Source organism: Campylobacter sp. CFSAN093260, from assembly GCF_012890095.1.
Classification (GTDB): domain Bacteria; phylum Campylobacterota; class Campylobacteria; order Campylobacterales; family Campylobacteraceae; genus Campylobacter_D; species Campylobacter_D jejuni.
Genome location: NZ_CP040618.1, coordinates 978,213 through 1,035,883 on the forward strand (window position 1 = coordinate 978,213; position 57,671 = coordinate 1,035,883).

The following is a 57,671-nucleotide window of genomic DNA, read 5'->3' on the forward strand; positions in this document are numbered from 1 at the left end:
GGCTAATCTCTGCTTTTAGCATGAGTGTAAATTTATTTCCTAATGTTTCCATACCTCTTATAAAAATCACAAGCAAGATAAATGGGGATTTAAATTTCGTAGAATCAAAAGTCACTAAAGAAATAGAAAATGCTTTAAGTGAAATCGATGGAGTAAAGACCATAACCTCAGCTGCATATGATAATTTTAGTGTAAGTGTAGTCGAGTTTAAACTGGGTAAAAATCTTGAAGTAGCTGCCAATGATGTGCGTGATAAAATAGGAACTTTAAGCCTACCTTCTAAGCCTGAAATTGAAAAAATCAGTTCAGATTCTGGTTCTGCTATTTCACTTTTTCTATATTCTAAAGATAAATTACAACTCATGCGTGAAATCAATGACAAAATAAAACCTTTTTTGCAAAGAGTTGAAGGAGTAGGTAAAATCGAAGCTAAGGGGTTTTTAGAACCCCAAATTCGCATAGAATTAAAACCAAACGAACTTAGAAAATACAATCTTAACGCCCTTGATGTAGCAAATATCATCAAAAGTCAAAATTTTAAACAAGCCCTAGGCGAACTTAACAACAATCAAGATAACTATATCATCAAAGGCTATTTTGAAGCCACAAATTTAGAAGAACTTAGCAATCTTCGCATAAAAACAGGAGTATTTTTAAGTGATATTGCTAATATTTCAAGCCTTTATGAAGATGAAAAACAAAGTGCTTTATACGAAGGTAAAGAAGGGGTGCTTTTAGAACTCGGAAAAATCACAAATTATAACACCCTTGAAATGATTAAAAATGTCAAAAATGCCTTGCCTATTTTAGAAAAACAAATTCCAAAAGATATAAGCATTAATATGCTTTATGATAAAAGCTTAAATATCCACAAGCACCTTTCTCAAGTGATTTTTGATATGGTTTTGGGGATTTTTCTAACCCTTGTTATCGTGTTTTTATTTTTAAGAAATTTAAGTGCAACTCTCATTGCTTGCATAGCTATACCTACTTCTATCATTTCAACTTTTTTTATTATCGATCTTTTAGGCTATGATTTAAACCGCTTAACTTTTATAGCTTTAACCTTAAGCATAGGAATTTTTATCGATGATGCTATAGTAGTGATTGAAAATACTGCTAAAAAACTAAAAACTTATCCGCCTTTACAAGCTGCTTTTTTAGGTATCAATGAAATAGGTTTTAGCATTTTAAGCATAAGTATAGTTTTACTTTGTGTTTTTATCCCTATTTCTTATATGAACTCTATATCAGGGCTTTTTTTCAATGCCTTAGGCATAAGCGTTGCAAGTGGGATAGTTATAAGCTTTTTGGTTTCTGTATTTTTAATACCTAGTATTGGGGCAAGATTTTTAAATCCAAAAGAAAACAAGTTTTATGAAAAAACAGAAGCTTTTTTTGAAAAAATAGAGCAAAAGTATGAAAATTTACTCTATAAAATTTTACAAAATAAAGTAAAATTTATCCTAGCCACTCTTGTTTTTATAGGGCTTTCTTTTGCTTTAGCCACTCGCATAGGGCTTGATTTTTTACCTATGGAAGATGATAGTGAAATTCAAGTTTTGCTTGAAAGCAAAAAGGATTTAAGTTTAGAAGCCATGAAAGAAAAAAGTTTAAATTTGCTTGAAAAAATCAAAAATGATAGCAATGTCAAATACGCTTTTTTACTTGTAGGCTATGATGATGCCAAAGATGCTACAAAGGCTAAAATTTATGTTAAACTTAAAAATTTAGACGAAAGAAATTTAAGACAAAGTGCCATAGTAAGTTTATATCGTCAAAAATTTCAAGATGAAAGTTTAAAAATCAAAATTTTAGAACTTCCAAAGATAGAGGGTGCAGGCATTGATGATCCCGTGCAATTTTTAATCTTAGGAGATGATTTAAACACTCTAAAAGAAGCTGCTTCTCAGGCAAAAGAAATTTTAGGCACTAATGCGCGCATTGTAGATATAAGCGATAATGCTAATGCTACAAAAGATGAAGTAGCCTTACACATCAACAAAGAAAAAGCCAAACTTTTAGATGTCAATCCTCAATATATCGCTGGGGTTTTAGGGTATTCTTTCTCGCAACTTAGCGTAGGAAGCATGGATAGAGGCAATTCAAAAGATGATATTATCCTAAGTTTTGCTCCAGAATTTAAAAAAAACATAGAAGCTTTAAAGCGCATTAGCATTAAAAACAACCAAGGTATAAATTTAGAACTTTCAAGCGTGGTGGATTTTATATACAGTAAAGATTTAAAAACTATCAATCGTTACAATAAAAACCGCTCTGTGAAAATCACAGCTGGAGTGAATGATCTTTCCTTAGGAGCGGTGCAAAAACTTTTACTAGATAATATGGATAAAATTTTAAATAACAATCCAAGTCTTAGCTATGCTTTTTCAGGCTTTATCAATCTTTTAGGTGAAACCGTGCAAGGTTTTGCTATGGCAGTAGCACTTGCTTTTGTTTTAATTTATCTTGTTTTAGCCGCACTTTATGAAAGTTTTATTCTGCCTTTAATCATCATGATAACCATGCCTTTAGCCTTTGGCGGAGCTTCTATAGGGCTTTTTATCACAGGGCATAATTTTTCACTTTTTGTACTTATTGCCATCATCTTACTTTTTGGTATGGTGGGGAAAAATGCTATTTTACTCGTAGATGTAGCTAATAAAAAATGCCATGAAGGTTTAGATCCCGATAAAGCTCTTTTAATCGCTGGAAAATCACGCTTAAGGGCTATATTGATGACAACTTTTGCTATGATTTTTGCTATGCTCCCACTTGCTCTTTCAAGGGGTGCGGGCTATGAAGCTAATTCTCCTATGGCAATAGCCATTATCTTTGGACTTATAAGTTCGACTTTGCTTACCTTACTCGTAGTACCTGCACTTTTTAAATTTTGTTTTAAACTAGATAGCAAATTAAGAAAAATTTATGAGAGAGAAAAATTAAATTAACCAAAATGATTAATTTAATTTTTTTAAGTATTATTCTTATAAAGTGCTTTTAAGTTATCATAGGCGATTTGTATTTTTTCAAACTGTTCTCTTGCGTAAGCTTTTTCTATTGCACTTTTTCCTTGATGAAAATCAGGATGATAAAGTTTTACCAAAATCAAATATTTTTGTCTGATTTCACTAAGATCATTTTGCGGAGTGCATTCTAAAGTATTAAAATAATTACTAAAAAGCTTAGCTAAAGCATTAAATTTCCATTTCATATTTTCTTTATTGTGAATATTTTGGCGAAATTTTTTATACTCTTCGCGGTCAACTTCAAAATTCACGCAATATTTTAAATGCTCGCTCTCATCTGCAAAAGCTTCAAAAAGTTCAAGGGTATTCTCGTTTTTATATTCTAAAATTAGAATATTTGTCATTTCATTATATTCTATATTATGATCTTGAAAATAATTTCTTATATAAGTAATAAATAATTTTTCATTAGAGCTTAACTTCATCAAAATTCTACCCGCAACAAAATCAATCTTGATAAACAACATAGGCTTAAGCATATTATTTTGCTCAAAAATTAATCTAAAAGTTTTAAAATGAGCATCTTGTAAATTCTCTATGCATTCATTTGCGCTTTTACGATATTTTTGATCTAAAACTTTTAAGAAATAACGGCGCTGTGGAATTTCATTTTCTTCAAAAAAAGAAAAAATTTTATTTTTTCGTCCTATGACCTTTGTGAAATTTTTGGTAATCAAGTCTTTAAAATACTGAAATACGCTAATATCATCTGTATTAACATTGATAGTTTCTAAAGTTTGCACGATTTGCATCTATTTCTCCCATAAAACCTCATTTTCAAAAAGCTCTTTAGCGCCTTTTAAAATTTCATTGGGTGTATAATCGGCTTTATAAGATAAAGATTGACACTTTTTTACAAAATACCCAAGATAAATATAATCTAAGTTCATTTTTTTAGCTATTTGTATTTCATTGAGCAAAGAAAATTTACCCAAAGAAAAATACGAAAAATCAGGATCATAAAAACAATAAATGCTTGAAATTCCATCCTCTAAAATATCAATCAAATCAACACAAACGAGCTTATCTTCTATATAAAATGCAAGCTCATATCCAAAATTCATAAAACCATCGACATAAAGATTATAATACTGTTTAAAGCTTAAATCATAACGCTTCCAGTTCTTTTTTTCTTCCATAAAACGATGGTATTTATCATATAAAAACAAATGTTCATTGCTTAAATTGGGTGTTCTAAGTATAACTTTGGTGTTAATATTTTTATTTACAACCCTTCTTTCACTTCTTGAAAAATTATATTCATTAACTAAAATTCTAAGACTTAAACATTCATCACAATCTTTACAAATAGGGCGTGAAAAATACCTACCAAAACGACGCCAACCTCGTTTTATTAGCTCATTATTGATTTCTTTAGGGCAATTTTCAATGTATTTATACTCTATTCTTGAACGTTTATCCTTTAAGTAAGGACACTGATCTTCAAGAGTACAAAAACCAATCTCAAGCATTAAATTTTCTTAATATCTGTATTTTTGATAAATTCGGAAAATTCATCCTGTAGTTTTTCTTGCTTTAAGAAAATTTCTTGCATTTCCTTATCTATGTTTGTTTCTTGATTTTTTTCGCGAATATCTTTAGCTAGTTTTTCTAAATTTTTTACACTTGCACCACTCTTGCTTGATTTCTTCGCTAATTTTGAAGTATTGGTGTTAGCTTGCATTTCTTTTTTAATACTTTTAAGACTGTCTAAAAAATCCATCTATTATTCCCTACTTTCTCGTATTTTTTTAAGCGTAGCAGCTATTGCAGCTATAACTTCTTCTTTATTTTCTTGATGACGATCTTCTGTTTTTTCTAATAATTCTTGCATATGTGTTTCTATGAAAGAGGTGTCTAAATACCCCCTTCTAAATTCTCTTGTTTTTGTAATGGCAATTAAAAATGGTATTGTTGTTCTAATATCATCAATCACAAATTCCTTCAAAGCACGCTCAAGTTTATTAACCGCTAAATCATAACTTGTTGCTTTAATAATAAGCTTTGCAAGCATGGAATCATAATAAGGCGGCACAGTATAGTCTTTATAAATATGACTATCAACCCTAACAGATGGTCCAAGAGCTGGGTAGTATTCTCCTATTTTTCCAGGACTTGGAATAAAATTTTTCCATACATTTTCAGCAGTAATTCTAGCTTCAATAGCAAAACCCCTAGGTTTAATATCGCTTTGTTCTAAGTCCAAAATTTCTCCTGCTGCAATACGAATTTGTCTTACAATAAGATCAATACCTGTAATTTCTTCAGTAATTGGATGCTCAACTTGAATTCTTGTATTCATTTCCATAAAATAAAAGCGATTATAATCATCAAGCAAAAACTCTATAGTTCCAGCATTTGTATAACCTACAGCCTTAGCAGCTGCCACAGCTGTAACACCCATGGTTTTTCTAAGATTATCTGAAATTCCAGGGCAAGGTGCTATCTCAATTACCTTTTGATGTCTTCTTTGAATAGAACAATCCCTTTCACAAAGATGGATAATATTTCCGTAGTTATCTCCTAAAATTTGAAATTCTATATGTCTGGGATTAACTACATATTTTTCCATAAATACTTCATCATTATTAAAGTATGTTAAAGCTTCTCTTTTGCAAGATTCAAAGGCATTTTCAAGATCTTGTTCTTTATGAACAACGCGAATTCCGCGTCCACCTCCACCACCTGAAGCTTTTAAAATAACAGGATAACCAATCTTCTCAGCAAAAATTTTAATTTCTTCCATGCTATAGGAATTTAATTTTTCAGTCCCTGGAACAATAGGTATGCCATTTTTAGCCATTAACTTACGAGCGATATTTTTATTTCCCATCTTATGGATTACTTCAGATTTTGGACCTATAAAAATAATTCCAGCATCTTCACAAGCCTTAGCAAATTCGTAATTCTCACTTAAAAATCCATAACCAGGATGGATCGCATCAGCACCACAAGCCTTAGCAATCTCGACAATACGAGCAACATCTAAATATCCTCTTATAGCATCCGTTCCTATGCGATAAGCCTCATCTGCGATTTTTACATGCAAACATTCACGATCAGGCTCTGTAAAAACTGCAACACTTTTAATATGTAAATCTCTACAAGCACGGATTACTCTAACAGCTATTTCAGCTCTATTTGCTATGAGAATTTTATGGATTTGATTCATAATTTGCCTTTTTTGTTATATTTTTATTGTTAATTTTAGCAAATTTTCCTTACAAAAACTTAGCAAAAAATTTAATTTATTTTAGTTATAATAAAACTTTTTAAAATTTTAATTCCAATAAAGAAAAGTTATAATTATAATGGTTGCTGATAAAAGATTATTTTATTTAAGTTGTATTTTAATCACCATAGGAATAGTATTTTCATACTCTCTTACAGCTTTTACTGTTCTTTTTCTTGACTATAGCGAGTTTCATTTTTTTATTCGTCAGCTTTTTTTTGGAATTAGTGGCATACTTATAATGTTTTTTATTTCTCGATTGGATCCTGATAAAGCACTTTCTAAAAAAATTATTTTAGCTATTTTGATTATTTCTTTTATCTTTATCATCATTTTGCCATTTTTACCTTCTGCATTAGCAACAGCTAGCGGAGGAGCTAAACGCTGGATACGCTTAGGCCCACTCTCTATCTCTCCTGTGGAATTTTTTAAAATAGGATTGATTTATTTTTTAGCATGGAGCTATACAAGGCGTATTGATGATAGCAAAAAAGCCATCAGACACGAGGCTTTAATTCTTCTGCCTTATTGTATCTTAGCTTCTATAGTTATAGGATATATTTATATCACTCAAAACGATTTAGGACAAAGCGTAATTTCTTTCTTTTTGATTCTAGCTTTAGCTTTTTTTGCAGGAGCTAGTAAAAGACTTTTTGCTTTTGGAACTTTAATCATTATGATGATAGGTATAATGGTAATTTTTAGTAACCAAAGAAGAATTCAAAGAATCGCTTCTTGGTGGGGGAATATACAAGATGCTTTTTTACCTATGCTTCCTGATTGGCTGGCAAATGCTTTAAGAGTAAGTAGCAACAGCGAGCCTTATCAAATTTCACACTCTTTAAATGCTATAGCCCATGGAGGAATGTTTGGCGAAGGCCTAGGACTTGGAACTTTTAAATTAGGCTTTTTAAGTGAAGTGCATACTGACTTTGTTCTTTCAGGAATTACTGAAGAAATAGGACTTTTAGGTCTTGGGGTTATTTGCTATATTTATCTTTGGATGATTTTAAGAATTTTTAGAATTGCAGGAAGATGTGAAGCTAAACAAGATTTTATTTTTTGTTCAGGCATAGCCTTACTTTTACTTTTTTCTTTCTTTATGAATGCTTTTGGTATTATTTCTCTTACTCCACTAAAAGGTGTAGCGGTTCCACTTTTAAGCTATGGAGGAAGTTCAATGTGGGCAATTTGCATAGGCATAGGATATGTATTAATGATTTCAAAAAAGGTTAAATTATGACAATAGCTTTAACAGGTGGTGGAACTGGAGGACATTTGGCCATAGTGCGTTGCTTATTAGAAAGTGCGATTAAAAAAAATATAGAATGTGTATACATAGGCAGTCAAAATGGTCAAGATAAAGCTTGGTTTGAAAATGAAGTACGCTTTAAGGAAAAATTTTTTTTAAGCTCTAAAGGAGTGGTTAATCAAAGCAAATTTGACAAAATCAGTTCTTTACTCCACACCTTAAAACTCTCCAAAGATTGTAGAGAAATTTTTAAAAAATACCACATCCAAGCCGTTTTTAGTGTAGGTGGATACAGTGCAGCTCCTGCATCTTTTGCGGCTTTATTCTCACATTTGCCTCTTTTTATACATGAACAAAATTCAAAAAGCGGCTCTTTAAATATGCTTTTAAAACCTTTCGCTACAAAATTTTTTAGCGCCTTTGAAAAAGAAATTAGCCCTTATCCTGTAGCAGATAAATTTTTTGATAATGCTAGGATTCGCAAAGAATTAAAAAATATTATTTTCTTAGGAGGATCACAAGGAGCTCAATTTATCAACGAACTAGCTTTAAATTTAGCACCAAAACTTCAAGAACAAAATATCAAAATCATCCATCAATGTGGAAAAAATGATTTTGAAAAGTGCAAAAAACATTATCAAAGCTTAAATATCCAAGCTGATATTTTTGATTTTAGTTTAAATTTGGAAGAAAAAATGAAAAATGCAGATCTAGCTATATCAAGAGCAGGTGCAAGTACTCTTTTTGAACTTTGTGCTAATACTTTGCCCACTATTTTTATACCTTATCCTTATGCAGCTAAAAATCATCAATACTTTAATGCTAAATTTTTACAAGATCAAGCTTTATGTCAAATTTTTATGCAAAACTCTATTAATCTTGATGAATTTTTTAAGTCAATATTAAAACTAAATCTAGAAAATATTTCTACAAGATTGCAAAATATAACCCAAAAAAATGGCGCAGATATGCTAATCCAAAAAGCTTTATTTGATAATTTGACTTTTATAAGATAAATATCCAAAGATATTTACTAAAATTCCAACAAAAACTAACATCAAAATAGCAAATGAAAAATTTTCAAATTTGTCATGCAAAAAACCTATAATCCATTGTCCTTGTGCTGCAATTAAATATCCAAAACCCTGAGCTAAAGCAGAAAGTCTCGCTGCTATTTGAGCATTAGAGCTTTTTTGTGCAATAAAAAGCAACGCAATGCCAAAAACTCCACCCCATGGAAAACCCATGATAAAAGCACTGATAATAATAGAAATTTTACTATCAAAAATAAAGAGCATACCAAAAGCGATCACATACATACTGCACAAACCTGCTATGTAAAAAGTATGTAAATTTTGTCTTAATTTTCCTAAAAGTAAAGGGCCAAAAAGAGACACTGGAGCTGCAACAAGTTGAGCAAATAAAACCATACTTGTAGAAAATTCTTTATCAAATCCTTTTTCTACAACAATTTGAACATACCAAAAAAACAAAGAATAAGCTAAAAAACTTTGAAATCCCATAAAAAGAGTAATTTTCCAAGTTGTTAAATTTATAAAAAGATTGATTTTTTTATGAGCTTTTTTCTTAATACGAAAAAATCTACCATTTTTAGCTTGAGGATAGTAAACTACTAAAGCTACAAAAGAAAAAATAGCCCAGAAAAACATAGCTCCAGCTAAATCAAATACACTAAGCAAAGGTATAGCTAAAGCAATACCTATAATCGAAGAAATACTCAAAACAAGACTATAAATTCCCATTATACTTGCCATTTTTTTTGGAAATTTTTCTTTAATAAAACTAGGAAGTAAAACATTTGCAATTGCTATACCACAGCCCATTGCTAACATTCCTAAAAATAAGCCATATACACCAAAATAAGAACGAATAATTTCGCCTAAAAAAATTAAAAAAATTCCAAAAACAATAGCACGAATAGGAGAAAAATACCCCACAATAAAAGAAATACCTCCAAAAGCTATCAAAGGAAGACTTGTAAGTATGCCTGCTACGGTTGAGTTTAAATAATACTTATCTTTAATAATATCAATAATAGGCCCCACTGCAGTAATTGGGGCTCTAAGATTAAAAGCTACAATAATAACAATAATAACATTAATCCAAAATATCTTTTTAAAAGAAGCCATTTAAAAGAAGCCATAAAAGCCTTATTTGTTAAGTTCTACTTTGAATATTTTACCTTCTGCCATCTTAGGAATCCATAAAATATTACCTTCAATAAATATATCTGCAGGACCTTTCATCAAAGGAAGTTCAAGTTTTACAGATTTAACATTATCTAAATTATAAATATATCCATTTAGATTATTTCCCCAAGAACTTACCAATAAACCATCTTTATAAGGAACTATTCCATCATAAGATTCTTTTTCATTTTTAATTATACTGAGTTCTTTTGTATTTAAATCATAAGCCATTACAACACCGCCACTTACACCATCAGGATGATAACCAGTTATAAAAAGCTTATGTTTTTTTCTATCTAGATATAACCCATTTGGACCGCCAAATTTTGCTAAATCAAGTTTTAATAATTCATCATATTGCTTAGTTTTTAAATCAACCTTTAAAATAAGCCCTGTGCCAGTATCGCTAACCAAAAGCGTATTGTCGTCTAATTTTTCTATGTCATTTAAAAAGATTGCACCTTTAATAGGTAAATTAAAAATTTCTTTTTTAGTTTTAAGATCAAAACCGCGTAAAACATCGATATCTACCACATAAAGAGTTTTTCCAATCTCCATCATGCCTTTTGGTGCATTAAGATGGGTTAAAAATTTATATTCTAGCACTTTGCCATTTTTATCAAGCTTAGAAATAAATCCATCATTATCTTTCGCCAAAGGTTCAAGTTTTTCTCCTACATTAGATACATAAACATAGTTTTTATCTACAAAAATACTTTCAGGGCTTTTAAAACCATCAAATTCTTGATATTTTAATTCACTTGCACCAAGCAAACTTCCAAGAAGCGCTAAACTTAAAACATATTTTTTCATATTTTCTCCTTTATTTAAAAATATTTTCATTGAATTATATTTATTTAGATAAAAAAAATGTGCTAGTTTTTTGATAAAAAATACAAGTTTTTTGTTTTTTGATATTGCTTAGGAGTTTGCTCATATTTCTCTTTAAATCTTTCAATAAACCAAGCTGCCGAAGAAAAAGCGCACTCATTAGCTATTTCATTGATATTTTTTTTAGAAAATTTAAGTAAAATCTTTGCTTTTTGCAACCTTTTTTCATCTAACCATTTTTTAGGACTTTGTCCAAAACATTTCTTAAATTCTTTAGAAAAAGTTGCTAAATCTAATTTCGCAAAATTAGACATTTCATTTACGCTTAAAAATTCTCTACCACAATACTCAAAAAGTTGGGAAAGATCAAGGCGAAATTCTTTTAAAATTCCTGATAAAAAACTAATAAAATAAATATTCTTATTTAAAAGCAAATGTAAAAAAATCTCTTCAAATTTCAAACTCACTATAGGATCTAAAATTTGCGTATTTTCTTCAAAATGCGGTGAAAAACTTTCCAAAATTCCTTGCAAAATCTTATCATTTTTTACCCAAAAAATTTCATAGTTTTGAAACTTTTGATCTAGTTTAAAAAAATCTTTATACTTATAAATAAGTTCAATTAAAAATGCATTGTCAAAAAAAAATAAATAAGCTTCATAAACTCCTTTACTAAGTCCTACATTGCTTAAAGTATAGCTCCCAGCTTTTAAAAACAAAGTTTCATAAGAGTTAATCTTATAATCTTTTGATGCAGTATGTAAAATTTTATATCCTTTGCGAACAAAAGTTAAAAGATGACTTCCTACATTAACAAAAGTAGAATGCGAAGTATCCGTTTGTGTATATTTAGCAAAAGTGCAAGATTTAATTTTTTTATAATTGACACCTTTTAATTGCTTTAAATCTTCTGGTAAAGAAAGAATTTTATTCATCGTAAATTTTGCCTACATTCTAAAAGATACTTTTTAAGATCTTTTTCTTTCATTAAAATTTCACGCATGCAAACACCTACTACATTTATATCTTTAAAATTTTCTATATTTTGAGCATTGATACCGCCTATAGCATAAAGTGGAATTTGACTAAATTCAAGCAAGGATTTTAAAAAATCAATCCCTTTAGGTTCTAAACCCATCTTGCAAGAACTTTCAAAAATATGCCCTACAAAAGCATAATTTACCTTATAGCTCATCGCCTCTAAAAGCTCTTCTTTGCTATGGACTGAAGTACCAAGTATATGAAAATATTTTGTTAATTTAGGTTCTTTTCTTAGCAAAGAAAGCGGTGCGTGAAAATAACGATGTCCCAATTTTAAACACCCCCTATCAAAAAAATGCAAAAAACAAGTCACTTTTTGCTTTGCGCAAATGCTTAAAACTTCTTTTGCTAAGTCATAATACTCAAATTCGCTTAAATCTTTTTCTCTTAAAACTATAGCATCTACCTTAGCCTTAGCAAGTTTTTCAATCTGCTTTAAAAAGTCTATTTCTACACATTTTCTATCGCTTATGGCGATGATTTTTTTATCCCACATAGATACTATCGCTCATCACAGCTTGTAAATTGGATCTTTTAAGCATAGCTAAAATTTCATCTACGCTTCTATCATCTGAAATTTCAAACTGCTCATCACCCTTTTTCTCACCCTTATGCTCACCTATACCCACACTCACTCCTGCACTCATTTTAGTAGCACCAAGCTTAATAACCTCATCTCTAAAACCTATTCTTTCACGACTTGAAATGGTAATGCCCGCAAAAGGCAAAAAGAGTCTATAAGCACAAAGTACTTGCAAAAGGCGTTTTTCACTCACATCTTTAGGATGGATTTTAGCATTATTGATAATAGGCCTTAAACGTGGTACTGAAATAGAAATTTCAGCATGCGAATAAGCTTGTTGTAAAAAATGTGCATGAAGCGCCGTAGCAAGAGCGTCTTTTCTAAAATCATCTATACCCAAAAGTGCCGCAAAAGCCACTCCACGCATACCCGCTTTTAAAGCTCTTTCTTGAGCATTAAAGCGATAAGGAAAAATGCGTTTTTCACCAGCTAAATGAATTTTAGAATATTTTAGAGGATTGTAAGTTTCTTGAAAAACAGTCACATAATCACAACCCTTTTCATGCAAAATTTTATATTCATCTTCATTCATAGGATAAATTTCAACACCTACAACCTTAAAATACTCTCTAGCAATCTTGCAAGCATTTGCTATATATTCTACACTTGCAAACTCCCTACCCTCACCTGTTAGCATTAAAATTTCTTCTAAACCACTTTTAGCAATGGCTTGCATTTCTTCGTGAATTTCAGCTTCATTTAGCTTAGCTCTTGCGATTTTATTGCCTTTTTGAAAACCACAATAAACACATTTAGAATTACAATAATTTGACAAATAAAGCGGAGTAAAAAGAGAGATAGAATTTCCAAAATATTTTTGCTTGACTTTGGTGGATTTAAAGGCTAATTCTTCTATGAAATCTTCTGCTGCACTTGAAAGCAAGGCTTTTAAATGCTCTATACTTAAATGCGTTTGATTTAAAGCATTTTTAACATCCTTGGCGCTAAATTGACTCTCATCATAGCTTTGAACTTGAGTTAAAACCTTGTTTAAAATTTCGCTTTTTATTTCCTGCATGTGAGGTAAATACTGCATATAATCTTGCATAATTAATCCCTTAAAAAGCCTGTTAATGGGGAACTTGCTTTAGCTTCACTCACACTTGCCAAACCTGCTAAAAAAGCCGCTCTTCCTGCATTTACCGCCAAAGAAAAAGCTCTAGCCATCAAGGCTATATCTTTTGCTTCAGCTATGGCTGTATTTACCATCACCGCACTTACTCCCATTTGCATAGCTTCACAAGCTTGTGAAGGACTTCCAATACCCGCATCTACAATGATAGGCAAATCAATTTCATTAAGCAAAATTTGTATAAATTCCTTAGCACATAAGCCTTTATTGCTCCCAATAGGTGCTGCTAAAGGCATGATAGCCGCAGCTCCTGCATCACGCATAGCTCTAGCTGCGTAAAGATCAGCATGCATGTAAGGTAGAGGTGTAAAACCCTCTTTAGTTAAAAGCTCGCAAGCTTTAATCGTTTCATAATTATCAGGCAACAAATACCTACTATCGCTTATCACTTCTATCTTGATAAGTTCTCCACAACCAAGTTCTCTTGAAAGCCTTGCAATGCGTAAGGCTTCTTCGGCGTTTCTTGCGCCTGAAGTGTTGGGTAAAAGTGTGATATTTTTAGGGATATAATCAAGTATATTAGCAATTTCCCCTGTATTTGCACGGCGTAAGGCTAGAGTGATGATCTGCGCTTTAGCTTCTTCTATAGCTGATTTTATAAGCTCTAGCGAATATTTTCCAGAACCTAAAATAAATCTTGAATCAAACTCGTATTTGCCTATTTTTAATTTATCATTTTTTAATTTTTCTTGCATTTTTACTCCTTATTTGCTAAAAGTTCTAAAACAAGGTTACTTTGATGTCCTGCGCAAATATTTACCCTTGGCGCCATAAGTCCATTTCCTAGCTTAGCACCATTTACCAAATCCCCACACACATAGAAATTTTTAGCAATTTTTCTTGTTTGTATGCTGTTGCTATCACCATAGCCCGCAAGCCCTGAAGCGCAGATTAAAATACTATCTTTGTAAAATCTATGAAAATTTTGTGCCATCATTGCTTTTGCGATAGCACTATCAAAGGCTTCACAAACTATATCTATATCTTTAAACAAAGATTTTAAATTATCCTCATTGATTTTCAAAGTGCAAATTTCAATGCTGATATAAGGATTAATTTCGCTAATTTGCTCTTTTAAAGCTTCGGTTTTAAATTTACCCAAATCACTTACACGATAAGCTTGACGATTCAAATTGCTAGGCTCAATCACATCAAAATCAATCAACTTTAAATACCCCACTCCACTTCTTGCCAAATTTATCGCTATATGTGATCCAAGTCCGCCTAAACCACACACCGCCACGCGCCCATTTTTAAGTTTATCGTGAAGCTTTGGTGTATGTCTTGCTCTCATCATAGCGTCTAGCGCATCTTTTGGAGGTAAAGTATTTCTTTCTATACAAAAAAGCTCATCATCTTCGTTTAAAGCGATATTCTCTTTTGTTGCAAAACCATTGATAATCCATACATCATTTTCATTTTTGCTGATATTTTCAAAAAATTCCAAACTTGTTTTAAAGTCTGTATCAAGTTCTTTGCCATTAAATTTTACTCTCATCATCCACCTCCTACAAAACTTACAATTTCAGCTTTATCGTTTTCTTTTAAAATCAAATTTTCAAATTCGCTCTTAGGTACAATCTCTCCATTTAATTCCAAGGCGATAAGTTCGATTTTAAAACCTTTTTCTTTGATAAAATCCATAAATTTAAGCTCTTTTAGCTCAAGCTTTTGTCCATTGATAATCATTCTAAACCTTTAAAAATTTTCTATCAAGTCTTTAAAAACAAGGCAAAGTTTTTCAAATTCTTCTATACTTACTCTTTCATCAATAGCGTGAATTCTATCATTACAAACCCCAAATTCCACTACCTTTACACCGTATTTTGCAAAATACCTTGCATCACTTGTGCCGCCTTTAGTATTAAGCTCTGGCACTTCATGGGTGATTTTTTGAACGCTTTCATTCATTTTTTGAACGATTTTATTATCGATATTTGTCAAAAAAGCTTCGCTTGATTGTTTTAGCTCTAACTCATAGTTTAAACCATGACAAATTTTTTCTACATAACTTTTTACATCTTCTAAGCTTGTATCAGGGGAATTGCGAACATTAAACATAAGTTTTAAATCATTTGGCGTAACATTACACACCCCCATACCTCCGCGAATATCAGTTATAACGATTTTTGAAGGACTAAATTCAGCACTTCCAGGATCAAGATCAAAACCCGCTAAAAGCTTTAAAACTGGCGCAAAATCATGCACAGGATTGATACATTTTTCAGGGTAAGCCGCATGCCCTTGTTTTCCACGGATTAAAAGTTTTCCATTGATAGAACCACGACGCCCTATTTTAATACTATCGCCGATTTTTTTAACGCAGGTTGGCTCGGCAACCACAGCATAATCAGGTAGCATATCTCTTTCTTGCATCCATTCTAAAACAGCCTTAGTTCCATATATAGCTTCGCCTTCTTCATCACTTGTTAAAATAAGGCTAAGTCTAGCTCCTTTAAAATCCGCATTCTTTGCCGCATCTACAAAGGCTGCTACTCCGCTTTTCATATCTTGAGCACCCCTTGCATAGATAAAGCCTTCTTTTTCCATAGGCACAAAAGCATCGCTACTCCAACCCTCACCTGCAGGCACCACATCTACATGCCCACCAAAAGCTAAATGCTCGCCTTCATCTTTAAATTTTTTAGTGAGTAAAAGGTTTTTAATGCCTTCTTTTTCTATAAAAAAAGCTTCAAAATCACTCAGTTCCATAGCGATGAAATTTAAAGCTCCATCATCATTTGGCGTAACAGATTTAAATTTTAAAAGTTCGATTAAAAATTCTTTTGCATTCATTTTTTTATCCTATAAAAGTTTTATATAATAAATTAAGAGCAAAATACTCTATAATTATAGCTGAAATTATATTGATTATAAAAACAACTTTTGCACTAAAAACATGACTATATCTTGCCACCACAAAGGCTAAAGCACTTACCCAAAAAAGTATAGCCACAACAAGCCCTAAAATCATCAAATAAGCATGATCACTACTTAAAACCACACTTGCAGCGCTAAGCCAAAATCCTATCACAAAAGGATTTGAACCATTTAAAAAAGCTCCCTTAATATAACTTTTCAAAAGACTTTCTTTAAATTCTTTATGCTCTAAATTTAAGCTTTCTTTCTTTTTTCTTAGCATCAAATACGCCATATAAGTTAAAAAACAAAAACCAAAAATCGCCAAAGAACGCATAAAAATAACATTACCTAAAAAATTTAAAAGCCCAAATTGAAGCAAAAAAAGATAAAGCATATCTATGCTAAATGCTCCAAGTCCTACAGCTATGGAATTTTTAAAAGCTTTTAGCGCATAAGTTAAAATCAAAATATTTACAGGCCCAAAAGGCACACTCACTCCAAAACCCAAAAAAACTCCACTTAAAAAAGAATCAAACATTACCATCTTTCATAAAATTTTCTATATCAAGTGCGATTTTATCAATAGCGCTTATAATATCTTCTATATAGATTTTATCAAAATACCACTCTAAATTCGCATCTTTTTCGTAGATATTTAAAATACTTTTTTCGCACATTGAAGCATAACGCCCTACAGGCAAAACCGCCCCACTTGTGCCTACACTGATAAAAAGCGAAGTTTGATTTAGCAAAGAATAAAGCGTAGCATAAGCAGGGGCTTGCTCTTCAAACATGACTATATTGTGTCTTAAATCCTTGCTTTTGCATTTTGGGCATTGTTTATCTGTGATTTTTTCATAACCTATATTAAAAATTCCTTCGCATTTTAAGCAGCGAAGTTCAGGCAAAAAGCCATGCAAATGTACTACATCTTTACACCCTGCACGCTCTAGCAAATCATCTACATTTTGCGTGATGACAAAAAGGTTTTTACCCCATTTTTCTTTTAACTGTGCGATTTTTTCATGAGCATGATTTGGCTTTACATTTTGAAGTTGTGCCCTTCTTGCATCGTAAAAATCAAGTACTTTTTTAGGATTTTTTCTAAAACCTGTTGCAGAGCAAACCTCCATCACATCGTATTCTTCCCAAAGTCCATCATTATCTCTAAAAGTTTTAAGCCCACTTGGAGCAGACAAACCCGCTCCGCTTAATATCATAATGTTTTTCATTACCAAACCTTAATTTTTTAAAAGAGTAGCAAAAAATATTTAAATCTAAGTTTTATTTTTAAAATAACTTTGATATAATACTTCAAAAGGAATTAAATCATGAAAATAATAATGTATCATTATATAAGAGAAAGTTTAAAACAACTACCTAACTTTAGATATTTACACATTGAAAATTTCAAAAAACAATTAGATTTCTTTGAAAAAGAATTTGGATTTGTTACCTATAATGATTTTTTACACCTAAAAGAAAATCCATTATTTTGCAATAAATTAAAAAATAAAATTTTATTAACTTTTGATGATGGACTTAAAGATCATTATAATTATGTTTTTAATGAACTTATAAAAAGAAAACTTTTTGGTATATTTTTTGTTCCTACTCGCATATTTAAACAAAAAAAAGTACTAGATGTTCATAGAATACATTATTTACTTGGAAAAATGGGGGGGGGGATTTTATTAAATACTGCCTACAATATCATAAAACCAAACATGTTAAAAAAATCTTCTTTAAAACTTTTTAAAAACTACTATCAAGAATTAGATGATGATAAAAACACAAAAGACTTTAAACTCTTATTTAATTATTTTATAAAACCAGAATATAAAGAAAAAATTTTAGATCAAATTACTATAAATTTTTGGAATGATGAAGAAATTTTTAATGATTTATATTTAAACAAAAACGAATTAAAAACAATGAGTGAAAATGGCATGTTAATAGCCAGTCATAGCTCCACTCATTTAAGCTTCAAAACTTTGGGTATACATAATCAAAAATATGAATTGCAAACTTCTATAAGTTTTTTAAACTCTTTCATAAAACCATCGATACAAGTATTTTCTTATCCCTATGGAGAAAGCACTTCTTATGCAAAAAGATGGCTTAAAAAATATAATTTTGATTTTGCCTTTAGTTCTATACCTTCAAAAGATATTGAATATAAAGATTTAATCAATAATCCATTTGCACTCCATAGATATGATTGCAATGAATTTATTTATGGAAAGGCTAACTTTGGTTGAAATTAGATTTGCAAAATTAGAAGAAGCAAGTAAAATAATGGAATTTATAAAAAATCATTGGAGTAAAAATCATGTATTTTCCTATAGAAAAGAGGTGCTTGATTTTCAGTATTTAGATAAATACAACCAAAGGTATAATATAGTTTTGGGATTGGAAAATAATATTATTCAATCTATATTAGGTTTTACTTTGCTTAGTCAATATGATGATAATCTTGAAATCAATAAAGATTTATGGTTTGGAATTTGGAAAAGTATTAAACCTACATTTGGATTAGTATTAATTAAATTTTTACTAGAAACTTTAAAACCAAAATCAATAGGAAATGCTGGATTATCAGAGCATGGTATAAAATATTATAAACTTTTTTTATATGATAAAATAGAACCACTTAAGCATTTTTATATTAAAAATGATAAAAAAAATATTTTTTATATAGCTGATTTTGCAAATTCTCCATCGATATGTAACTTAAAAAATATTAATTTTACATATAAAATTTTAAATGCAGAAGAATTTATAAAATCAAATATTAAATTTAATTTTATGCCTTATAAATCCAAAAAATACTTTATAAACAGATACTACAATAACCCTTTTTACAAATATCAATTTTTGGGAATATTTGAAAAATCTACACTAAAATGTATTTTTGTTACAAGAGAAATAAAAATACTTCAAGCAAAATGTATTAGAATAGTTGATTTTATAGGTAATTTTACAGAAAATATTTATAGTCTTTTTCAAGAATTTTTAATACAAAATGATTATGAATATATTGATTTTCTTTGTTATATTAACGATTTTTCAAAAATTACAAATATGGGATTTATAGAAAAAAATAAAGAAGTGATTACAAATTATTTTGAACCTTTTATTAAAGAAAATCAAGAAATATATTTTGCATATAAATGCAATAATAAAAACTATGCATTTTTTAAAGGTGATAGCGATCAAGATAGAATTAACAAATTATAATCTTACCACCTTAGCACCAAAGCCACCTTGATTGATCGGTGCGTCATTAAAGCCCTTGACACTTTTATGAGTTTTCAAAAACTCTCTTACAGCAAAGGCAAGCTTTCCTGCTCCTATACCATGGTAAACTAAAACTTCATCAAAGCCTGCAAGCAAAGCATCTGAAATAAATTTATCAAGCCTTGAAATAGCTTCATCACTCCTAAGCCCGTGCAAATCCAAGCTAACACTAAGATTAGTCGGTTTTGCCACACTAATGCTTGTTTTTGGACTTATTTTAGATGTAGGAGTGCTTTTTTTAAGCAGTTTTAAAGGCACACGAAGTTTGATCCCATCACTTTCAACCATAGCATCGTTTTTAGAAATGCTTATGATTTTACCCTTAATTTTTTCATATTTTACAAAATCCCCCACACGCAATTCTTCGTTTTGCTCCATACTTGGCAAGATGATTTCTTTTTTAAGTTCATTGGCTTTATTAAGACTTCTTTGCTTGTCTTTTATATCTTTAAGCTGTATGGTTTTTTTAGCTTCTTCTATGGCTTTGTGAAATTTAAATTCTAAATTTCTCAAACTCGTACGAAATTCTTGTTCATTTTTTTCTTTTTGCTCTTTTAAGGAAAGTAAAATTTCATCGACTTTTTGCTCTTTTTTCTCGACATTTTCAAGCTTAGCTTTTAGTTCTAATTCAAGATTGATATTTTTACCCACAAGCTCTTCTAAATTTTCTTTATCCTCGCCATAAAGCTTTTTAGCCTCGCTAACTAAATTCGGCGGAATCTGATAACGCAAAGCGGTTTCAAAGGCATAAGATTTTCCTATGGTGCCTTTTAAAAACTCGTATTTTGGGCGTGAAAGCTCTTCATCATATAAGGCAGCGATGAGTTCAACTTGCTCATTCTTTGCTAAAAGCATGGCAAGGCGTTTGTGGTGTGTAGTAATGATGATTTTAAGATTATTAGCTATGAGTTTTGAAATTAACACACTATACAAACAAGCCGCTTCTTCAAAATCTGTTCCAAGCTCTATTTCATCGATACCTAAAAGCAAATTTTTCCTAGAAAAAAGTCTAGAAAAATGCAACATTCTTCCTGCAAAAGTTGAAATGTCGTTTTTAACATTTTGCGGATCTTCTATGATGGCATCAAATTCTTTAAAAGTACCGATTTTACTTTCACTTGCTTTTATATGCATAGGCAAAAGATGTTTAGCTAAAAATGCTGCGCTTAGCATGGATTTTAAAAGCATGGATTTTCCGCCTGCATTTACCCCTGTGATGATTAGAACTTGTTTTTTAAATTCCAAACTCACGCTTTTTGGATTTTTTAAGGCAGGATGAGCGAAATTTTTAAGCACTAAATCCGTACTTTGATCACACAAAACAAATTCAAAATCCCTTTTTTTAGCAAGCAAAACCCTAGCACTATAATGATCAAAAAGATCAAAGGCTGTATTGATAAATTTTAAAAAAGGTAGATTTTTTACTAAAAAAGCTGAGAAATTTTTAGCGTATTCATAATAAATTTCTTCTTTTTGATTTTTGATTTTTTCTATATCATTTTGCAAATTTTCAACACTTAAAGGCACGATATAAAAGCCACCGCCATTACTTCTGCCTATGATTTTTGCTTTAATAGCGTGATTAAACCCGCCTCTTACAAGCAAGGCTTCAAGATTGTTTATAAGATGGATTTGTGTATCGATAAGATAAGGCATTAAAGCTTTTGTATAGCAAAATTTCTTAAACTCAGCTATTATGCTTTCATTTTTTAATCTTAGAGCGGCATTAAGATTTACAAGTCTTTCATCTAAACTTTCTTTTAACTCCCCTTTTTCATCGAAATTCAAACAAAGCTCCAAAGCCCCGCTAACAAATTCTATCTTTTGTAGCCAAGAGTCTAAATTTGTTCCTAGTTTTATTTTTTTTAACTTTTCAAAATAACGAAAAATTTTTACAAATTCAAAAATTTCATCTAAATGCAAAATTCCTTGCTTACTTAAATGAACCAAGGCTTTATCAAGATTGCTAAGCTCTGGTATAGTAGGAAATTCCACCTCGCAAAGCTCATGTATACGTTTAAAATGAAGATTAGAATCTCCTTGCAAAAAAATCTCCTTATCTCTTGCAAAAAGGGCTTTAAACTCTTCTAAATAGCCGTTTAAATCAAGCTTTGAGATCAATTCTTCTTTTGTATCATTCATCATTTAACCTACAATCTTTAATATCTATGATTAAAGAATTAAAACTTTGATTATTATCCTTTGAAATAAAACTTCCTGTACCAAATTCATAATTAAAATACGCCTTAGAAACATTGATATCTTTACATAAAATATTTTTATTTTGATTAAAAGCTACGATAATATCTGTTCTTAAATGACTTTTTTGCGTGTTTTCAAATTCAAAAAATACCGCTAAAACAATAAAAATCACAAGTAAAATACCAAAAAAAGGTTTAGTTTTTTTGCCTAATTTTTCACGCAAAGCAAAAGTGATTAAGGCTAAAATTAAAATAATTAAAAAATATAAAAAAAACCTACTCATTTTTTTGCCTTAATTTATTACTGATATCTCCTGCACCAAAACCTATAATAAGCCCTTCTTCAAAAACTTGCCCCTTAGAAGCTACCAAAAATTTACCCTCTCTTTTGATATCTTCTACAAATAAAGCCTTAGGAAAAACCGCTTCTAAATCAAGCCCTATAGGCTCTTCTCCTGCAGTATAAACAGGTAAAATTATAAGCTCGTCTACACCTTCAAAAGCCTTTGCAAATTCCTTTAAATTTGCAGCCAAACGCGTGTAGCGGTGGGGTTCAAAGATAGCTGTGATTTTCTTATATCCGCCTAATTTTGCGTATTCTTGTGCTGCACTTAAAGTCGCTTTTATTTCGGTGGGATGATGACCATAATCATCGATTAAAACCAAATTTTCATCAGCATGTAAAATATCAAAACGCTTTTTAATACCTTGATAATTTTTAAGCCTAGTTCTTATCGTTTCTATATCTAAGAAATTTAAAGCCGCCAAAATCGCCAAAGACGCATCAAGGGCTAAATGATATCCCATGCCAAAAACCTTAAATTCACCTAAATTTTTCAACTCAAAGCTTGTAAAAGGTTTGAAATTTTCTATACGCATGGTGCAGTTTTTGATATCTTTGCTCGGATAAAGCTTGGTTGACTCATTTTTATAATTTTTCAAAAACTCATCTTCAGCATTAATCACGCGAATTTTAGCCGTATCTAAAAACTCCGCATAAGCATGATGGAGTTTTGAAACTTCATTGCCATAATGATCTAAATGCTCTGCTTCTGCATTAGTAACTATAGCCAAATAAGGATTTGAATTTAAAAAAGAACTATCGCTCTCATCAGCTTCAAAAACAAGGTTTTGGCTTTCTTTATAAATCATATTTGAACCAAATTCTTTTAAAATCGCTCCGATGATCACAGAAGCATCACCAAGCAAAGAAGCCAAAATACTTGAAGTTGTGCTTTTTCCATGTGCTCCTGCAACTGCAAAAACGCGCTTATCTTCTAAGATAAGAGGTAAGGCCTCCTTGCGTGAAAGGCATTTAATGCCTAATTCTTTAGCGTGTTTAAATTCAGGATTTTCTTCTTTGATAGCAGCAGAATAAATAACTAAATCTTTGTTTAAAATATTGTCTTTATGATGAGGGATACTGACCTTAACCCCTTCTTTTTCTAGTTCTTTAGTGATTTTACTCTCTTTAAGATCACTTCCGCTAATTTTAAAACCTTTTTCTTTTAAAAATCTTGCTAAAGCGGAAATTCCTATACCGCCTATGCCGATAAAATGGATATTTTGCATCATTTAAACCTTTATACTTTAAAGGCTAAATTTTAGCACTTTTTTACTAAAAAGAAAATATAAACCTTAGCTTCTATCAGCTCTAGATAACTTTTATAAACTTATAAATCTATAAGTATAAATTTAATTTTTAAATTCTTTTATTATCTTATCAAAACCCCAAAGTTTTCTTGCTTCATCACTTTTTTTAGGCTCTATAATAAGCATTTCTTCTTCAGAACCCAATTTACTTTCTATCTCACCAAAAGCATTAATAAACAAAGTATCGCCGTAAAAATTCCACTCATCTTTTGTTTTGCCTATGCGATTTACTCTTAAAATGCTTGTAGAATTTAAAAAAGCTCTTGTTTTTAAAAGTTCTTCCCATCTTTGTTTGCTTTCAAAGGTACAAGCACTAGGAACGATAACCAAATCAATTTTTTTCGCCATAATCTGTTGCCAAAAAATATCAAAATGTGTCTCAAAACCAAAAAGCAAAGCACATTTTAATTTTTCATAATTAAAAGTAAAAATTTTTAATTCTGATGGAGTTTTGTTGCTGAAAAATTTTTCTTCATTCCAATGTTCATAAGGCATTAAAATTTGCTGTTCATAACTTTTCACACCATTTGGAGTAACTTTTAAGCAAAGTTTTTTATAACTTTTAGCTTCAACGCTTACATAAGGAGCGATAATTTCTAATTCGTATTTTTTAGCAAGTTTAATCAAGCTTTCTTTTTTAGCTTCGCTTTGTTCTTTTATCATATTTTTTGGCATATGCAAAAGTTCTGTAAAAAAACTGTTGATCACATATTCTCCCAAAACTACTAAATTTACTCCATTGTCTTTTGAAGCTTTAAGATAATAATCAAGCCTTGATTCACTTAAAGCTAAAGTTGGAAACTGTAAAGCTGCTATTTTACTCATCGATTTGCTCCACTTCTAATTTTGCTTTTTCAAGCTCAAGTCTTGCTTTTTTGATACTCTCTAAACCTTCTTTATAAATTTTTACACTTTCATCTAAGGCAAGCTCTTGATTATTTAATTTTTCCAAAGATTCATTAGCGTGTTTTAAATTTTCTTCAAAACTCATTGATGATTAACCTTGTAGTTTGGTGCTTCATGAGTGATAGTAACATCATGCACGTGACTTTCTTTAAGCCCTGCAGTGGTAATTTCAACAAATTCGGCTCTTTTTTGAAAATCTTCTATATCTTTAGCCCCAACATAACCCATAGAAGAACGCAAACCTCCTAAAAGTTGATGCACCACGCTTCTTATACTTCCCACATAAGGAACACGCCCTTCTATACCTTCAGGAACGAGTTTATCTTGAGCAGTACCTTGCTGAAAATATCTATCCGAACTTCCCTTTTGCATAGCCCCAAGTGAGCCCATACCACGATAAGACTTATATTGTCTTCCTTGATAAGTAAAAAGCTCTCCTGGGCTCTCATCCGTTCCAGCTAAAAGCGATCCTATCATAACAGAACTCGCACCTACAGCTAAAGCTTTTGCGATATCACCTGAATATTTAATCCCGCCATCAGCTATCACAGGAACGCCAAATTTATTTGCTTCTTCCACGCACTCATCAATGGCTGAAATTTGAGGCACGCCCACACCTGAAACAATACGTGTAGTACAAATACTTCCTGGCCCAATACCTACTTTAACCGCATCTACTCCTGCTTCACAAAGTGCTTTTGCTGCAGCTGCAGTGGCGATATTTCCTGCGATAAGATCTAAATTTGGATATTTAGCCTTAATTGCTTTTACTGTATCAATAATACCCTTAGAATGCCCATGCGCAGAATCAAGCACAACAACATCAACGCCTGCTTCAACTAAAGCATTCACACGATCCATTTGCCCTACTCCTATAGCCGCACCCACGCGCAATCTTCCAAAATTATCTTTATTGGCATCAGGATATTCTTTGCGTTTTTTAAGATCTTTTATAGTGATAAGTCCTTCCAAGCGTCCTTGTTCATCAACTATAGGAAGTTTTTCTACTTTGTTGGTGCTGAAAATTTTTTCCGCATCATCTAAAGTACAACCCTTTGGAGCAGTAATTAAAGGCATTTTAGTCATAACATTTTCAACCAAATTTGAAAAATCACTCTCAAATCTTAAATCACGATTGGTGAGTATGCCTATTAGTTTCTTATCTTCATCTACTACAGGAACACCTGAAATTCTATACTCTGCCATAATTTCTAAAGCTTCCGCAACACTTGCCTTAGGACTTACAAAAATAGGATCGATAATCACCCCGCTTTCGCTTTTTTTCACTCTTTTTACTTCTCTAACCTGTGAGGCTATATCCATGTTTTTATGAATCACTCCAAGCCCTCCAAGTCTTGCCATCATAATAGCAGCCCTGTGTTCAGTAACTGTATCCATAGCCGCAGAGATTAAAGGCATATTTAAAGTGATATTTTTTGTTAATTTAGTGTGAATTTTTACTTCCTTAGGTAAAACTTCAGAATACCCAGGACGCAATAATACATCTTCAAAAGTTAAAGCTCTTTTTACAATTTTCATCTTTCATCCTTAATGTTTAATCATTTGTTCTAAACTTAAAGCCCCATCTAACAAGGTTTGTTCATCATAAGCTTTGCAAATCAGTTGTGCTGATATATTAAGCCCTTCTTTATCTTTTGCAACAGGCACACTAATGCCTCCAAGTCCTGCTAAATTTACAGAGATAGTATAAACATCTTCTAAATAAGTTTGCATAGGGCTTTTTTGAGTATCAAATTTAAAAGCCGTTGTAGGCGTTACAGGCATAAAAATAAGATCACAATCTTGCAAAATTTCTTCATATTTTGCCTTAATAAAAGCTCTAGCTTTTTGTGCTTTAATATAATACGCATCATAATATCCACTGCTTAAAACAAAAGTTCCTAACAAAATTCTTCTTTTTACTTCTTCTCCAAAACCTTCGCTGCGTGTATTTACATACATTTCTTTTAAATTTTGGATATTTTCAGAACGCTTGCCATAACGCACCCCATCATAACGACTTAAATTTGCACTTGCTTCAGCTGTTGCGATGATATAATACGCTGCGATATCAAACTTAGAATCAAGCAAATTTTTATATACAATCTCATGTCCATTAGCTTTTAACATATCTATGGTTTTTAAAAGTGCGTTTTTTACTTCACTATCTGCATCATTGACATAATTTTCAATCACTGCAATTTTTAATTTTTTATTTGCATTTAAATTTGGAGCGGTTTTGATAAACTCGATATTTGCACTCGTGCTATCCATTTTATCATATCCTGCGATCGCATCATATAAAATTGCCGCATCTTCTACATTTTGCGTTAAAACCCCAATTTGATCCAAACTTGAAGAATAAGAAGCTAAGCCATAGCGACTCACTCTTCCATAACTCGGTTTAAATCCTACGCAACCACAAAAAGCTGCAGGCTGACGTACAGATCCTCCTGTATCAGAACCCAAACTTGCCAAAGCCAAGCCACCCGCTACCGCAGCAGCACTTCCACCACTTGAACCACCTGGCACACGCTCAAAATTTAAAGGATTTAAAGTTTTGCCATAATAAGAACTCGCTGTTGAACTTCCCATAGCAAATTCATCCATATTGCAACGCCCAAAAGGAGAAAAACCATTAGCTTTTAAATTAACAATCACACTTGCATCATAAGGAGCGATATAACCTTGTAAAATCTTACTCGCACTAGTAAGCTCCCAGCCCTTTACGCTGATATTATCTTTTATAGCTACAGGCACACCTTCACCTGAAACACTTAAGTCTTTATCTAAAAATTGTTCGATATAAGCACCTATTTTTTTTTCTTTTTTTGCTTTTTCATTGAGTTCTTTTTTTAAATTTTCAAGTTCTTCTTTGGAGTATTTTAAAGCTTCTTTTAAAGTTATCATTTATTTTCCTTTGTTTTTTTGATCAAAAATACTGCTAAAGCACTAAAAGCCAAAACCACCGCTATAGTTGTGATGATAATGCTATTTGGAATAGGATTTTCTAGCATTGAATCCCTTTTAAAACTTCTTCACATCTTAAACAAGGTGTTTCTTCATCTTTACTTTGAAGTTTCCAACATCTTGGGCATTTACAAAGTGAAGCTTTGGTGATTTTAAATTTCTCATTCTCTACTTCAAATTCAGCCAAAATTTCTTCATTTTCATTGCTGATTTGACTTACCATAAACCAATCGGCTAATTCCTCATTTGGGAATTTATTAAAACTGATGTTTAAATTTAATTCCAAAGTAGATTTAATGATTTTATCTTTTTTAAGTATATCAATCTGTTCAAAAAATTTCTCTCTAGCACTCATTAAAAATGTATCATCTATACCAAAATCATAATCAAAATCCTGAGTTAAACTTAGATCAAATACATCTTTTGCATCACCTTTGATTAAAACATTAGCATGTTCTAAAGCCTCATCTACACTATAGCTTAAATTTGGAGCAAGTAAATTTAAAAGCTCTTTTGCTATCAAAGCCATAGCCACTTGAGCAGATTTTCTTCTTTGGGCATTTTCGCTATCACAATAAAGTCTATCTTTACTGATATCAAGATAAATCCCACTTAAATCCGCACTTAAGAAATTTAAAAGCAAACTAAAACCTTTAGCAAATTCATAAGCAAAAAATGCCTCTTTGCTTGCTTTAAAAACTTTAGTTGCACGGCTTAATATCCATTTATCAATAAAACTAAATTCTTTAACTTTTAAATCTTTTAAATCATTGGTATTGGCAAGTAAAAATCTTATAGTGTTTCTTATTTTGCGGTATTGTTCGCCTACTTGTTTTAAGATATTGTCTGAAATTTTTAAATCACTTGAATAATCACTTAAAAGTATCCAAAGTCTTAAAATTTCAACTCCATAGGTTTTTGCTACATATTCAGGAGCAATCACATTGCCTTTAGATTTAGACATTTTTTGCCCTTTTTCATCGGTGGTAAAACCATGAGTTAAAATGCTTTCATAAGGTGCACTTTCATTGATCGCTGTACCTACAAGCAAAGAGCTTTGAAACCAACCCCGATGTTGATCGCTTCCTTCTAAATACATACTTGCTCTTTTTTCTCCTGCGTCATAAAGTCCGCTATTTAAAACCGCATTAAAAGTACTTCCACTATCAAACCAAACATCTAAAATATCATATACTTTTTCTAAATTTTCAGCGTTGTATTTTGAATTTGTAGGAATTAAATCTTTGATTTCAAACTCCCACCACGCATCAGCGCCGTGTTTTTCAAAAATAGCCGCTACAAAGTCAAAAAGCTCATCATCAAAAATGACTTCTTTAGTGTTTTTATCTTTAAAAAAGGCTATAGGCGTTCCCCAGTCCCTTTGTCTTGAAATACACCAATCTGGGCGATTTTCCACCATAGAACCTATTCTTTTTACCCCACTTTGCGGATAAAAAGTTGTTTTTAAAAGTTGTTCTTTTGCACACTCTCTTAAGGTTTTTCCTTGAAGTTTTGGCTCATCCATTAAAATAAACCATTGTTTAGTAGCTCTATAGATTACAGGTTTATGTGTTCTCCAGCAAAACGGATAAGAGTGTATAAATTTAGAAGAATGTAACAGTTTTGCGCCTAAAAGTTCTAAAATTTTTTCATTGGCCTTAAAAATATGAAGACCTATAAACTCTTCAAGCAAATGAGAAGGCAAAAGCTCTTTAGCTCTTAAAGTTTCATCATAACATCCACCATCATCAACAGGCATTAAAACTTCAATACCGTATTTCAAACAAGCATAGTAATCATCTTCGCCATGTCCTGGTGCAGTATGCACAAGTCCACTTCCACCATCCATCAATACATGCTCACCCATAATTAAAACAGATTCTCTTCCATTTAAAGGATTGATAGCTTCAAGTTTTTCAAATTCTTTTGCGTTTAATTCTTTTTGAATTTCTCCACTTGTAAGTCCTTTTTCTACCATACTTTTAAGTAAAGCACTTGCAAAAATCAAACCTTCTTTGGTGATCACATAATTTTCATTAGGATTTAAAGCTATAGCTTGATTAGCCACCAAAGTCCAAGGCGTAGTTGTCCATATCACTGCGCTTGCTTTTGAAACGCCTAATTTTTCGCAAGCTTTTACATCTAAATCAAAAGCCACAAAGATAGAATAATCTTCTTTATCTTGATACTCTACTTCAGCTTCCGCTAAAGCTGACTTTGCCGCCCAACTCCAAAAAACAGGTTTAGAACGCTCACAAAGTAAGCCTTTTTTAGCAATCTCGCATAAAGTTCTATAAATCGCTGCTTCAAACTCAAATTTCATAGTCAAATAAGGCTTATCCCAATCCGCAATAATGCCTAAATTTTTAAATTCTTCTCTTTGGATATCTACAAATTCACTCGCATGTTGTCTGCAAAACTCACGAATTTCTTTCTTGCTTAAGCTTTTTTTCTTTTCTCCAAGCTTTACTTCTACTTGTTGTTCTATAGGTAAACCATGACAATCCCACCCTGGAGTAAAACGCACACTCTCACCTTTAAAATAATGCGTTTTGATAATAGTTTCTTTTAAAATTTTATTTAAAGCATGTCCTATATGGATATGTCCGTTAGCATAAGGGGGGCCATCGTGTAAGGTAAAACTTTTTTTCGCATTTTTGCGATTTTCTTTCATTTTTTCATAAGCATAATTTTGCTCAAACCATTTTTTAAATCTTTGCGGTTCAAGTTCCGCTAAATTCGCCCGCATAGCAAAACTAGTACTGGGCAAAAGTAGAGTTTCTTTGTAGTCCATTTTTTCCACCTAATTTTTAATAATCTTAAATTCTACTCAAATTAGCTTTAATTTCTACTTTGTTTTTAGCTATAATTATAAGAAAAAAAGGAAAATTTATGAAACATTTGCTTTATCTTATAGGAGATGAGCTTACTATAAACGAAAAATTCAAAAATTATATTTATAGAACTTATGAAGAAAAATTTAAAGAAATTAACGAAATTCGCATACAAAATAAAACCGATAAAGATTTACCCTTTTTGCTTGAAAATCTCTTAAATCAGTATGATTTTATCACTTTATTTACAAGCCCTTTGCATTATGCGACTGTTGCTAAAATTTTAGCAACTTTAAATGATGATAATCTTATCTTAAAAGATGATACCTTGGTTCCAGATAAAGCAGAATTTAGTAAAAATAGCTTTGTGTGTAATTTTTCAAATTCAAAAATCAATGTCGTTAAAATAAATCCAAGCGAAAAATTACCCAATCTTCTTGGGCATATAAAATTAAATTTTGCATATTTTTGCATTTTTGGCATGGATGATGAAAGCGCTATATTACTACTGCAAACCCTAACAAAATCTTATGAGATAAGTATAAAATCAACCAAGCTTTTAGATAATCTTGTGCTTATTAAGGCCACTTGCGCTAATTTTGGAAAACTTGATGGTTTTTTAAATAGCGTAAAAAATCTTTTTGGACAAAAGGTGTTTTTAGGTAAAGATCCTATACATTTTATAAGCTCTAAACTTTTAGAAAAAAAATTAAAAATTTCTTTTGCTGAAAGTTGCACAGGTGGACTTTGTGCAAGTACCTTAACCAAAATTTCAGGTGTAAGTGAAATTTTTGAAGGTTCTATTGTAAGTTATTCCAACCGCATCAAACACGAATGGCTTGGAATTAGCGAAAGCGTCTTAGAAAATAATGGCGAATACAGTGAACGTTGTGTTTATTTTATGCTAAAAGGTATTTTTAAAACAGCTAATCCTGATTTTGCCTTAGCTATTAGCGGAGTAGTTGGCGAAAAAGATGAGGGAAAAATAAAATCAGGCACTATTTATATAGGTGCAATGTTTAGAGATGGAACTTTTATCCAAGAAACGCTTTATTTAGATGGAGATCGTGAATTTATGCAAGAACAAGCTGTTTTGGCAACTTTTTGCTTACTTCTAAAATTAAAACCTGAAATTTTTGAAATTTAAGGGATTTAAAAATGAAAGAAATTAAGCTAAAAGAAGACTTGGAAAAAATTTATCCCTTGATAAAACAATTAAGAAATAACCTATCTTTGAAAGATTTTTTAGACAAAATCCAACTTGCTACACAAACTCAACATTATAAACTTTTTGCCTATGAAAATGAGGGAAGCTACAAAGCAGCTTGTGGAGTCATGCCCTTTAATGTACTTTATCATAATCATTGTCTTTATATTTGTGATTTTGTCGTAGATGAAACTTTAAGAGGAAAGGGTATAGGTCAAGCTTTTTTGAAAAAAATCCAAATTTGGGCAAAAGATCGAGGATATGAAGAATTAGAACTAAGTTCAAGTTTTTTTAGAACACAAGCTCATGAATTTTATATCCAAAAAATGGGTTTTGAAAAATCCGGTTTTGTTTTTAAGAAAAATATCAAACTATAATATTTTTTGATTAAGCTTTGCATTTTATAATTAATATTATTATTTTTGATTTTAAGGAATAAAATGAATTTTAAAGAACTAATTTCAAAACGCAGAGCTTGCAAACTTTTTAATGATAAAAAAATCAATGAAAAGGATTTGCATTTTATCTTAGAAAGCGGAGTCTTAGCCCCAAGCTCACATGGATTTGAGCCTTGGAAATTTGTAGTATTAGAACAAAAAGAACATAATCTTAAGCTCTCAACTCTATGTTACAATCAACAAAATGTAGCAAGTGCGAGTCATAATATTATTTTTCTAGCAAGAAAAGATCTTCAAAGCAAAGATGAATTTGCACAAAAACAAGTGCGTCGTTTCTCAGGTTCTAGCGAAGAAAATTTTCAAAAAATTTTAGAAATTTATACTCATAAAACCAATGCAATGAATGATAATGAACTCTATCATTATGCACAACTTCAATGCTATCTTGCTATGATGCAAATGTCACTAGCTGCAATGAGCTTAGGTATTGATTCTTGTATGATAGGTGGCTTTGAAAAAGCTAAGGTTGATGATTTTCTTAATTTAACTTATCCTTTTGAAACTGCTGTAATTTTATCCTTAGGATATAAAGCCCATGAACCAAAATATTCTACTCAACGCTTAAATTTTAATGAAGTCGTCGAATTTTACAAGGAAAAATAATGAAAAAAGAACTTGAAATTTTTAGTACAAGATATTCTTGTAGAAATTTTAAAAATGAAAAACTCAAAAAAGAGGATTTAAATTCTATTTTAGAAATAGCAAGATTAAGCCCAAGCTCCTTAGGACTGGAACCTTGGAAATTTATAGTAGTGCAAGATGAGAAAAGAAAAGAAGAACTTTCTAAAATTTGCAACCAGCAAAAACATGTAAAAGATTGCGCTGCGTTAATTATCATCATTTCAAGACTTGATTTTTTGGATTATTTTGAAGAAAAACTTAGAAAAAGAGATATGAGTGAAACAGAAATTCAAAAACGCTTAGATGCTTATATGCCTTTTTTAAAATCTCTAAATCAAGAAGAAAAAATATCTTATGCAAGAGAACAAGCTCATATAGCTCTAGCTAGCATACTTTACAGTGCTAATGCTTTAAATATAGCAAGCTGCACTATAGGTGGTTTTGATAAACAAAAGCTTAATTCTTATTTATCACTTGATATTCAAAAAGAAAGATCAAGTTTGGTGGTGGCTTTAGGATATTGCAACGATGAAAAAAATCCTCAAAAAAATCGTTTTAGTTTTGATGAAGTTGTAAAATTTATTTAAATTTTGCTTTTAAGCAAAATTTAAATAAAAATAAACTGATTCTTTTTTGTATTTTTACTAAGTCTTTGCTTAAATTTTATACAATTTTGATTATAATTTTACATTTAATTTCACAAGGCTTGTTATGAATTTACCCAATATCTTGGCGATTTTTAGAATGGTTTTAGCGCCTTTGCTATTTTTTTTATTAATTCATCATTTTGAAAATATTCATCAAAGTTGGATTAACTATTTTGCTGCTTTAACTTTTTCATTAGCAGCTTTAAGTGATTTTTTTGATGGATACATCGCAAGAACTTGGAAACAAACTACAAAACTGGGTGGAATCTTAGATCCATTAGCCGATAAAATGCTTGTTTTAGCAGCTTTTTTAGGGCTTTTACTTACAGGAAAAGCTAATGAATGGGTAATTTATATTATATTAGTAAGGGAATTTTTTATCACAGGTTTTAGAGTTGTAATGATTAGCGAAAATTTAAATGTCAATGCTTCTTTTGCAGGCAAACTTAAAACCGCTTTTCAAATGACTGCGATAGGATTTTTAATCATGGAGTGGATAGGCGGTGAAATTCTACTTTACATAGCTTTGATTTTAACTCTTTATTCTGGATTTGAATACATCTATACTTATATAAAAGCTCAAAAAAAAGGAGAAAAATGAGATCTTTATTATTTTTAATTGTTATTTTGATTTTGGGAATTAAATTTTATTCTATTGAATTTTTAGCAACTGTTTTAGTCATCTCATTTTTAATTTTCTTTCACGAATTAGGACATTTTTTGGCTGCAAGATCTTTGGGTGTAAAAGTTGAAGTTTTTAGTATAGGATTTGGAAAAAGTCTTATAGAGCGTGAATTTAAAGGCACAAACTATCGCTTAAGCACTTTACCACTTGGAGGATATGTTAAACTTAAAGGACAAGATGATATGCGTCCTGGTTTTGAAAATCTAGACAAAGATAGCTATAGCATTTTAAGTCCTTTAAAAAAGATTTATATTCTTTTTGCTGGACCATTTTTTAATCTAATTTTAGCTTTTTTTCTTTATATTATCATAGGAAATTTAGGTCTAAACAAACTTGCTCCGCAAATAGGAAACATAGCGCCAAACTCTGCTGCACAAGAAATAGGACTTCAAAAAAATGATACTATCTTAGAAATTAACGGTATAAGAATTCAAACCTTTGATGAAATTTCAAAGCATTTAAGTTTAGATCCTTTGAAAATATTAATCAATAGAGAAGGAAAAAATTTAGAATTTATTTTAACTCCAAAAATAGGACAAGGATACAATGACTTTGGACAAATCGTTGAAAAACCTCAACTTGGAGTCAGTCCAAATGGGACAAGCACTCTTGTAAAACACCAAGGTTTAGAAAGTTTTAAATATGCCGCACAAGAAAGTTTTCAAGCTTCTACACTCATCATCAAGGGTATTGTAAAACTCATAAGTGGTGAAGTTGAAGCAAAAAATTTAGGCGGTATTATCACCATGACTGAAATTACCTCAAAGGCTGCACAAAATAGCTTTACTTTGCTTTTATTTATCACTGCTTTAATTTCTATAAATTTAGGCATTTTAAATCTTTTACCTATTCCTATGCTTGATGGAGGACATATACTTTTTAATCTTTATGAAATGATTTTTAGACGCAAAGTTCCACAGCGTACTTTTGAATATTTAAGCTATACAGGCATGGCAATACTTTTAAGTTTAATGCTCTTTGCAACTTATAATGATATATCAAGGATTATAGGTGAATAAAAAATTTTCCTACCCTATTCCAAATTTTACTGATAGAAGAAAAAGTATAATCTTTTGGCGCTATTTGCGTTTTCAAGCAAGAAAAATTTTATATTTTCCTCAAGTAAGACTTCTAGAAAAAACGCTTAATAAAGAAAAAAATAAACATTTAAAAGACTTTTTCTCTCAAAGACCCTATGCTTGTTACAATGCTACAAGAAGATTTTGTGATAAAAGTTTTAAAGCAAATGAACGTGTTAAAACACTTATTTATGATGTTGATAAGGGACTCGCTTGTTTTAAATTTCTTCCCGAGGAACAAATAATTTTTTCTTTTGATGAAGATTTTGAGCTTTTTTTAGGATATAACTATAATGTTTGCGAAGAAGGTTTTTGGGCTTTTTCTTTAAAATTTAAAAAATACACAATCTTACAATGTAATTTTTGCTTTACTTTAGAAAACAATCTTCTACTTTCTTGTATACAAGGACATAAATACAAAGATTTTAATATTTTAGAAATTAATAAAATTTTAACTAAAAAATGTCATGGTTTGCGCCCTGTTGCTTTACTTATAGAATGCTCTAAGATGCTTTGTGAAATTTTAAAACTTCAAGCTACTTTAGGTGTACATGAAAAAAATCAAATCCGTTCTCAAAAAGGAAAAGAAAAAGGCTATTTTGTAGATTATCAAAAAATTTGGCTAGAAAATGGTGGAGAATTAATAAAAATCAATAAACACAAATACTATAAACTCCACCACTCTCAAAAAAACCTAGAAGAAATCCCTTCGCAAAAACGCTCCATGTATAAAAAACGTTTTGCTATGCTTGAAGAAATCAAAACAAATTTAGATAAAACCTTAAGTATTCAAGACTAATTAAGTATATTTTGATATAATCTAGTCTTGCTTTATGCAAAATCCTTGCTCATAAAAATGGGCTTTAATATCCATAAGGAGAAAAGATGAAACATTATGAGGTTTTATTTATCTTAAAACCAACACTTACTGAAGAGGAAGTGAATGCGAAGTTGGAATTCGTTAAAGAAGTCCTAACCAAAAATAGTGCAGAAATTGAAACTGTTGTTCCAATGGGTACTAGAAAATTAGCGTATAAAATCAAAAAATACGAAAGAGGAACTTATTTTGTGATTTATTTCAAAGCTCCTACAAACTTGATCGCTGAGCTTGAAAGGGTGTTAAGAATCACTGAAGAAGTAATAAGATTTTTAATCGTAAAATATGAAAATAAAAAAGAAATTGCAGCTTGGGAAAAACTAAGCCACGGGATTAAGCAATCTAAAAAAGAAATTAAACCTTTAGATGCTCCTGAAATTCAGTAAGGAAAAAGATGTTTAACAAAGTTGTTTTGGTTGGAAATCTTACACGTGATATAGAAATGCGTTATGCACAAAGCGGTAGTGCTATTGGAGCTTCCGCTATAGCAGTAACAAGAAGATTTACCGCAAATGGAGAAAAAAGAGAAGAAACTTGCTTTATTGATATAAGCTTTTATGGTCGCACCGCAGAAGTTGCAAACCAATACCTTACAAAAGGTTCAAAAGTACTCATAGAAGGACGTTTGAGATTTGAACAATGGAGTGATCAAAATGGACAAAATCGCTCTAAACATAGCATTCAAGTTGAAAATATGGAAATGCTTGGCAATTCCAATGCTCCACAACAAGGCGGAAATTTTGGCAATAATAGCTTTTCAAACAACAATTATAGTGGAAACTATGAAAATCAAAGCTATGATCCTTATATGAGTGAAAATCAAAATTTTAATAAAGCAAAAGCAAACCCTGCTCCACAGAGAAACCAAAGCCCACAACACGAAGAAAAATTAAAAGAAATTGATATCGATGCTTATGATAGCGATGATACTAATTTACCATTTTAAAGGATAAACTATGGCAGAAAAAAGAAAATACTCTCGCAAATATTGCAAATACACTGAAGCAAAAGTTGAATTTATTGATTATAAAGATACAGCAATGTTAAAACATGCTTTATCTGAAAGATTTAAAATCATGCCACGCCGTTTAACAGGCACAAGCAAAAAATACCAAGAAATGGTAGAAGTTGCAATCAAACGCGCAAGACATGTAGCCCTTATCCCTTATATAGTGGATAGAAAAGAAGTAATCAACAATCCTTTTGAAGGACTATAATCTTTTAAAAGCAAACTTGTAAAAAGTTTGCTTTCTTATACATTTATTCTCAAAATAAAATTAAACCAAAGTATATTCTAAAACATCACTGAAAGTATCAACAGCAATGATTTCCATATTGTCTCTAACCTCACTAGGAATATCTTTTAAATCTCTTTCGTAATTTTTTCTTGGAATTAAAGCTGTTTTTATATCTGCTTTATAAGCTGCAATTAATTTTTCTTTTAATCCACCTATTGGTAAAACTTTTCCTTTTAAATCTATTTCACCCGTCATTGCAACATCTGCTTTAACCTTTTTATCACTAAAAATAGAAGCAATAGCTGTGCTTATCGTAATACCTGCACTTGGGCCATCTTTTGGAGTAGCTCCATCTGGCACATGTATATGAATATTATAACTATCATAAACATTAACTTTAGGATCAATAATTATTTTTTTAGGTATTTTTATTTTTCCTTCATCGATTAAAACTTTTATCATGCTAAAAGCAATTCTAGCTGATTCTTTCATTACATCACCCAAACTTCCTGTGAGCGTTAATTCTCCTTTACCTTTAATTTTTACAGCCTCTACTTTTAAAACATCTCCACCTACGCTTGTCCAAGCCAAACCATTGACCTGACCTACTTGATTTTCTCCATTATTTTTTTCTATTTCAAAAACTTTTTTATCTAAAAATTCATTCAAATTTTTTGTATTAATAATGACTTTTTTAATATTTTCTAAAAGTAGTTTTTTAGCACTCTTACGACACAACTCTGCCACTTTGCGACGCAAATTTCTAACTCCTGATTCACGAGTATAATCGCTAATGATTAGCTCTATAGTTTCATCATCAATAAATAATTCATTGGATTTTAAGCCATGTTTTTTAAGCTCATCTGGAATTAAATATTTTTTCATTATATGAAATTTTTCACTTGGAGTATAAGAGCTAAGTTCTATAAATTCCATTCTATCTCTTAAAGGTGCAGGAATATTGCTAATATCATTTGCCGTTGCTATAAAAATGACTTTACTTAAATCAATATTAAAATTTAAATAATAATCCCTAAATTTAGAATTTTGCTCTGGATCTAAAATTTCTAAAAGCACCGCACTTGGATCGCCTCTAAAACTGCGATTTAATTTATCAATTTCATCCAATACAATTACAGGATTAATTTGTTTTGCCTCTATGAGTCCTTGAGTAATACGTCCAGGCATAGCGCCTATATAAGTTCTACGATGACCACGCAGCTCATTAACATCTTCAAGTCCACCTAAGGCTATACGAATAAGCTCTCTTTTTAAAGCTTTTGAAACAGAATTTGCCAGTGAAGTTTTACCCACGCCAGGAGGCCCATAAAGACAAAGTATAACTTTAGCACCATCTTTTTCTGCTATTTTTCTTTTTTCTAAAAGTTCCCTAACTGCAAAATATTCTTCTATGCGTTCTTTTGGTTTATTTAATGCATAATGATCATGGTTGAGCTGTTTTGAAACTTCCTTAATATCAAGTTTTTTCTTAGAAATTTTTTCAAAAGGAACATCTAATGCTGTTTCTATGTAAGTTTGAATCATCGATGCTTCGGAATTATCTTGATGAATGCGTTCGAATTTTTCAATTTGTTTTTTGATTTCTTTATAAGCGTCTTCGTGCATAAATTTCTTCTTTAACTCCAGACGCTTTTGATACTCTCTAACCTCATCTTCTTTTTGCGTATCAGAACCAAGCTCTTTTTGAATTTGTCTTAATTGTTCTTTTAAAAAATATTCTTTATTTACCTTATCAATACGAGAATGTACTTTATTTTTAATTTCTTTTTGAATTTTATTAGCTTCTATTTCTTGAGCAATTAAATCTATTAATTTTACTAATTTTTGCTCAAGATCTGTTAAAACAAAAAACTCATAAGCAACTTGTTTTTTAATACGCACAGTATTTAAAATCAAATCGCAAATCCTAGATGCATCAAAACCTTCTTCAATTGTTCTTAAAAGATCTGGAGAAAAATAATGACTAATATTTGCCAAATTTTTTACTTTCTCTTTTAAAACTTCAAGAAGTGCTTCTTTTTTAGTTCCTTCTAAAAAGTCTTCTTTTATAAGTTCTATCTTGGCTTCTAAAGGTTTATTAGAAATTTGCTCTATAATTTTACCCTTGGCATATCCTTGAAAAAGTATTTTCACTCTTCCATCAGGCAAAGGAACTTTTCGCATGATAGTCCCAATCACTCCGCAATTATAAATTTCATCAAAATTTCTTCCATTTTCCAACTTTGAAGGTGCAACAAAAAGCATGCTATCATTTTTAATCGCGAGATCTAAAGCTTTCATATTGGATAAATCGTTAATAAAAATAGGAGTTATCATAAAAGGATATAAAAATAATTCATCTTCAACCAATACTGGTAAATTTGCTGGATAATTTTGTATCTCTTCAATCTGCATTTATTTTCCTTGTTTATTAAAATCTTTCAAATATACTTCTATACCAAGGAAGCTCAGGTTTGATAATACTTTGCTGATAAAATTCACTTTCTTGAAGTCTTTGTTTATAAATTTGTGCACTTTCATCATGCCCTATGCGCTGGTATAGATTTTCTATAGTACTATTAAGATAAAAAACCGCTAAATTAAATTTTGTAAGCATTGTTTGAACCAAAGGTTCATATTCTGTATAAGGATAATCTTTCAAAAAAGTATCTATTTCTTTTTGGCTTTCAAGCATTAAAGCCTGATTACGATTTGGCACTGCAAATGCATCAAATTTTGCTTTAATTTTAAGATAACGAATATAATCAGCATTGCGTGAATTTCCAAATTTTTTATTATATTCATCTAAATAAAATTCAGCTAACTTATATTCCTCTTCATCCATATGAGCTTGTGCTAAAATAATTAAAGTAGTTTCTAATAAAGGATCGGCAACATGCTCACTTGCCATACCATTATAATGATCATCAGCTTTTTCCAAATCCTTGTCCTGCAAATCTTTAATAATTTGCTTATACCACTCACTAGCACTAAGATTGTATAAACCTTCATCATTTTTCGTACTACACGCACTAAAAAAAATACTTAAAAAAACCAATAAAAAAATACCTTTTTTCATACTTCACCTTGATTTATATTCTCAAAAATATATATTTTAACGATTTTATAATTATGTTCTTCTAAAATTATAATAAAATTAATTAAATAATTTAAAATTTTGGAATGATTATTGCTTATTTTATGTTAAAATATTAAACATTATAACTTGAGGAGAAAACATGACCCTAGCTGTTAAATGCCCTATCTTAGGTTTTGAAGAAACCAAAAATATGGAATTTTCAACTATCGATGAAGTATTTGTAAGACTTAAAAGTCTTGATGGTAAAGACTTTTCTTTTGTTTTAATTAATCCTTATTTGATTAGACCTGATTATGAATTTGATATACCAACTTATTATCAAGAGCTTCTTTCTTTAACACCTGAATCTAATATGAAAATTTTTAATATAGTAGCCATAGCAAAAAGCATTGAAGAATCGACAGTGAATTTTCTAGCTCCAGTAGTCATTAATCTTGATAATAATACTATGGTACAAGTGATACTAGATACAGTTAATTATCCCGACTTTTTTCAAGCTGATCAAATTGCTAATTATATTAAAAAATAATGCTCTATATACTTGCAAATGGATCTATGGCAACAGCCTTAGCCTATGGGTTAAAAGATGATTATGAAATTTGTATAGTAGGAAGAAGTATAGAAAAACTTCAAGCCCTCGCCAAAGAAGGCTTTAAAACCTTACTTTACAAAGATTTTAACATAGAAGGTAAAGATGTTATTTTAGCATTTAAACCTTATGCTTTAGAAAATATTGCTCAAATGCTAAAAGGACAAGCACGTATCTTAATCTCTGTTTTAGCCAATGTTGATTTTGAAAAACTACAAACCATCAAAGCTCAAAATTATGTTAGAATAATATCCAATACAGCAGCTAAATACAAGGCTTCAACCACACCATATATACTTAAAAACTCTCATTTTGAAAATGAAATTTTAGACATTTTAAAAACTTTTGGCTCGGCTTATAAATTAGATAATGAAATACAAATGAATGCAGCTATGGCGATTAGCGGCTGCGCTCCTGCTTTTTTAGCACTTATAGCAGAAAGCATTGCTAATGCTGGAGTTTATGAAGGTTTGTCAAAAGAACTTAGTCTCAATCTTACGCGCTCTTTATTTAAAAGCTCTAGTGCTTTACTAGAACATGAACATCCAGCTATTATCAAAGAAAATATTTGCTCCCCTGGCGGAGTTACAATAAAAGGCATAAAAATACTCGAACAAAAAGGAATTCGCGGAAGTTTTTTTGAAGCCATAAATGCTAGCAGCGCTAAATGAAAAAGGCTTTCATACTTATAGAAAGCATTAGTGCTATAACGATCATATCTTTAATTTTCATTGGCATTTTTTATTACTATATTCAACTTTACAAAAACTATGAAAATTTAAATATTTTTGAAAGACTCTATAAACTTCAAGAAGAATTATATGAAAAGCCTATTTTTAAAACCATCATACTTCAAACTTCAGCCTTAAAACCTATAGTTTTACAAGAACAGTTTGTTAATGACGGTATATTTCAATTTCAAAAATTATACTTTCAAGATCAAAATTATAGCGTTTATTTTAAAGAATGAGCAAAGCTTTTACACTTTTTGAACTTATAATATCACTAATACTTTTTACTTTTATAACTAACTTACTTTCAAAACCTTTAATGGATTTTTATCATTTAAATTTTACTGCTTTACATACAAACAATCTTATCACTCAAGCACATTTAAACTTGCTTAAAATAGAAAAATTAATACAAAATTGTATTAATATTACATTTTCACAGAATACATTAAAATGTCTTTTAAAAGATGAGTTAATTAGCCTAAAAGATAATAAACTTTATCTTATTAATTCTGCTCTTATTTTAGAAAATAATCATACACTTTATTCACCTCATTCTGATTTTAAAACACAACTCCAAAATAGAAAAGATTTATATAACGACAATGAACATATTAGCTATGCTTATAAAATTAATAAGATTGAAAAAATATCTATCTTGGAAAATGGTATATCTGCAAATTTTACAGGTAGTTTTATTCCTTTGCAAGCTCAATTAGTTATCAAATTGCAAAATGAAGAACTTATATATGAAATAAAGCCAAAATTTAATGAACAATTAAACCAACAAGGATTAATTTCTAAAAACATAAGCTCATTTAACCTGCAAAACAATAAATTAAAAATTTGCCTAAAAAGACAAACAAAACATTGCCTTGAAAAAAGAATTTTACTGTGAAAAAAGCTTATGTTTTAATTTGGACAATTTTTTTAATACTACTAATAAGTCTATGGATGAGCTTGACCTTAAACATATCCAGCTATACTCCAAAAATAATCCAAGATAGTTATTACTACCTTCAAGCTCAAATTTTAAGTCACAATGCAACGCAATTTTCTAAATATTTTTTATATCAAGCAAAGCAAGAAAATAAAGAATGTTTAGACAATATATATTTTAATTACACAAAAGCTTTGATTAAAATAAAATATTTTTATCCTATTGCACAATGTGTTAATTTTAAATTTTCCAACTTCAATCCCGATGCAAATTTAAGCAAAGATGGTGTTATTATAGCCCACATTAGTATTGCTTTAAATCGTGATAAAAACGTCAATGATGAAATTTTACTCACAAAAAGCATTATTATTTATCCCAAAGAAAATTTTTGGAATTTAAAAAATTAAACCAAAGTCTTAGCGAGCTTAACACAGTCTAAAAGACTTTGGTTTTCGCATATATAAAGATTTTTAAAATTTAAAAGCTTCTTTGCTGTGCTTTGCCCTATAACTACAACCTTATCTTCTTCTTTTAAGCTATAAAATTTTAAAAAATTTTCTACACTTAAAGGAGAGGTGAATATAAAAATAGCAGGATAGATAAGCTTTTTGTCGCCTTTTTTAAAAACATTTTCATAAACAATCATTTCATCTAAATCCACACCTACATTTTTAAGATCCAAATTTAAAGTTGAAACAATATTTTTAGCCCTTAAATACAAACATTTTTGCATTTTTAACTCCTCTTTAAATTCAAGAAAAAGATCTTTTCCATAAGCCTTTGATGGAATTTTAATCTTTTTAAAACCTAAATTTTTAGCGTATTGAGCTGTACTTTGTCCCACAGCGTATAAATTGAGTTTGAAATTTAAAGTGATTTTTGCATGTTGTAAAGCTTTTAAAGCATTTTTTGAAGTGCAGATTAAAGCATCATACAAACTCAAATCCACACTAAAATCATAAAAAACAATCTCATTTAAAATAAGATTTTCCACCCCTTCAAAAGGAGTTTCATTTAAGAGATAAATTTTCATAGATTTTACGCTTTAGCTCTTTAGCTGCCAAAAAAGCATCTTTAGCATCCATGATCGCCCTAACCACAGCCACACCGCTTAAATTTATACCCTTTAACTCAACAAGTGCTTCTTTGTCAATCCCACCTATGGCTACAACCCCTATAGGGCTTTTATCACAAATTTGACTTAAAAGCTCAAGGCTTAAAAGCGAACTTTCTTTAGTAGGCGTTGCCTTAATAGCTCCACAACCTAGATAATTTACTCCTTGTATAAACTCAAGTTGTTCTAACTTTTTAAGACTTAAGCCTATGATTTTTTCATCTCCTAAAAGCTTTCTAGCTAATTTTGCTTCTAAATCTTCCTGTCCTAAATGCACCCCATCAGCATCTAAGGCTAAAGCTATATCCACCCTATCGTTAATCAAAAAAGGTATTTTATAAGACTTGCAAAGTTTTTGCACCTTTAAGCCTAGTTTATAAAATTCTCTTGCATTAAGCTCTTTTTCACGAAGTTGTATGATACTTACTCCGCCTTTTATAGCATTTTCTAAAGTATTTAAAAAACACTCCTCGCTTTTATTTCCCTTAGTAGCAACCAAATAAAGGCTAAGATCTAATTTATTTTTCATCTAGAAACTTGAAAAAATGATTTGTAGGACCACAACCTTTTCCAAGATTAAGTGAATAATAAATCGCATTTCTTACATAATCTTTAGCTTCACTAACAGCGTGAAATAAATCCTTGCCTTTAGCTAAATTACTAGCAATAGCCGAAGAAAGCGTACAACCTGTACCGTGAGTATTTTTAGTTTCTATGCGTTCGCCTTTTAAAATATAAATTTCTTTTCCATTATAAAGCACATCATTGGCATTTGCTTCACTATGTCCGCCTTTAAGTAAAACTGCCTTAACCCCCAAGCTGCATAAATGCTTAGCTGCTTTTATCATCTGCTCTTCATTAGCGATCTTAAAACCACACAAAAACTCTGCTTCAGGAATATTAGGAGTAAGAATGTCTGCAAATTTTATTATAGTTTGTTTGAAAAAATCACAATTTTCTTGCGGCATTAAAGCATAGCCATTTTTGGCAAACATTACAGGATCAATAACTACATTTTGAGGTTTAAACTCGCTTAAATTTTTAGCTACACAGCTCATTAATTCACAAGAACCTATCATTCCGATTTTAGTTGCCTTTGGCACTATATCTTCAAACACGGCAAGCATTTGTTCATCCACGCTTTGAGTAGGTATATCGTGTACAGAAATCACCCTTGCGGTATTTTCAGCTACCACACTTAAAACCACACTCATACCAAAAAGATTGTGTGCACTAAAGGTTTTAAGATCGGCTTGTATCCCTGCTCCACCACTACAATCACTCCCTGCTATAGTTAAAACAGGTATAAGTTCACTTCCTTTTGCTTTCATAAATCTTCCTTTAAAATTTTGATCCATTCTTCACCCTTAGGGCTTAATTTTTGTCCTTTAAAACTCTGTTTTGCAAAAGCTACAATCAAAGCATGAAAAATTTGATAAAGTTCGTAAAGTTCGCATTTTTTTCCTAAAATTTTATACAAATTTTCTTGCTCACTCTCTATGTCACTTTGAAAAAATTCTCTTAATTCTTCATAATTTTCAAACTCATAACCTAAGTAAAAAGCCAAACGCAAACTATAATTATCTACAACCAAAATCTCTCTTTTGCAAAGATAATTTAAAATACTATCAACGCTTTCAAAACCTAAACCTTTGATATTTAAAAGCCATTCTCTGCTTGCATTTGTTTTAAAATTTTCTAAATTTTCATAAGTGTTTATGATACTTTCTACCAAACCTTTTAAACGCTTAGTTTTGGTATTATAAAATCCGCTAGGCTTAATTAAAGTTGCAAGTTCTAAATTGGATAAAGTATTGATTTGTTCTAAGCTTGCAATATTTTCTTTTTTTAAATTTTCTAAAGCTTTTAAGACATTTTTCCAATTTGTATTTTGAGTTAAAACGACAGAAATTAAAAGCTCAAATTCACTCAATCCTTGATTTTCAAGCCAATCAAAATCATGATAATTTAAATCCAAATTTAAAAGCTTGGTAAAAATTTGTGCTCCAGTCATTTAAAATTCTCCTTAAAAGCTAAATAAAATTGCTTTGCGGTACGACCACTTCTACTTGCTCTTAGAGTAGCAAATTCTTTAGCTTTAGCGTGCAAAAGCTCTTTATCACAAGAATAATCTTTAAAATAAAAATCTATCATCTTTAAATACTCTTCTAAATTTCCCTGATAAAAACTTAACCACAAACCAAATCTATCACTCAAACTTAATCTTTCTTCAGCAGCATCGCTTAAATGAAGTTCTGTATGTGTGATTTGCGTATCAAGATTATCAGTAATGCTTTCACTTAATAAATGCCTACGATTTGAACTCGCATAAATAATTACATTATTTGGGGCTTTTTCTATGCTTCCCTCAAGTAAAGGTTTTAAAAATTTATAACTATCATCTCCCTTTTCAAAAGAAAAATCATCACAAAAAAGTATGAATTTAAAATTTTCTAATCTGATTTCATCGATGATATCTGCTAAGGCAAATAAATCTTCTTTATTTAATTCGACAAGTCTTAAGCCCTGTTCTTTAAATTCATTAAATATAGCTTTAATTAAACTTGATTTTCCAGTGCCCTTAGATCCCCATAAAAGTGCGTGATTTGCTCCCTTATCTTGAATGAAATTTAAAGTATTTTCATAAAGTGCTTTTTTTTGACTTTCCATACCTACTAAATCTTTTAAAGCAATAGGATCGATTTCAAAAATAGGCTTTAAATAATCTTTTCTTGCTCTATAAATTGCTGCATAAGTTTTATTCCAATCCATTTTAAGCCTTTCTTAAATGCATTAAAATTGCCTCTAAAATATCATCATCATCTTTGCTTTTTGCCTTGATGAGTTCTTTTTCATCATTTAAAGCAGTAAATTGAATATTTTGCTCATAGTTACTAATGCTTTTAAATTTATTTAAAGCTAAAATTTTAATAGTAATCAAAGATAAAAATTGCTTAGTATAAATGTCAAGTTTTCCAAAGCGATCTTCAATTTCACCTTCGATCTCATAAACCTCATGAACTTGCTCACACTTGCTAAGTCTTCTATAAAGTTCTAATCTTAAGCGATCTTCGCTGATAAGTTCGCTGTTTAAAAAGGCATTAACATTGAGTTTTAAATCAAGTTTATTTTCTTTTTGATCCACTTCATTTTTACTTAAAGCATTAAGTTCATCTTCTAACATTTTAAGATATAAACTATATCCAATTTGCTCAATATGTCCACTTTGATCTACGCCTAATAAATTTCCACCGCCACGAATTTCAAGATCATGATAAGCCAAAATAGAACCTGCGCCTAAAAAAGAATTACTTTCTAAGGAAACTAGACGCTTTAAAGCATCTTTTGTGATAGCATTTTTATCTTCAATTAAAAAATAACAATAACCTTGCTTATCACTTCTTCCTACACGCCCACGCAATTGATGCAAATCAGCCATGCCAAAACGATCGCTTTTTTCTACTATGATAGTATTTGCATTTGGTAAATCAATCCCACTTTCTACGATAGAGGTACTTAAAAGCAAATCATATTCTTTGTTTTCAAATTTCAACATTTCTTCTTCTTGCATCTTGGCATCGATTTTAGAATGTAAAATCAAAATACGCAAAGTAGAAAAAAGTTCTAATAAATGCTTTTTACATTGCTCTATACTTGCAATATGATTATGAATATAAAAAATTTGCCCACCACGTCTTAACTCTCTTGCTATAGCTTCTTTTAAAAGTGCGTCATCATTTTCTTTGACAAAAGTTCTTACATCCATTCTATCTTCTGGTGGAGTTTGCAAAACACTATAAGATTTTATAGAACTTAAAGCTTGATTTAAGCTTCTTGGTATAGGGGTTGCTGACATGGATAAAATATGTGAATTTTGAGTGATTTCTTTAAGCTTTTCTTTTTGCTTCACTCCAAATTTATGCTCTTCATCAATAATAACAAGGGCTAAATTTTCACATTCTACACTTAAAAGTGCATGAGTTCCTACAACTACACAAGCTTTATTTTCTTTTAAATTTTGTAAAACTTGTTTTTTTTCTGCACTACTTGTAAAGCGATCCAGTTTAAAAACCTTTATATCAAAAGGATCAAAACGCTTTTTTAAGGTTTTATAATGCTGATGAGAAAGCAAAGTCGTAGGCGCAAATAAAAATGCGCAAAATCCACTTTTAACTACTGGATAAATAGCATTCATAGCGACTTCTGTTTTTCCAAAACCCACATCACCGCTTAAAAGCCTATCCATGACTTTTCCACTTTGAAAATCTTGCAAAATTTCATGACAGGCTTTATCTTGATCGCTTGTATAAATAAAACCCGCACTAGCTATAAAATCAGTCTGTCTATTTAAATCCACTGTAATTTTTTTTGCTTGCACCAAAGATCTTTTAGCCGCCATAATAACAATTTCAGAAGCTATGGCTAAAAGTTTAGTCTTTAATTTTTCTTTAAGTTTAATAAAGCTTGTTTTACCTAGTTTATCTAAGCTTGGAATAGATCCACTCACGCCCAAATATTTATCAATCAAATAAAGATTTTCCACTGGTAATAAAAGCTTATCAGAATTTTGATACTCTATAGCAACAAACTCTTTTTTTGCTCCGCTTATCACTATCATCTCAAGACCTAAAAATTTACCTATCCCATAATCTTCGTGTACTATATAATCCCCATTTTTAAGCTCATCTATAATCAAACTAGCTTTTTTTCTTGTTTTTTGTTTTTCTTTTTGATTTAAAGAAATAATTAGCTCTTCAGGACTAATAAGATTAAGCCTTAAATCACTTTTTACAAAATGGATATTTTGAGTATCTTCAAGCTCTAAAGCTTTAAATAAAGCTTCGTTTTTAGCTAAAAGTGTGATTTTTTTATTTTTATGAAATTCAAAAAAATCTTTATTGTAAGAACTTTGCAATTCTTTAAATTTTTTAGCTTGAGGTAAAATTTTTGCATTCACAAAACTTATATCTTTTTCATATTCATTAATATCAAACTTTTCACAAGCTAAAAAATCAAGTTCTAAATAATCAAAAAAATCATCAATACACCAAAACCCTAAAGAATTGATATCATGTATTAAAGTATCGCTTTGAAAATCTTCTAATTTGTCCTTAAAAATTTCATAATTTTCTTTGTCAAAATATTTTAAAAAAGGACAAATTTCAAAATGTTCTAGTTCGTTAGGAATAGACTTTTGACTTTGCAAATCAAAATATCTTATACTTTCAATCTCTTCGCCAAAAAGCAAAATTCTAATAGGATTTTCTTCATTGATACAAAAAATATCAATAATATCCGCACGAATTGAAATTTCACCTTTATCCTGAACTATATCTACAAATTCGTATCCCAATCTTGAAATTTCATCTTCAAAACATTTCAAATCAAAATTTTGTTTTTTATCGATATGATAATTTTGCAAATGTTTTTTTGAAGGAAGTTTTTTTAAAACAGTATTTAAAGGAGAAATAAGGATTTTTTTTTCTTCTTCTTTATGATAAGCATTTAAAATCTTACAAAGATCAAAAAGTTCTTTAGAAAAAGCCCTTAAATCATCTCCAAACTGCGCTCTAAAATCAGGTAAAACAAAGGTTTTTAAACCCTTAAATCGTGAAACTTGAGCGAGTAAATCTGCTTGTTTTTCATCTTTACAAAGAAAAAGTTCACAAATTTTTGGATTTTGTAAGTATTCATAAAATGAAGCTTGCATTATTCTTCGTTGTTATTTTCAATAAGTTTGATAGTATCTTCTTTAATTTTACTAGTTCCATTAAAGCGACCGCCATTTTCTATAGAAATTTTTTGCGTTGAAATATCACCATTAACAACTCCGCCCGCTAAAATTTCTAAACTATTAGCCTCAAGTTGCCCTTCAAAACACCCATTTACTACAATTTTATCTGCTTGTAATTCACCTTTTAAATTTCCATTTTTTCCGATAACCACAATGCTTTCAGAATGAATAATACCACTTAACTCTCCATCAACATGGAGCATAGAAGCAAAATAAAATTTACCCTCAATTCTCGCACCTGAAGAAATTACTGTTGTTTCTGAGCTAGAGCTGGATGTTGGGCTGATACCGCCTTTATTAAAGATTGCCATGGAACTCTCCTTTCTTGATTAAAAAAATCATTCATATTTTTTCTTTGCAAATTTAAAAAATACAAAGGTTCTAAAGTTTTATTAATAAACCTTACCTCATAGTGCAAATGCGGCCCCGTAGAAAGACCTGTATTACCACTATAACCTATCAACTGCCCTTTATTAACAAATTGACCTGCTTTGACCACTTCTTTGCGCATCATATGAGCAAATACTGTTTTAAAACCAAAATTATGCAATAAAATTACATTATAGCCATAGCCATTATCACTATAACCTGAAAATTCCACTACTCCACTTGCTGGTGCATAAATAGGGGTACCAATTTCTGCTCTTAAATCAATACCAGGATGAAATTCCCTTCTTTTTAAAAGCGGATGCTCTCTCCAGCCAAAATTTCCTGTAATGCCTTTATTTTCAATAGGCCATCCATTAGGAATTTGTCCCAAAATTCCAAGTTGCTGCTCATTGGTAAGCTGAAGATTATCAAGTCTTGCACTAATTGTAAGATTATTTTCTACTTCTAAGCCCAAAGCCTCTTCAAAAGAAGCTATTTTATCTTCTATAGCTGCATACTGCTGAGTTTTTTCTTCTATGCTTTTTTGCATTTGCGAATTAGATAATTCCAATTCTTTGCTTTTTTTCAAAAGCTCCTCACGCTTTTCACTGATATCGCTAAGTTTGCTATCGAGATATTTGATATAAAAACCACTAAAAACTAAAAATAAAACAATAAAAGCAATAGTATAAAAAACTATTTTTTTGATTATTTGATTTAAATAAAAATGTCTTGAACCGTTAATATCTGTAATGGTAATAGTGAATTTATTTTTTACCACACCACTCCTTTAAAAAATTTTCTACCAGCATAAAAGAACCAAAAACTAGATTTTTTTTATTCTCTTCTAATTTTACAAATTCTTTGCATTGTATACCTAGCTTTGATGCAATACTATAAATTTCATCATCGGCCAGCTTTCGTTCTGCACTTTTATATTTATATATTTGTATTGTATCAATAATAGGCTTTAATGTATTTAAAATTTGAAAAATATCCTTATCCAAATAAGCATTATAAATAAGATTTATTTTTTCTCCTTGAAATTTATCAAGCATAGCCTTAGCAGCCATGGGATTATGACCCACATCAACAAAAAAATTTGGAGAAATTTCTTGGCATCTTCCTTGTAAATTTAACTCTTGTAACTTTTTTAAAGCTTCTAAGGTTTTTTCTTGCGAAGTTAAAATTTCACAAGCCTTTAATGCAAGCTTTAAATTATGCTTTAAAAAACAAGGTAAAACAAACTTTTCACAATAAATCTCAAATTTTTCTTTCAAAAAAGGATTTAAAGAAGAAACTTGCAAATTAGCTTTTTTTAAAAAAGCAATTTTTTTTGCTAAATTTAAAACATTTTGCTCTTGCTCATCACTTATAAGTGCTATAGGCGCCATAACTTTAAGCTTGGTTCTTGCAATATCTTCTAAAGAATTGCCCAAAATTTGAATATGGTCAAATCCAATTCTTGTAAAAATATTCATTCTTCTTTCAAAAACAGAAGTAGCATCATATTCTCCACCCACTCCTGCTTCTAAAACAATAAAATCACATTTTTGAAATAAAATCATAGCTAAAAAAGTAGCATATTCAAAATAACTTAATTTTTGCAAGTCTTGTTTAAAAATTTCTTCAAGTCTTATATGAGCTTGTTCTAATTCTTCATCATTTGCAATCTTACCATCAAGATAAAATCTTTCATTAAAACTGAAAATGTGCGGACTAGTATAATGCCCTATTTTATAATTTAAATTTTCTAAAAGTTGGGTTAAATATCTACCCGTGCTACCTTTACCATTTGTGCCTATAAGTTGGATTATGGGAATATTTTTAAAATATTTCTTATATTTTTCATACATTCTAAACATCAAAAAACGATCAATTTTATCGTAATTTATACTTTTTTGAGCTAAAAAATTCTCAACTTTCATTATATTGTTCATTAACCGCTGCAATTTGCTTTATTAACTCATCTAAAATATTAATACTTGGCTTACTTTGCTTATCAAGATAAGCCACGTGAATTTTAGGAGTTATAATATCTTGCTTATAAATAAATCTAAAATTTTCTATAGTTTTAAGATTTGTATTTACAAGCTGTGTAATTTCATCTTTGCTTTTTCCTGGCGAAACAATCAAATAACTCTTTTCATCTATCATCCACAATTCATCAAATTCGCTACAAGAATCTTTTAAAATTTTTTTAAATCGAACAAAAATTTCATTCAAACTTCCCATACCGTATTTTTCCATAATGAAACGGTAATTTACTATAGAAAATAAAGCTAAAGAATAATTAACTTTATACTTATTAAAATTTTCATCCATTTTATCAAGCTCTTTAAGAACACTCCAAGCCTCTCTCTCTTCTAAGCTTTGCGTGAATTCAATTTGATTATTTAAAGATGTAATTTTTTCTCCAAGTTGTTTAAATTTTAGTTTTAAATCCTCAAAACTAAGTTTTACTTCCCCATTTTCATCTGGTTTTAAAGTATTGATAAAATCCATATTTTTTTCATTCGATTTATTAAGTAAGACAAGCAATTCATAGATTTTTTTTAGATTATCATTAAAAAAATTTAAATTTTTTTGGACATACATATTATCAACCATTATACGATGATTTATAAATTCCATTAGTTCATTTTTAAAATTTTCTTCGCCTATTACAAAAGGCTTTTGTGTTAAATTTTGTATAAAACCTTGAATTTTTAAATCTTCTACCAATGAAGGATTTAAACCCAAGCATAATAATTCACTAAAGTGCTCATAACTACGCTCTTCAAGTTTAACTAAGAGTTTTTTAATCACGCTATCATAATCATCATATTTACTAATACCATATTTGCGAGCTTGTTCTTCTAAGTCATTTTCATCGTAATTTCTTTCAAGCTCTTTCCATTTTTTAGTAAGCAAGTAAATACTTTCACTATCCATAGTTTTAGAAATTCTAATCGAAGTCACCTTAGCCAAATCTCTTATCTTTTTATCCTTACTTATTTGCAAAGTTTTAGATATGGTATATAAAAAATCAAAAAATTCACTAAATTGTTTTCCGCTTTGTCTATTTAAAACAGAAATTAAAAAACTAATTAGTTCTTCTAAACTTCTTATAGTTTTAGAATTTAATTCTTGTTGATAAATCGGTAAAAGCAAGGTTTTATATTTATCAAGTTTAGCCTTATTTGAACTTGTAATACCATATTTTAAAGATAATTCTTCAAAAATTTCCGTATAATTTTCAGGAGTTGGTTTTAGTTTTCTTTCTTTTAATGCAATTAAAGTTTGCTTTGCTATTTCATTAGTATTTGGAATCACGTTTTTGCCCTTTAATAGCAATTACGGAAATAAACTCATCAAATGCCTCGCTTGAAGCTGCTCGAATAGCCTCATACCTTGCAAAATCACTAATAATACTATTTGGAGAAATTTCAAAATTATAACTTCCACTTGTACTAAAAGCCTGACTTGAGCCATCTTTAAAAACAACATTAAAATCTAAATTTAACTTAGCTTTATAACTAATAACATAGCCATTTTTATCATAGGCCAAAGGAATAAATTCTAAATTATTCATTTTAACATTAATTACATCATCAGCTTCATGTTTTAAAGCAAGCTTACGCCCTAGTTTTGAAATCACCATTTCTTTTAAAGTATCAGCAACATAGATACTATTTTTTGGGTCTTGTTGACTTAATTCAACATTAACATAAACTTTCTCATCAAAAATATTATTAGCGATTTTTGATGTAGGAACATATCCACAAGCACCTAAAAATAAACCTATACAAAAAATCAAAATCTTTTTCATTTGATTACTAGATTAACTAGCTTTCCTTCCACATAAATTTCTTTAACTATACTTTTACCTTCGAGCCATTTAGCGGTATTTTCTTTTGCAAAAGCTAAAATTTCTTCTTTACTCGCACTACTTGAAATTTCAAATTCAGCCCTTTTCTTACCATTGATACTTACAGCTAAATTTAAAGTATCTTTTACAAAAACCTCTTCTTTAAGTTCTAATTTTTTGAAATTTTTACATTTAAAAAGCTCCTCGCTAAGCTCAAAACAAACATGAGGAATAATAGGCTCTAAGATATTTAAAATAATATAAAAAGCCTCTTGTTCCAAAGCTTCATTTTTACAAAGTGCTAAAGCATTTAAAGCTTCCATGCAAGCTGCAATTAAAGTATTGAAAGCAAAACTTTGATGATAAACTTCAAAAGATTTTTTCAAAGCTTCATATACCTTTAATCTTGCATATTTTTCTTCTTTGTTTAAATTTTCTTGTTTTAATTCTACAAGCTCACCTTTTTTAACATTTTGCGCCCTATCATAGAGTTTGCAAATAAATCTATAAGCCCCTTCAACCGCATCATCATTCCATTCAAGCTCTTTAGCCGGAGGCGCAGCAAAAAGTATAAAAAGTCTTGCGGTATCAGCACCGTATTTTTCTATAATCTCATCAGGATCTACAACATTGCCTTTTGATTTTGACATTTTAGCACCATCTTTTAACACCATACCCTGAGTTAAAAGTCTATCAAAAGGTTCATTTTGTGTTAAATAACCCAAATCTCTTAAAGCTTTTTGGAAAAATCTCGCATAAAGTAAATGCAAGATTGCATGTTCAATACCACCTATATATTGATCCACACTCATCCAATACTTTACACTTTTTTCATCTAAAGCTTTTTCCTGCCAAGTTTTCTCATCACTTGCAAAACGTGCAAAATACCAAGAACTTTCAAAAAAAGTATCTAAAGTATCACTTTCTTTTTGAGCCTCTTTGCCACATTTGGGACAAATACAATTTTTCCAAGTTGGATGTTTATCAAGTGGATTACCCTCACCTGTAATTTGCACATCTTCAGGTAGGGTAATAGGTAAATTTTCTAGTTTTTGAGGCACTATACCACAAATTTGACATTTAATCATAGGAATAGGCGCACCCCAATATCTTTGGCGTGAAACACCCCAATCACGAATTTTAAAATTTACAACCCTTTTTCCTATATTTTTAGCTTCAAACTGAGAAATAATTTTTAATCTTGCCTCATTACAATCAAGATTATCAAATTCTTGACTATGGATTAACTTTCCTGATTTTTGCGTATAAGGTAAATTTTCTTGAGTTTGAATAACTTGTTTGATGGCAAGATTATATTTTGTTGCAAATTCAAAATCTCTTTCATCATGAGCTGGAACAGCCATAACCGCTCCGCTACCATAATCAGCCAAGACAAAATTAGCCACCCATAAAGGAATTTTTTCTCCGCTTAAAGGATGAATGGCATAAATTCCTAAAAAATAACCTTCTTTTTCAGAACTTTGTCTTTCTCTTGGGCTTTGATTTTGAATAGCTTTGATTTTATTTAATACATCTTGATTTAATAAATTTTGCGAAAGTAAATTTTGAACAATCTTATGTTCTGGAGCTAAAGCGATATACGAAACTCCATAAATTGTATCTGCTCTTGTAGTAAAAACTTCTAAAGAACTTTCTTTGGTTTTTTGCTTGCTTTCTTCGTCTAAATTTAAAGAAAATTCCAAACCTTCGCTTTTACCAATCCAATTTTCTTGCATAGTTAAAACTTGATTAGGCCATTTATCTTTTAATTCTTCTAAATCTTTTAAAAGTTCCTCAGCATAAGCAGTGATTTTTACATAATAACCTGGCATTTTTTTCTGCACCACTTCATGACCACAACGCCAACATTTTCCGTCTTCAACTTGCTCATTAGCCAAAACCGTTTGATCTTGTTCACACCAATTTACATTTGCTTCTTTAGTGTAAATCAAACCTTTTTCAAACATCTTAATAAAAAATTCTTGCTCAAATTTTGTATAAAGTGGATCTGAAGTAGCAAGCATTCTTTTTTTAGAAAAAGAAAAACCTAAAGAAAAAAGTTCTTTTTTCATATAAGCTATATTTTCATAAGTCCATGACTTAGGATGAATTTTATGCTTAATAGCTGCATTTTCAGCAGGCATACCAAAACTATCAAAACCTATAGGATGTAAAACATTAAATCCTATCTTGCGATAATATCTTGCTAAAGCATCGCCTATAGTATAATTTCTTACATGCCCCATGTGAATGCGTCCGCTAGGATAAGGAAACATCGATAAAATATATTTTTTAGGCAAATTTAAATCATCTTTTGGCTCAAAATATTCATTTTCATCCCAAATTTTTTGCCATTTTTTTTCTATTAAACTTGCTTCATAAGCCATAAATTCTCCTTACACTGTTCCTTTTTCATACATTGCACGATTGCGTTCTTTATCTTGTTTTCTTTTTGCTTTTTCAATTTCTTTATTTCTAAACTCAAGCACACTAAATTTAAACCATAATAATGTCGGACTTGCAACAAAAATAGAGCTTAAAGTTCCCGCTATAATACCTACAATTAAAGCCAAAGAAAATCCTTGTATCATTTCCCCGCCAAAGAAATAAAGTATCACAACGGTTGCTAAAGTCAACCCTGAAGTTAAAACCGTTCTTGATAAAGTTGCTGAAACACTTTCATTGATAATAGGTGCAAGTTCGGTTTTTTTACTTGTTTTAATGCCTTCTCTGATTCTATCAAAAATAATAATTGTATCATTCAAAGAGTACCCAAGCACAGTTAAAACAGCAGCCAAAGTATCTAAATTGACATCAATTTTAAATAAAGAAATTGCCCCTAAAGTAATCACAACATCATGAATTTCACTGATTATAGCCGCAAGAGCAAAACGCCACTCAAAACGCAACGCTATATAAATTAAAATTGCTATCAAAGATACAGCTATAGCCATAAGTCCTTTATTTCTAAGTTCATCACCTACTTTTGGACCTACCACATCAGCACGACGCACTTCAAATTTTCCCGTATCCTTTAAAAGAGTGCTTATATGCTCACCTATATCATTGCTTACATTATCATTACTTCCTAAAAAGCGTATGATTACTTCTTCATTGCTTCCAAATTCAGTTACAGATAAATTTTGAAAAGTTCCTTGATTTTCTAAAATTTCTCGAATTTGTGTTATAGGAGCTGCATTTTCATATTTAAGCTGAACTAAAGTTCCTCCGCTAAAATCAATGCCATATTGCAAACCCCTATCCCAAAGCAAATAAATAGAACCAAAAAACAAAATAAAAGAAAGAGAAATAGCAGCAAAACGCATTCTCATAAAATCATAAATTTTCTTTTCGCTAAAAAACTGCATTATCTTCTCCTGTAACCAAACCAAAATCTTGTATTATTACTTTTTTCTATGCGTTGCATAAAATAATCAAACATTCCGTGAGTTCCTAAAATAGCTGTAATCATAGAAACAACAATACCAATTCCCAAAGTCACAGCAAAACCTTTAACTGCTCCTGTTCCATAGGCATAAAGCGCTACCGAAGTAACTAAAGAAGTGATATTTGAATCTATAATCGCACTCATAGCATTTTTATAACCTTGTTCTATACTAGCTCTTATATTTACTCCATCTCGCAAGAGTTCTCGTATGCGCTCATTGATAATCACATTTGCATCTACTGCCATACCCACAGTTAAAACAAGTCCTGCCATCCCTGGTAAAGTTAAAGTTGCTCCAAACATAGCCATAACAGCCACTACTACCAAAACATTAACTAACATTGCAATATTTGCAAAAATTCCTGCCACACCGTAATACATCATCATAAATATTACAATAAAAGCCGATGCACCAATTAAGGCTATCATACTCATTTTAATACTATCAGCACCTAAAGATGGTCCTATGCTTCTTTGTTCAAGTAATTTTACAGGCGCAAGCAAAGCTCCACTTCTTAAAGCTACCGCCACATCGCGTGCTTCTTCTTGAGTAAAAGCTCCACTGATTTGCCCACTACCTCCGCCTATGCGTTCATTGATAGATGGAGCAGAATATACTTTATTATCAAGTACAATAGCAAGACGCTTTCCAACATTTGCTCCTGTATAATCAGCAAATTTTTTAGAACCCTCGGCATTTAAAGTAAAATTAATCACAGGATAATTACTCTTATCGCTAAGTCCTACTCTAGCATCAGTAAGCATAGATCCATCTAAAATAGGTATACTTTTTAAGGTATATTTTAAATTTGGATTTCTAGAATCAGGCACTAAAATCAGTCCATAACTCGCAGCCTCAGCATCGCTCATTGTAGAAGCTTGACCCAT

Annotated in this window: 60 protein-coding genes (2 of these 60 cut by a window edge); 20 read left to right on the top strand and 40 right to left on the bottom strand. The window is 30.4% G+C overall.

What is annotated here, in order from left to right:
* A protein-coding gene (gene cmeF / locus FBF22_RS05025; RefSeq protein WP_004307656.1) for a multidrug efflux RND transporter permease subunit CmeF crosses the window boundary here: on the top strand, positions 1-2,951 show its 3' portion. The gene continues 67 nt to the left of window position 1, outside the view; the window shows 2,951 of its 3,018 coding nt (coding positions 68-3,018); the start codon falls outside the window, past its left edge; it ends in the stop codon at positions 2,949-2,951.
* Between the two features lie 23 nt (positions 2,952-2,974).
* Here the strand turns inward: cmeF and FBF22_RS05030 are convergent, their stop codons facing one another.
* From FBF22_RS05030 to FBF22_RS05045, 4 genes are read right to left on the bottom strand one after another with little or no spacing between them, the layout of a single operon-like run.
* Positions 2,975-3,781, bottom strand: a complete 807-nt coding sequence (locus tag FBF22_RS05030; RefSeq protein WP_004307655.1) for an adenylosuccinate lyase — start codon at positions 3,779-3,781, stop codon at positions 2,975-2,977.
* Positions 3,782-4,501 carry an arginyltransferase gene (locus FBF22_RS05035; RefSeq protein ID WP_002888267.1) on the bottom strand — a complete coding sequence of 240 codons (720 nt, stop codon included), beginning with the start codon at positions 4,499-4,501 and terminating at the stop codon, positions 3,782-3,784.
* Positions 4,501-4,752, bottom strand: coding sequence for a hypothetical protein (locus tag FBF22_RS05040; protein ID WP_002853000.1), 252 nt, complete (start codon positions 4,750-4,752; stop codon positions 4,501-4,503). Before FBF22_RS05040 ends, FBF22_RS05035 begins: the two co-directional genes overlap by 1 nt.
* A 3-nt stretch (positions 4,753-4,755) precedes the next feature.
* Positions 4,756-6,201: an acetyl-CoA carboxylase subunit A gene (locus FBF22_RS05045; protein ID WP_002856595.1), complete on the bottom strand. Its 1,446-nt coding sequence runs from the start codon at positions 6,199-6,201 to the stop codon at positions 4,756-4,758.
* A 139-nt stretch (positions 6,202-6,340) separates the two neighbouring features.
* Between FBF22_RS05045 and ftsW the strand changes: the two genes are divergently transcribed.
* Together ftsW and murG are read left to right on the top strand one after the other, a co-directional pair.
* Positions 6,341-7,504 carry a putative lipid II flippase FtsW gene (gene ftsW, locus FBF22_RS05050; RefSeq protein WP_002853553.1) on the top strand — a complete coding sequence of 388 codons (1,164 nt, stop codon included), beginning with the start codon at positions 6,341-6,343 and terminating at the stop codon, positions 7,502-7,504.
* The gene (gene murG, locus FBF22_RS05055) at positions 7,501-8,529 is read left to right on the top strand and encodes an undecaprenyldiphospho-muramoylpentapeptide beta-N-acetylglucosaminyltransferase (protein ID WP_002856115.1); all 1,029 of its coding nucleotides are present in this window, start codon (positions 7,501-7,503) and stop codon (positions 8,527-8,529) included. Before ftsW ends, murG begins: the two co-directional genes overlap by 4 nt.
* On the opposite strand, the gene FBF22_RS05060 is transcribed toward murG, so the two are convergent.
* The 11 genes from FBF22_RS05060 to FBF22_RS05110 form a co-directional block, all read right to left on the bottom strand.
* Positions 8,500-9,663, bottom strand: a complete 1,164-nt coding sequence (locus tag FBF22_RS05060) for a CynX/NimT family MFS transporter (RefSeq protein WP_002860173.1) — start codon at positions 9,661-9,663, stop codon at positions 8,500-8,502. The genes murG and FBF22_RS05060 overlap by 30 nt on opposite strands.
* A 21-nt stretch (positions 9,664-9,684) precedes the next feature.
* Positions 9,685-10,536 (bottom strand): ATP-binding protein, encoded by an 852-nt coding sequence (locus tag FBF22_RS05065; protein ID WP_002852987.1) that lies wholly within the window; start codon positions 10,534-10,536, stop codon positions 9,685-9,687.
* A 62-nt stretch (positions 10,537-10,598) separates the two neighbouring features.
* Positions 10,599-11,489, bottom strand: coding sequence for an AraC family transcriptional regulator (locus FBF22_RS05070; RefSeq protein WP_002901132.1), 891 nt, complete (start codon positions 11,487-11,489; stop codon positions 10,599-10,601).
* Positions 11,486-12,091 (bottom strand): thiamine phosphate synthase, encoded by a 606-nt coding sequence (locus FBF22_RS05075; protein WP_002854024.1) that lies wholly within the window; start codon positions 12,089-12,091, stop codon positions 11,486-11,488. The genes FBF22_RS05070 and FBF22_RS05075 overlap by 4 nt, the downstream gene beginning before the upstream one ends.
* Entirely contained in the window at positions 12,081-13,226 is a 1,146-nt protein-coding gene (gene thiH / locus FBF22_RS05080) for a 2-iminoacetate synthase ThiH (protein ID WP_004307654.1), read from the bottom strand. The genes FBF22_RS05075 and thiH overlap by 11 nt, the downstream gene beginning before the upstream one ends.
* A gap of 2 nt (positions 13,227-13,228) precedes the next feature.
* Positions 13,229-14,005: a thiazole synthase gene (locus FBF22_RS05085; RefSeq protein WP_002867171.1), complete on the bottom strand. Its 777-nt coding sequence runs from the start codon at positions 14,003-14,005 to the stop codon at positions 13,229-13,231.
* Positions 14,006-14,007: 2 nt separating this feature from the next.
* Positions 14,008-14,811 (bottom strand): thiamine biosynthesis protein ThiF, encoded by an 804-nt coding sequence (gene thiF, locus FBF22_RS05090; RefSeq protein ID WP_002859169.1) that lies wholly within the window; start codon positions 14,809-14,811, stop codon positions 14,008-14,010.
* Positions 14,808-14,999, bottom strand: coding sequence for a sulfur carrier protein ThiS (thiS, locus tag FBF22_RS05095; RefSeq protein WP_002858367.1), 192 nt, complete (start codon positions 14,997-14,999; stop codon positions 14,808-14,810). The genes thiF and thiS overlap by 4 nt, the downstream gene beginning before the upstream one ends.
* Positions 15,000-15,008: 9 nt before the next feature.
* On the bottom strand, positions 15,009-16,106 hold the full coding sequence (gene dapE, locus FBF22_RS05100; RefSeq protein ID WP_004307653.1) for a succinyl-diaminopimelate desuccinylase: 1,098 nt from the start codon (positions 16,104-16,106) through the stop codon (positions 15,009-15,011).
* 4 nt (positions 16,107-16,110) lie between these two features.
* On the bottom strand, positions 16,111-16,710 hold the full coding sequence (locus FBF22_RS05105; protein ID WP_004307652.1) for a LysE family translocator: 600 nt from the start codon (positions 16,708-16,710) through the stop codon (positions 16,111-16,113).
* Complete coding sequence (locus FBF22_RS05110; protein WP_002803435.1) at positions 16,703-17,404, bottom strand: NAD-dependent deacetylase; 702 nt, start codon at positions 17,402-17,404, stop codon at positions 16,703-16,705. Before FBF22_RS05110 ends, FBF22_RS05105 begins: the two co-directional genes overlap by 8 nt.
* A 99-nt stretch (positions 17,405-17,503) precedes the next feature.
* Here FBF22_RS05110 and FBF22_RS05115 point away from each other — a divergent pair, with 99 nt between their 5' ends.
* Positions 17,504-18,433, top strand: a complete 930-nt coding sequence (locus FBF22_RS05115; protein WP_004307650.1) for a polysaccharide deacetylase family protein — start codon at positions 17,504-17,506, stop codon at positions 18,431-18,433.
* On the top strand, positions 18,426-19,412 hold the full coding sequence (locus tag FBF22_RS05120) for a hypothetical protein (protein ID WP_223208873.1): 987 nt from the start codon (positions 18,426-18,428) through the stop codon (positions 19,410-19,412). The genes FBF22_RS05115 and FBF22_RS05120 overlap by 8 nt, the downstream gene beginning before the upstream one ends.
* On the opposite strand, the gene FBF22_RS05125 is transcribed toward FBF22_RS05120, so the two are convergent.
* The 9 genes from FBF22_RS05125 to ileS all read right to left on the bottom strand — a co-directional run bounded on the left by FBF22_RS05125 (position 19,407) and on the right by ileS (position 29,996).
* Positions 19,407-21,617, bottom strand: coding sequence for an endonuclease MutS2 (locus FBF22_RS05125; protein WP_079264890.1), 2,211 nt, complete (start codon positions 21,615-21,617; stop codon positions 19,407-19,409). The two genes, FBF22_RS05120 and FBF22_RS05125, sit on opposite strands and share 6 nt — an antisense overlap.
* Positions 21,607-21,957 (bottom strand): hypothetical protein, encoded by a 351-nt coding sequence (locus tag FBF22_RS05130; RefSeq protein WP_002783335.1) that lies wholly within the window; start codon positions 21,955-21,957, stop codon positions 21,607-21,609. The genes FBF22_RS05125 and FBF22_RS05130 overlap by 11 nt, the downstream gene beginning before the upstream one ends.
* Positions 21,950-23,248 carry a UDP-N-acetylmuramate--L-alanine ligase gene (gene murC / locus FBF22_RS05135; protein ID WP_079264889.1) on the bottom strand — a complete coding sequence of 433 codons (1,299 nt, stop codon included), beginning with the start codon at positions 23,246-23,248 and terminating at the stop codon, positions 21,950-21,952. Before murC ends, FBF22_RS05130 begins: the two co-directional genes overlap by 8 nt.
* A gap of 120 nt (positions 23,249-23,368) precedes the next feature.
* Entirely contained in the window at positions 23,369-24,151 is a 783-nt protein-coding gene (locus FBF22_RS05140; protein ID WP_002888304.1) for a carbon-nitrogen hydrolase family protein, read from the bottom strand.
* Complete coding sequence (gene xseB, locus FBF22_RS05145; protein WP_002853034.1) at positions 24,144-24,317, bottom strand: exodeoxyribonuclease VII small subunit; 174 nt, start codon at positions 24,315-24,317, stop codon at positions 24,144-24,146. Before xseB ends, FBF22_RS05140 begins: the two co-directional genes overlap by 8 nt.
* Positions 24,314-25,771, bottom strand: a complete 1,458-nt coding sequence (gene guaB, locus FBF22_RS05150; RefSeq protein WP_002856408.1) for an IMP dehydrogenase — start codon at positions 25,769-25,771, stop codon at positions 24,314-24,316. Before guaB ends, xseB begins: the two co-directional genes overlap by 4 nt.
* 9 nt (positions 25,772-25,780) lie before the next feature.
* Positions 25,781-27,142 carry an Asp-tRNA(Asn)/Glu-tRNA(Gln) amidotransferase subunit GatA gene (gene gatA, locus FBF22_RS05155; protein WP_002855710.1) on the bottom strand — a complete coding sequence of 454 codons (1,362 nt, stop codon included), beginning with the start codon at positions 27,140-27,142 and terminating at the stop codon, positions 25,781-25,783.
* Positions 27,139-27,249 (bottom strand): membrane protein, encoded by a 111-nt coding sequence (locus FBF22_RS05160; protein WP_002869114.1) that lies wholly within the window; start codon positions 27,247-27,249, stop codon positions 27,139-27,141. The genes gatA and FBF22_RS05160 overlap by 4 nt, the downstream gene beginning before the upstream one ends.
* Positions 27,243-29,996: an isoleucine--tRNA ligase gene (gene ileS / locus FBF22_RS05165; protein WP_004307646.1), complete on the bottom strand. Its 2,754-nt coding sequence runs from the start codon at positions 29,994-29,996 to the stop codon at positions 27,243-27,245. Before ileS ends, FBF22_RS05160 begins: the two co-directional genes overlap by 7 nt.
* Positions 29,997-30,094: 98 nt before the next feature.
* Here ileS and FBF22_RS05170 point away from each other — a divergent pair, with 98 nt between their 5' ends.
* The 10 genes from FBF22_RS05170 to rpsR all read left to right on the top strand — a co-directional run bounded on the left by FBF22_RS05170 (position 30,095) and on the right by rpsR (position 36,827).
* Positions 30,095-31,183, top strand: coding sequence for a CinA family protein (locus tag FBF22_RS05170; protein ID WP_002852915.1), 1,089 nt, complete (start codon positions 30,095-30,097; stop codon positions 31,181-31,183).
* A gap of 11 nt (positions 31,184-31,194) precedes the next feature.
* Positions 31,195-31,620 (top strand): GNAT family N-acetyltransferase, encoded by a 426-nt coding sequence (locus FBF22_RS05175; protein WP_002859154.1) that lies wholly within the window; start codon positions 31,195-31,197, stop codon positions 31,618-31,620.
* A 63-nt stretch (positions 31,621-31,683) separates the two neighbouring features.
* A complete protein-coding gene (locus tag FBF22_RS05180; RefSeq protein WP_002852938.1) occupies positions 31,684-32,304 on the top strand; it encodes an NAD(P)H-dependent oxidoreductase in 621 nt (206 codons plus the stop codon).
* A complete protein-coding gene (locus FBF22_RS05185; protein WP_002853045.1) occupies positions 32,304-32,909 on the top strand; it encodes an NAD(P)H-dependent oxidoreductase in 606 nt (201 codons plus the stop codon). Before FBF22_RS05180 ends, FBF22_RS05185 begins: the two co-directional genes overlap by 1 nt.
* 124 nt (positions 32,910-33,033) lie before the next feature.
* A complete protein-coding gene (gene pgsA / locus FBF22_RS05190; RefSeq protein WP_002853053.1) occupies positions 33,034-33,570 on the top strand; it encodes a CDP-diacylglycerol--glycerol-3-phosphate 3-phosphatidyltransferase in 537 nt (178 codons plus the stop codon).
* Positions 33,567-34,673 carry an RIP metalloprotease RseP gene (gene rseP, locus FBF22_RS05195; protein WP_002852927.1) on the top strand — a complete coding sequence of 369 codons (1,107 nt, stop codon included), beginning with the start codon at positions 33,567-33,569 and terminating at the stop codon, positions 34,671-34,673. Before pgsA ends, rseP begins: the two co-directional genes overlap by 4 nt.
* Positions 34,666-35,532, top strand: coding sequence for a VirK family antimicrobial peptide resistance protein (locus FBF22_RS05200; protein WP_002868637.1), 867 nt, complete (start codon positions 34,666-34,668; stop codon positions 35,530-35,532). Before rseP ends, FBF22_RS05200 begins: the two co-directional genes overlap by 8 nt.
* A gap of 86 nt (positions 35,533-35,618) precedes the next feature.
* The gene (gene rpsF, locus FBF22_RS05205; RefSeq protein WP_002853062.1) at positions 35,619-35,996 is read left to right on the top strand and encodes a 30S ribosomal protein S6; all 378 of its coding nucleotides are present in this window, start codon (positions 35,619-35,621) and stop codon (positions 35,994-35,996) included.
* An 8-nt stretch (positions 35,997-36,004) separates the two neighbouring features.
* A complete protein-coding gene (locus tag FBF22_RS05210) occupies positions 36,005-36,556 on the top strand; it encodes a single-stranded DNA-binding protein (protein WP_002865738.1) in 552 nt (183 codons plus the stop codon).
* Between the two features lie 10 nt (positions 36,557-36,566).
* Positions 36,567-36,827 (top strand): 30S ribosomal protein S18, encoded by a 261-nt coding sequence (gene rpsR / locus FBF22_RS05215; RefSeq protein WP_002853032.1) that lies wholly within the window; start codon positions 36,567-36,569, stop codon positions 36,825-36,827.
* Positions 36,828-36,887: 60 nt separating this feature from the next.
* On the opposite strand, the gene lon is transcribed toward rpsR, so the two are convergent.
* A complete protein-coding gene (lon, locus tag FBF22_RS05220; protein ID WP_002885146.1) occupies positions 36,888-39,263 on the bottom strand; it encodes an endopeptidase La in 2,376 nt (791 codons plus the stop codon).
* Between the two features lie 16 nt (positions 39,264-39,279).
* Positions 39,280-39,927: an outer membrane protein assembly factor BamD gene (locus FBF22_RS05225; protein ID WP_012006727.1), complete on the bottom strand. Its 648-nt coding sequence runs from the start codon at positions 39,925-39,927 to the stop codon at positions 39,280-39,282.
* A 160-nt stretch (positions 39,928-40,087) separates the two neighbouring features.
* Here FBF22_RS05225 and fliW point away from each other — a divergent pair, with 160 nt between their 5' ends.
* From fliW to FBF22_RS05250, 5 genes are read left to right on the top strand one after another with little or no spacing between them, the layout of a single operon-like run.
* The gene (gene fliW, locus FBF22_RS05230; RefSeq protein ID WP_002852982.1) at positions 40,088-40,477 is read left to right on the top strand and encodes a flagellar assembly protein FliW; all 390 of its coding nucleotides are present in this window, start codon (positions 40,088-40,090) and stop codon (positions 40,475-40,477) included.
* A complete protein-coding gene (locus FBF22_RS05235) occupies positions 40,477-41,208 on the top strand; it encodes a pyrroline-5-carboxylate reductase (RefSeq protein WP_002885405.1) in 732 nt (243 codons plus the stop codon). Before fliW ends, FBF22_RS05235 begins: the two co-directional genes overlap by 1 nt.
* The gene (locus tag FBF22_RS05240) at positions 41,205-41,507 is read left to right on the top strand and encodes a type II secretion system protein (RefSeq protein ID WP_002853046.1); all 303 of its coding nucleotides are present in this window, start codon (positions 41,205-41,207) and stop codon (positions 41,505-41,507) included. Before FBF22_RS05235 ends, FBF22_RS05240 begins: the two co-directional genes overlap by 4 nt.
* Positions 41,504-42,166, top strand: a complete 663-nt coding sequence (locus FBF22_RS05245) for a hypothetical protein (RefSeq protein ID WP_002859149.1) — start codon at positions 41,504-41,506, stop codon at positions 42,164-42,166. The genes FBF22_RS05240 and FBF22_RS05245 overlap by 4 nt, the downstream gene beginning before the upstream one ends.
* Positions 42,163-42,615 carry a hypothetical protein gene (locus FBF22_RS05250; protein WP_002859148.1) on the top strand — a complete coding sequence of 151 codons (453 nt, stop codon included), beginning with the start codon at positions 42,163-42,165 and terminating at the stop codon, positions 42,613-42,615. The genes FBF22_RS05245 and FBF22_RS05250 overlap by 4 nt, the downstream gene beginning before the upstream one ends.
* Here FBF22_RS05250 and FBF22_RS05255 read toward each other — a convergent pair.
* The 14 genes in view from FBF22_RS05255 to secD are tightly spaced (at most 9 nt apart) and all read right to left on the bottom strand, a layout consistent with a single transcriptional unit that may run on beyond the window.
* The gene (locus tag FBF22_RS05255; protein WP_002859147.1) at positions 42,612-43,241 is read right to left on the bottom strand and encodes a uroporphyrinogen-III synthase; all 630 of its coding nucleotides are present in this window, start codon (positions 43,239-43,241) and stop codon (positions 42,612-42,614) included. The genes FBF22_RS05250 and FBF22_RS05255 overlap by 4 nt on opposite strands.
* A complete protein-coding gene (gene thiE, locus FBF22_RS05260; protein WP_002852670.1) occupies positions 43,219-43,851 on the bottom strand; it encodes a thiamine phosphate synthase in 633 nt (210 codons plus the stop codon). The genes FBF22_RS05255 and thiE overlap by 23 nt, the downstream gene beginning before the upstream one ends.
* Entirely contained in the window at positions 43,841-44,653 is an 813-nt protein-coding gene (thiD, locus tag FBF22_RS05265; protein ID WP_002885404.1) for a bifunctional hydroxymethylpyrimidine kinase/phosphomethylpyrimidine kinase, read from the bottom strand. The genes thiE and thiD overlap by 11 nt, the downstream gene beginning before the upstream one ends.
* On the bottom strand, positions 44,650-45,336 hold the full coding sequence (locus FBF22_RS05270; RefSeq protein ID WP_002852847.1) for an endonuclease III domain-containing protein: 687 nt from the start codon (positions 45,334-45,336) through the stop codon (positions 44,650-44,652). Before FBF22_RS05270 ends, thiD begins: the two co-directional genes overlap by 4 nt.
* Entirely contained in the window at positions 45,333-46,094 is a 762-nt protein-coding gene (locus FBF22_RS05275) for an ATP-binding protein (RefSeq protein WP_002852748.1), read from the bottom strand. Before FBF22_RS05275 ends, FBF22_RS05270 begins: the two co-directional genes overlap by 4 nt.
* A gap of 1 nt (position 46,095) precedes the next feature.
* Positions 46,096-49,032 (bottom strand): DEAD/DEAH box helicase, encoded by a 2,937-nt coding sequence (locus FBF22_RS05280; RefSeq protein WP_052777653.1) that lies wholly within the window; start codon positions 49,030-49,032, stop codon positions 46,096-46,098.
* Positions 49,032-49,427 (bottom strand): polymer-forming cytoskeletal protein, encoded by a 396-nt coding sequence (locus FBF22_RS05285; RefSeq protein WP_002859143.1) that lies wholly within the window; start codon positions 49,425-49,427, stop codon positions 49,032-49,034. Before FBF22_RS05285 ends, FBF22_RS05280 begins: the two co-directional genes overlap by 1 nt.
* Positions 49,364-50,266 carry a M23 family metallopeptidase gene (locus FBF22_RS05290; RefSeq protein ID WP_002853442.1) on the bottom strand — a complete coding sequence of 301 codons (903 nt, stop codon included), beginning with the start codon at positions 50,264-50,266 and terminating at the stop codon, positions 49,364-49,366. The genes FBF22_RS05285 and FBF22_RS05290 overlap by 64 nt, the downstream gene beginning before the upstream one ends.
* A complete protein-coding gene (locus tag FBF22_RS05295) occupies positions 50,253-51,437 on the bottom strand; it encodes a folylpolyglutamate synthase/dihydrofolate synthase family protein (protein ID WP_074468975.1) in 1,185 nt (394 codons plus the stop codon). The genes FBF22_RS05290 and FBF22_RS05295 overlap by 14 nt, the downstream gene beginning before the upstream one ends.
* Complete coding sequence (locus FBF22_RS05300; RefSeq protein ID WP_002856019.1) at positions 51,403-52,800, bottom strand: hypothetical protein; 1,398 nt, start codon at positions 52,798-52,800, stop codon at positions 51,403-51,405. Before FBF22_RS05300 ends, FBF22_RS05295 begins: the two co-directional genes overlap by 35 nt.
* Positions 52,784-53,296, bottom strand: coding sequence for an LPS assembly lipoprotein LptE (gene lptE / locus FBF22_RS05305; RefSeq protein ID WP_002884934.1), 513 nt, complete (start codon positions 53,294-53,296; stop codon positions 52,784-52,786). Before lptE ends, FBF22_RS05300 begins: the two co-directional genes overlap by 17 nt.
* Positions 53,293-55,722, bottom strand: a complete 2,430-nt coding sequence (leuS, locus tag FBF22_RS05310) for a leucine--tRNA ligase (RefSeq protein ID WP_002884936.1) — start codon at positions 55,720-55,722, stop codon at positions 53,293-53,295. The genes lptE and leuS overlap by 4 nt, the downstream gene beginning before the upstream one ends.
* 9 nt (positions 55,723-55,731) lie before the next feature.
* Positions 55,732-56,703, bottom strand: coding sequence for a protein translocase subunit SecF (secF, locus tag FBF22_RS05315; protein ID WP_002882593.1), 972 nt, complete (start codon positions 56,701-56,703; stop codon positions 55,732-55,734).
* Positions 56,703-57,671, bottom strand: the 3' portion of a protein-coding gene (secD, locus tag FBF22_RS05320; RefSeq protein ID WP_002882590.1) for a protein translocase subunit SecD. Its footprint extends 612 nt past the window's final position; 969 of the gene's 1,581 nt are visible here — the last part of the coding sequence; its start codon lies beyond the right edge, outside the window — the gene reads right to left on this strand; it ends in the stop codon at positions 56,703-56,705. Before secD ends, secF begins: the two co-directional genes overlap by 1 nt.

Excerpts from the sequence above, each read along its gene's own strand:
- FBF22_RS05285 (WP_002859143.1), bottom strand. The coding sequence starts at position 49,427 with ATGGCAATCTTTAATAAAGGCGGTATCAGCCCAACATCCAGCTCTAGC.
- FBF22_RS05235 (WP_002885405.1), top strand. The coding sequence starts at position 40,477 with ATGCTCTATATACTTGCAAATGGATCTATGGCAACAGCCTTAGCCTAT.
- FBF22_RS05245 (WP_002859149.1), top strand. The coding sequence starts at position 41,504 with ATGAGCAAAGCTTTTACACTTTTTGAACTTATAATATCACTAATACTT.
- FBF22_RS05035 (WP_002888267.1), bottom strand. The coding sequence starts at position 4,501 with ATGCTTGAGATTGGTTTTTGTACTCTTGAAGATCAGTGTCCTTACTTA.
- FBF22_RS05125 (WP_079264890.1), bottom strand. The coding sequence starts at position 21,617 with ATGATGAATGATACAAAAGAAGAATTGATCTCAAAGCTTGATTTAAAC.
- thiH (WP_004307654.1), bottom strand. The coding sequence starts at position 13,226 with ATGCAAGATTATATGCAGTATTTACCTCACATGCAGGAAATAAAAAGC.
- FBF22_RS05225 (WP_012006727.1), bottom strand. The coding sequence starts at position 39,927 with ATGAAAAAAGGTATTTTTTTATTGGTTTTTTTAAGTATTTTTTTTAGT.
- thiE (WP_002852670.1), bottom strand. The coding sequence starts at position 43,851 with ATGAAAAATAAATTAGATCTTAGCCTTTATTTGGTTGCTACTAAGGGA.
- murG (WP_002856115.1), top strand. The coding sequence starts at position 7,501 with ATGACAATAGCTTTAACAGGTGGTGGAACTGGAGGACATTTGGCCATA.
- FBF22_RS05140 (WP_002888304.1), bottom strand. The coding sequence starts at position 24,151 with ATGAGTAAAATAGCAGCTTTACAGTTTCCAACTTTAGCTTTAAGTGAA.
- FBF22_RS05105 (WP_004307652.1), bottom strand. The coding sequence starts at position 16,710 with ATGTTTGATTCTTTTTTAAGTGGAGTTTTTTTGGGTTTTGGAGTGAGT.
- FBF22_RS05065 (WP_002852987.1), bottom strand. The coding sequence starts at position 10,536 with ATGAAAAAATATGTTTTAAGTTTAGCGCTTCTTGGAAGTTTGCTTGGT.
- rseP (WP_002852927.1), top strand. The coding sequence starts at position 33,567 with ATGAGATCTTTATTATTTTTAATTGTTATTTTGATTTTGGGAATTAAA.
- FBF22_RS05275 (WP_002852748.1), bottom strand. The coding sequence starts at position 46,094 with ATGGATTGGAATAAAACTTATGCAGCAATTTATAGAGCAAGAAAAGAT.
- pgsA (WP_002853053.1), top strand. The coding sequence starts at position 33,034 with ATGAATTTACCCAATATCTTGGCGATTTTTAGAATGGTTTTAGCGCCT.
- ftsW (WP_002853553.1), top strand. The coding sequence starts at position 6,341 with ATGGTTGCTGATAAAAGATTATTTTATTTAAGTTGTATTTTAATCACC.
- rpsF (WP_002853062.1), top strand. The coding sequence starts at position 35,619 with ATGAAACATTATGAGGTTTTATTTATCTTAAAACCAACACTTACTGAA.
- FBF22_RS05240 (WP_002853046.1), top strand. The coding sequence starts at position 41,205 with ATGAAAAAGGCTTTCATACTTATAGAAAGCATTAGTGCTATAACGATC.
- FBF22_RS05280 (WP_052777653.1), bottom strand. The coding sequence starts at position 49,032 with ATGCAAGCTTCATTTTATGAATACTTACAAAATCCAAAAATTTGTGAA.
- thiD (WP_002885404.1), bottom strand. The coding sequence starts at position 44,653 with ATGAAAGCAAAAGGAAGTGAACTTATACCTGTTTTAACTATAGCAGGG.
- murC (WP_079264889.1), bottom strand. The coding sequence starts at position 23,248 with ATGATGCAAAATATCCATTTTATCGGCATAGGCGGTATAGGAATTTCC.
- FBF22_RS05070 (WP_002901132.1), bottom strand. The coding sequence starts at position 11,489 with ATGAATAAAATTCTTTCTTTACCAGAAGATTTAAAGCAATTAAAAGGT.
- thiF (WP_002859169.1), bottom strand. The coding sequence starts at position 14,811 with ATGATGAGAGTAAAATTTAATGGCAAAGAACTTGATACAGACTTTAAA.
- FBF22_RS05170 (WP_002852915.1), top strand. The coding sequence starts at position 30,095 with ATGAAACATTTGCTTTATCTTATAGGAGATGAGCTTACTATAAACGAA.
- FBF22_RS05175 (WP_002859154.1), top strand. The coding sequence starts at position 31,195 with ATGAAAGAAATTAAGCTAAAAGAAGACTTGGAAAAAATTTATCCCTTG.
- FBF22_RS05185 (WP_002853045.1), top strand. The coding sequence starts at position 32,304 with ATGAAAAAAGAACTTGAAATTTTTAGTACAAGATATTCTTGTAGAAAT.
- FBF22_RS05045 (WP_002856595.1), bottom strand. The coding sequence starts at position 6,201 with ATGAATCAAATCCATAAAATTCTCATAGCAAATAGAGCTGAAATAGCT.
- FBF22_RS05255 (WP_002859147.1), bottom strand. The coding sequence starts at position 43,241 with ATGAAAATTTATCTCTTAAATGAAACTCCTTTTGAAGGGGTGGAAAAT.
- gatA (WP_002855710.1), bottom strand. The coding sequence starts at position 27,142 with ATGATAACTTTAAAAGAAGCTTTAAAATACTCCAAAGAAGAACTTGAA.
- FBF22_RS05115 (WP_004307650.1), top strand. The coding sequence starts at position 17,504 with ATGAAAATAATAATGTATCATTATATAAGAGAAAGTTTAAAACAACTA.
- lon (WP_002885146.1), bottom strand. The coding sequence starts at position 39,263 with ATGCAGATTGAAGAGATACAAAATTATCCAGCAAATTTACCAGTATTG.
- secF (WP_002882593.1), bottom strand. The coding sequence starts at position 56,703 with ATGCAGTTTTTTAGCGAAAAGAAAATTTATGATTTTATGAGAATGCGT.
- FBF22_RS05160 (WP_002869114.1), bottom strand. The coding sequence starts at position 27,249 with ATGCTAGAAAATCCTATTCCAAATAGCATTATCATCACAACTATAGCG.
- xseB (WP_002853034.1), bottom strand. The coding sequence starts at position 24,317 with ATGAGTTTTGAAGAAAATTTAAAACACGCTAATGAATCTTTGGAAAAA.
- FBF22_RS05110 (WP_002803435.1), bottom strand. The coding sequence starts at position 17,404 with ATGAAAAACATTATGATATTAAGCGGAGCGGGTTTGTCTGCTCCAAGT.
- thiS (WP_002858367.1), bottom strand. The coding sequence starts at position 14,999 with ATGATTATCAATGGACAAAAGCTTGAGCTAAAAGAGCTTAAATTTATG.
- ileS (WP_004307646.1), bottom strand. The coding sequence starts at position 29,996 with ATGGACTACAAAGAAACTCTACTTTTGCCCAGTACTAGTTTTGCTATG.
- FBF22_RS05130 (WP_002783335.1), bottom strand. The coding sequence starts at position 21,957 with ATGAGTAGGTTTTTTTTATATTTTTTAATTATTTTAATTTTAGCCTTA.
- guaB (WP_002856408.1), bottom strand. The coding sequence starts at position 25,771 with ATGAAAATTGTAAAAAGAGCTTTAACTTTTGAAGATGTATTATTGCGT.
- lptE (WP_002884934.1), bottom strand. The coding sequence starts at position 53,296 with ATGAAAAAGATTTTGATTTTTTGTATAGGTTTATTTTTAGGTGCTTGT.
- FBF22_RS05085 (WP_002867171.1), bottom strand. The coding sequence starts at position 14,005 with ATGCAAGAAAAATTAAAAAATGATAAATTAAAAATAGGCAAATACGAG.
- dapE (WP_004307653.1), bottom strand. The coding sequence starts at position 16,106 with ATGAATGCAAAAGAATTTTTAATCGAACTTTTAAAATTTAAATCTGTT.
- FBF22_RS05075 (WP_002854024.1), bottom strand. The coding sequence starts at position 12,091 with ATGTGGGATAAAAAAATCATCGCCATAAGCGATAGAAAATGTGTAGAA.
- FBF22_RS05060 (WP_002860173.1), bottom strand. The coding sequence starts at position 9,663 with ATGGCTTCTTTTAAAAAGATATTTTGGATTAATGTTATTATTGTTATT.
- fliW (WP_002852982.1), top strand. The coding sequence starts at position 40,088 with ATGACCCTAGCTGTTAAATGCCCTATCTTAGGTTTTGAAGAAACCAAA.
- rpsR (WP_002853032.1), top strand. The coding sequence starts at position 36,567 with ATGGCAGAAAAAAGAAAATACTCTCGCAAATATTGCAAATACACTGAA.
- FBF22_RS05270 (WP_002852847.1), bottom strand. The coding sequence starts at position 45,336 with ATGACTGGAGCACAAATTTTTACCAAGCTTTTAAATTTGGATTTAAAT.
- FBF22_RS05210 (WP_002865738.1), top strand. The coding sequence starts at position 36,005 with ATGTTTAACAAAGTTGTTTTGGTTGGAAATCTTACACGTGATATAGAA.
- leuS (WP_002884936.1), bottom strand. The coding sequence starts at position 55,722 with ATGGCTTATGAAGCAAGTTTAATAGAAAAAAAATGGCAAAAAATTTGG.
- FBF22_RS05030 (WP_004307655.1), bottom strand. The coding sequence starts at position 3,781 with ATGCAAATCGTGCAAACTTTAGAAACTATCAATGTTAATACAGATGAT.
- FBF22_RS05040 (WP_002853000.1), bottom strand. The coding sequence starts at position 4,752 with ATGGATTTTTTAGACAGTCTTAAAAGTATTAAAAAAGAAATGCAAGCT.
- FBF22_RS05180 (WP_002852938.1), top strand. The coding sequence starts at position 31,684 with ATGAATTTTAAAGAACTAATTTCAAAACGCAGAGCTTGCAAACTTTTT.